Source organism: Martinezella lusitana (assembly GCF_014207095.1).
GTDB classification, from domain to species: domain Bacteria; phylum Pseudomonadota; class Alphaproteobacteria; order Rhizobiales; family Rhizobiaceae; genus Rhizobium; species Rhizobium lusitanum_B.
The window spans coordinates 505,882-562,939 of the sequence record NZ_JACHBG010000001.1 but is presented as its reverse complement, the minus strand read 5'-3'; the positions used below and the strand labels follow the sequence as shown (position 1 = coordinate 562,939).

The following is a 57,058-nucleotide window of genomic DNA, read 5'->3' as shown; positions in this document are numbered from 1 at the left end:
GCGCCACAGGAACGGACCGTAGGCGCCCCACATGGTCTCGGACAGCCCGAGCAGCGCCGCGCCGCCCGCCGATTTCAGCGGATCGGAATAGCCGCCAACCGCCGCGATCATCAGCACCTTCAGTCCGAACATCAGCCCCGCCCCGAAATCCATCGTGCCGTAGTAGGACGTGGCCATCAGGCCGCAGACGGTCGCCACCAGCGCGGAAGCCAGATAGGCAATCAGGAAGACGCGATTGGCGCTCGCGCCGCAAAGCTCGGCGGCGAGAGCATCATCGGTCACGGCGCGCCAGATGCGGCCCCACCCCGTGCATTTGAGGACAAGGGCGCCCGCGAGGATGACAAGGAGCATCAGCACCGTGTTGAGCAACTGGATTTCGGTCAGGGTCACCTGAAAGCCGCCACTCTCCCAGAAAACGATCGCGCGGTTCAGAAAGGGCGGCAACCAGATGCCGCGCGTATTCGAGGCCAGCCGGGCGGTTTCCATCAGAATGATCATCATGCCGAGCGCTGCGACGATGATCGTATTCGGCGATTTGTGCGAGAGAGGCAACATGATCGTGCGACCGACAAGAAAGCTGGTGCCGAGCGTATAGGCCGCCGAGACGCCGGCACCGAAGGCGAAAGCAGCGGGCAGGATGAGGTACATTCTCGTATAGCCGACATCCGTAAAAAGCACGAGCATCTGACCGGAGAAAGCAAAGAGCGCGCCATAGGTGATGTCGGCCCGCTTCATGACGCCAAAGACGATGGAATAACCGAAGGCCAGCGCCGCATAAAGTGCAGCGATGGGAACGGCATTCGCCAATTGCTGCAGAAGATATGCCATCCACTCCTCCGGGAACCAACAAATAGTAACTGGCAAAATGAATTTTACCAGTTATAATTTTTGTCATGACCTTTTCCTGGACTCCACATCGCTTTTCCGGGGGCGCGCTTGCGCTCGATGTCGCCAACAGCGTGATCCTGCGCCATGACGACGAGCGCCGGACCGATCGCTTCGAGGCGACAGGGCATATGGAGAGCTTCCCGAAGGCGGCCGCCAACTTCTGTGCCGAGCGGGCACTCTTCGGCAACATTCTGCCGGTGCAACGGGAAAACAGGGCGGAGTTCATCGCGCTGCGCGAGACGATCGACCGCTATTTCCGAGCGCGCGTCCTCGGCGAGGATGCCGACGCGCTGCTTGCGGATCTGCTTACCGCATTGGCGAGGGTTTTGAGGCACGCTCAAGCCGATGGCCTCGATGCCGCGACGGTGCATTCGGCGCTGCGGCTCATCGCCATGCCGGATCCCGAACGGATGAAAATCTGCCGTAACTGCGGCTGGCTCTTCATCGATCGCAGCAAGAACAAGAGCCGTGCATGGTGCGACATGGCGGTCTGCGGCAACCGTGCCAAGGCCAGCCGGCACTACCGGCGCAAGAAGGAGGAGACTGCACCATGACAATGCGAAGGATCATGCTGACTGCCATCGGCGCGGGGGCGATCGCCGGCCTGGCGCTGTCCGGCTGTCAGAGGAAGGACGACCAGGGGCCGACCGAACTCACCGGCCGCATCTTCGTATTCAACTACCGCGTGGCGAGCGCGACCTATATGATCACGCTGAAGAAGATCGCCCCGATCCCCGATGGTACGACGGCGGTTGCGGAGTTCGAAAATCCGGCAGGTGGCGATCCGCTCGTCATCCACGAGAAGATCTACTCCTTCTGGGACAAGATCACGCTGGAAAGTCCGGATCTGCGCTGCGTGCGCAAGGATCGCCCCTATTCCGTCTCGATCAAGCTGGTGGATGCCAGCGACAAGACGCTTCAGACGATCAAGACCGAAGTCAAATCCGATCTCGATCAGACGGTGCTACCGACGAAACCGCTGGTGGTCGGCCCCGCCTACACCGCCAATCCCGATGTCTTCAAGGGAGACGGCAGCACCGACTATGGGAAGGATGCGGCCTGCCCGGCATGAAAAAAGCCGGGATGCGATCCCGGCTCTTTCACAGTCAATTCAAATCGTTCAGCGATGGAGCTGAGAGGCTGAATCAGCCGACGATTTCGGTTTCGGAGAACCAGTAGGCGATTTCGACGGCAGCCGTTTCCGGAGCGTCCGAGCCGTGAACGGAGTTTTCGCCGATCGACAGGGCGAAGGTCTTACGGATCGTGCCTTCGTCAGCGTTGGCAGGGTTGGTTGCGCCCATGATTTCGCGGTTCTTCAGGATGGCGCCTTCGCCTTCCAGGACCTGAACGATGGTCGGGCCGGAGGTCATGCCTTCGACGAGTTCGCCGAAGAACGGACGTTCCTTGTGAACGGCGTAGAAGCCTTCAGCTTCGCGCTTGCTCATCCAGACGCGCTTGGAGGCGATGACGCGCAGGCCGTTGTCTTCAAAAACCTTGGTGATGGCGCCGGTCAGGTTGCGCTTCGTTGCGTCCGGCTTGATCATCGAGAAAGTACGTTCAATCGCCATGGGTCCGTTCCTTGTAATCAGAGAAAAGTGGGCGGTGTTTACCTGCCTCAAAGCCCGAAAACAAGGGGGATCGGCCAATTTCACGCCGCTGTCACAGTCGAAGCGTCCGATTCGCGATCGGCACGGTGGCACTGCCAAGGTTTATTTGCAAATCTGGCGGCAACACCGCCGCACCATTGGGGAGAAGTCATATGCTCAAACATTTCAGGATGCTTGCCGACTACAATCGTTGGGCCAATGTTCAGGTCTACAATGCCGCCGCCGAGCTTAGTGATGCCGAATTCAACGAAGACCGTGGCGCCTTCTTCGGTTCGCTCCACGGGACGCTTAATCACCTGCTGATAGCGGATCGGTTATGGATACATCGCTTCAACGGCACCGGCGGGTTGCCGGCATCACTCGATGTCGTCCTACATGACACGCTCAAAGGACTTTACGGCTTACGGGAGGCGGAAGATCGGAATATCATCGGCTGGTTGGAAACGCTCGATGCCGATGCGCTTGCCGTCAATATTACCTACACCTCGATCCTGCGGCCGGGCGCCATTACCGTTCCCCTCCACGCGGCGATATCGCATATGTTCAATCACCACACCCACCACCGCGGCCAGTGCCATACGATCCTCACATCCATGGGCAAGCCGTCGCTGGTGCTGGACCTGCTGCACTTCCTGCGCAGTGAAGGGACACATTGGATGTGAGCAAGAGGCGAGCCGCAATTTTCCGCGTTCGCCGAAGCGTTGAGCACCTGCCTCATTTTGTTGCGGCGCAGCGTGAATAGGGCATTTTGTTCATGTTCCCTTAACCTGCCGACCTGCAGATTGAGAAGATATATCAGATCACGGTCATGAGCAGGCATGAAGAACTCGCAGACAGGCGTTTCGGCATATTCCATCGATGAAGATGAGACGGAAACCGAACTTGAAGTCATCGGCCGCTTCATGATGCGGCTGAAGGTAAGGAACCTGCCGCGCAACTATCAGCTCTTTCATGAGGCGCTCTATGGCCAGAATGGTGATCTTGCTGCTGAGATCGAGGCGCTAGGCCCCCTTCCCCCGCAAAGCGGGCTCGACGAAATCGGCCTGAAGTATCGTCTCGTCAGCCATTGCGGGCTCGTTGCTCGCAAATCGGAAAGCGATGCGGCGGAAATGCTGCGCGAAGTGGCGGATCAGCTCGCCAAGGGGCTGATGAAGAAGCAGCATTTCGCCCGGACCATCGAACAGGCATCCAATACAAGCGATGCGCTCGACAGCCTCAACGCATCGCTCAGCAATCTCATGCTCTACGAAACGGAGCTGACCGAGAGGCTGAGAAACTGCACAACCCCGCCGGAGCCATCGCGCAGCGCGGGCGCCTGAACGCTCTCGCACTCTTGCCTTCGGCGCCGAGTTCGGCCAAAACCGCGCCATGATTTCGATTTCAGACCTTTCCGCCCGCATTGCCGGCCGCCTTCTCATCGACCATGCCAACGTGACGCTTCCGGCGGGCACGAAGGCTGGCCTTGTCGGCAAGAACGGCGCGGGCAAATCCACGCTGTTCAGGATCATTACCGGTGATTTCGCTGCCGAAAGCGGCTCGGTCTCGATCCCGCGCAATGCGCGCATCGGCCAGGTTGCGCAGGAAGCACCCGGCACCGAGGAGCCGCTGATCGATATCGTGCTTGCGGCCGACAAGGAGCGTGCGGCATTGCTTGTGGAAGCCGAAACGGCGACCGACCCGCACCGCATCGCCGATATCCAGACCCGGCTGGCCGATATCGGCGCCCATTCGGCCGAAGCGCGTGCCGCCAGCATCCTTGCCGGTCTCGGCTTCGATCATGAGGCGCAGAAGCGCCCGGCCTCTTCCTTCTCCGGAGGTTGGCGCATGCGCGTCGCGCTCGCAGCCGTGCTGTTTTCCGAGCCGGATCTGCTGCTGCTCGACGAACCGACGAACTATCTCGATCTTGAGGGCACGCTCTGGCTGGAGGATTACATCCGCCGCTATCCGCACACGGTCATCATCATCTCGCACGACCGCGATCTCCTGAATACGGCGGTCAATTCCATCGTGCATCTCGACCAGAAGAAGCTCACCTTCTATCGCGGCTCTTATGACCAGTTCGAGCGGCAAAAGGCCGAAGCCGACGAGCTGCAGATGAAGGCGAAGGCGAAGAACGATGCGGCGCGCAAGCACCTGCAGAGCTTCATCGACCGCTTCAAGGCCAAGGCTTCGAAGGCGCGGCAGGCACAATCGCGCGTCAAGGCACTGGAGCGGATGGGAACGGTCGCCTCCGTTATTGAAGATCATGTGATGGGTTTCAGCTTCCCGGAACCCGAGAAGCAGCCCGCCTCACCTATCATCGCCATCAGCGGCGGCGCCGTCGGCTACGAGCCGGAAAAGCCGATCCTGAAGCGGCTTAACCTGCGCATCGACGCCGACGACCGTATCGCCCTGCTCGGCTCGAACGGCAACGGCAAGTCAACATTCGCTAAGTTCATTTCCGGCCGGCTTGATGCCGAAAGCGGCGATGTCCGGCTCGCTCCGAACCTGAAGATCGGTTTCTTCGCCCAGCATCAGCTCGACGATCTCATTCCCAACCAGACCGCCGTCGAGCATGTGCGCCGCCGCATGCCCGAAACACCGGAGGCGAAGGTGCGCGCTCGCGTCGCGCAGATGGGCCTGGCGACCGAGAAGATGGACACGCAGGTCAAGGATCTCTCCGGCGGCGAGAAGGCTCGCCTGCTGATGGGCCTTGCCGCCTTCGATGCGCCGAACCTCTTGATCCTCGACGAACCGACGAACCATCTCGATATCGACAGCCGCAATGCGCTCATCCAGGCGTTGAACGACTATTCCGGTGCCGTCATCCTCATCTCGCACGACCGCCATCTGATCGAAGCGACGGTCGACCGGCTGTGGCTGGTGCGCGATGGCACGGTTTCGAACTTCGACGGCGACCTTGAAGACTATCGCAGCCTCGTCGTTGCGAGCCCCAAGCTGAGGGATGACAGGGGCAAGGCAAACGGCGGTGACGATTCCGTTTCCAAGGCGGATCAGCGCAAGCTCAATGCCGATCGCCGCGCCTCGCTCGCGCCGCTCAAGAAAAAGATCAACGAAATCGAGTCCTTGACCGGCAAGCTTGAAAAACTGATTCAGGCGCTTGATGCGGAACTTGCAGATCCCGCCCTTTACGAAAAGGCGCCCGCCAAGGCCGCGGAGAAGGCAAAGCAGCGTTCCGACGCAGCCGACAAGCTCGCCCTGGCCGAGGAACAATGGCTGGAATTGTCATCCGAATATGAAAGCGCGATGGCCGGTTGATCTCAGCGAATTCTTAACGGTTCCGAGACAGATCCTAACCGATCATTAACCATAATTACCGAAAGTGCGCTCAACCTTCATTGACATCGAGTGTTGAGCGATTCCCATGAATTACCGTGTTTTATTGGCTGGGCTAGCCGTGTCCCTGGTACTGGGAGGATGCGCGTCCAAGCCGACCAACGATGCTTCGCTCAAAACCGGTTATGCAGCCGAAGAGTCGCGTCATAAGCCGTTGAAGGCTAACGACCCTGTCGACATGGAGCCGAAAAAATGGCTCGTTGCCGACTTGGAGACGCGGGAGCTGCAAGGCATGAACGGCCCGCATGATCTTGCCGGCCGGACGCTGGAAGTCGCCTCCCTCAAGGACATCCGGCTCGTCGACAAAGAAGTCATCCTGACATTCGACGACGGTCCCGCCCCGGGCAAGACGGATCGCATTCTTGCCACGCTCGACAAGTTCGGCGTCAAGGCGGCGTTCATGATGGTCGGGGAAATGGCGCAGGCGCACCCCGCGACCGCTCGCGAAGTTCTCGCGCATGGCGACGCCATCGGCAGCCATACCTTCCGTCACCCCGATCTCGACAAGATGACCTTCGACGCGGCCATGAACGAGATCGCCCGCGGCAAGGATGCCGTGACCAAGGCGATCGGCACGGATGTGCCGTTCTTCCGCTTCCCCTATCTCGCTGACTCCAAGCGCCTGCGCAATGCCATGGCCGCGCACGACATGATCGTCATGGACGTGGACATCGACAGCAAGGATTACTTCACCTCGACGCCCACCTCTGTGGTGGAGCGCACCATGAAGCAGCTTGGTCAGCGCGGCCGCGGCATCGTCCTGATGCACGACATCCACCAGCGTACGGTCCGGATGCTGCCCGTTCTTCTCAGCCGCCTCGAAAAGGAGGGCTACAAGGTCGTCACGCTGAAATACAAGCGCAACCCGACGCCTGCGACCAACCTTGTCGCCCAAGCCCAAACCTCGATGGTGCGCTGAAGCCGATCAGCCACCACGGATTCGTAGGACTAAATAGCCGCGGAAGCACGGTTGCTTCCGCGGCTATTGTTTGATTTGGTTGCAGGCGACCACCACCAACAATGGAATGGCGAGCCTCGATGCACCTCCACCTTGAGCACGACGACGACCCCAAAACCCTGCAATTCGTTGCCGAGAAAGACGCCGAATCCGAGCGCGTCTTGACGACCCCGGAGTTCGAGGCGGACCGCGACGCCATCAAGGCGATGATCGAACGCGAGGACCGGCTGATCGCCACGACGCGGCGTGGCAACTGGCTATTCGATTTTCATCGCAGTGCCGATCATCCGCTCGGCCGCTGGTATCGACTGCCGGCCGACCTTGCTCCCCTGCCTGATGCGCCCTGGGAGCCGATCTTCGATCTCGACGCCTTCTGCGCACGGGAAAATAAGCTGTGGCTCTGGCGTGGCGCACTCACCTGCCCGTGGGAGCCGACACGCGTGCTGATCTGCCTTTCCGACGGTGGCTCCGACCCCATCCGCATGCTCGAATTCGACTGCGAAGCCAAGAGCATCGTCGAAGGCGGCTTCGATACGCCGGCGGTGCGGAGCCACGCGACATGGCTCAGCCGCGACGAAATCGCCTATTTCGGCTCGATCGACCGAGAATCATCGACGCGCTCGGGCTGGCCGCGCGTCGGCCGCCGCCTGAGGCGCGGACAGGCGCCGGCGGATGCGCCGATTCTTTATGCCGCCGCCGATAGCGACGTTTACGGCTCCTGCGCCGTCTTCGATCCGGTGCTTGCCGGCCTGGCAACGGATGCAACCACCCGGCCGATCCGTATCTTCACCGCCAGCCACGAGATCAGCAATTGCAGCCTGTTCATCGAAGATCACGACGCCTCCTTGCGGAGGATCGATCTGCCGACGGATATCGATTTCGGCTTCAATCAGTCTCATCTCGTCTGGCTGGCCAAGACAGACGAACGGATACCGGCCGGAAGCCTGGCGCTGCAGCCTTTGCCATTGAAGCCTGATCAAACCGACACGAGGCGCATCCTGTTCTCACCCGGCGAGCGGCAATCGGTTTCGCAATTCCTGCTCATGCGCGAATGGTGTGCCTTCGTCGTCTCGGACAATATGGAGCCGCATCTTTTCGTTTTGGATCTGACCAAGCCGGATGCTGAAATTCAGGAAATCGCGCTGCCCGCGGATGTCCAGACCCTGTCTCTCCAGACGCTCTACTCGGATCTGCATCTCGGAGACGACACGCTGCAGGTCTACGGCTCGGGCTTTGTGCAGAAGCCTTCCTGCTACCACCTGAACCTCAGCAATCGCCAGGAACCACTGGAGCTCAAGCTCATCGCCAGCGCGCCCAGCTATTTCAACAGCGAAGGCATGACGTCCTTCCTGCTGGAAGCCACTTCCGAAGACGGTACGAAAGTGCCCTATCACATCGCCTTGCCGAAAAGCTGGACCAAGGGCGAACTGCCGGTGCTGCTATATGGCTATGGCGGGTTCGATGTCTCGCTCGGGCCGTATTATTCCGGCGTCATCGGCCGCTGGCTGGAACAGGGCAACGCCTATGTGATGGCCTATATTCGTGGCGGCGGCGAATTAGGCCCGAACTGGCATCGCACCGCCAAAGGACGCGGCCGCCACAAGGCTTTTGCGGATTTTGCTGCGGTCGCCTGCGACCTCGTGGCGCGCGGCTACTCCAAACCGTCCCGCATTGCCGGAAACGGCGGCAGCAACGGCGGGCTGCTAACGGGTGTCATGGCGACGCGATATCCTCAGGACTTCGGCGCCATCTGGTGCCAGGTGCCCGTGCTCGACATGACCCGCTTCCATACCTTCCCAGCCGGCAAAGCCTGGATCGACGAATATGGCAATCCTGAAAATCCGGCCGATCTCGACTATCTGCGGTCCTACTCGCCGTTGCACAACATCAAGCCGGCCTCCGAGATCAGCTATCCGCCGATCTATATCGAGAGCTCGAGCAACGACGACCGGGTCCATCCATCCCATGCACGCCGATTTGCCGCGCGCCTGGAGGAACTCGGCCATCATCCGCTCTTCCATGAATTCGGTTCGGGCGGCCATGGCGGCGACGGTGCGTCGAGCGAATTGGCGGCTCGTACCGCGTTGGGATACAGCTTCCTGCGCGAGACGATCGTGAAAGCGAAGGGTGCCTGACCCATCGCCCGACGCTCTTTGATGTCACCAAGAAAAAGCGTGAGGAGCGTGATTTGCGGGGGCGGCGCGTAAACGAGCTGCCCCATCGCGATCAACCACCCTTGCCCGTCGGCGGCATTCTGTTAAAGATCGCATCAATAATCATACTAATCGAGAGACACACATGTCCCCCATTAAGCTCGCTATCGTTGGCGTCGGCAAGATCGTCCGTGATCAGCACCTTCCGTCCATCGCGAACAACGCGGATTTCGAACTCATCGCTACGGCGAGCCGTCACGGCACCGTCGACGGTATCCCGGCGTTCACGACCATCGAAGCCATGCTCGATGCCGTGCCCGCGATCGACGCCGTTTCGCTCTGCATGCCGCCGCAGTATCGTTATGAAGCCGCCCACAAGGCGCTTTCCGCCGGCAAGCATGTCTTCCTTGAGAAGCCGCCCGGCGCGACCTTGAGCGAAGTGGTCGATCTCGAAAACCTGGCGAAGGCCAAGGGCGTCTCCCTTTTTGCCAGCTGGCATTCGCGCTATGCACCCGCCGTCGAAGCCGCCAAGGCCTTCCTTGCGGGCACGACGATACACAGCGCCCATGTTATCTGGAAAGAAGACGTACGCCATTGGCATCCGAACCAGGAGTGGATCTGGCAGGCTGGCGGCCTTGGCGTTTTCGACCCCGGCATCAATGCGTTATCGATCGTCACCCACATTCTGCCGCCACTCTTCCTGACCGGCGCAACGCTGGCATTCCCTGAAAATCGCGATTCCCCGATCGCTGCGGACCTGCACTTCAAGAGCGGCGCTGGCCTTCCCGTTCACGCGGAATTCGACTGGCGCCAGACCGGCAAGCAGAGCTGGGATATCGTCGCCGAAACGGCAGGGGGCCAGATGGTTCTGGCCGATGGCGGCTCCAAGCTTTCCGTCAACGGCGAGCTGACCTTCTCGGCGCCGGAAGCCGAATATCCTTCGCTCTACCGCCGTTTTGCCGAGATCGTCAAAGCCGGCACATCGGACGTCGATGTCTCGCCACTGCGTCATGTCGCCGACGCCTTCATGCTCGGCAAACGCAAATTCGTCGAAGCATTTTACGATTGATACACATTTCCCGGTGAAGACAATACGCTCCGCAACGTGCTAGCGTAGCGTATAGTCCTCATCGGAGATGATGCCTATGGCATCGGAACATGAACAATCCTTCGGGCTCGGCGTTGGTCACAAATCTGTCAGGCTCGCCGAGCCAAATCAAAGTTGGCACGAGGCTTATTTGCTGGAAGAAGCCGCCATCCGCGGCGCTCTCGGCGAACTTGCCGTCGATGTCCAGCATTTCGGCAGCACCTCCATTCCGGAGATCAAGGCCAAGCCGATCATCGATATCGCGGTGGGGGTGCGGCGTTTCGACGACGGCCTCGCCTGCATCGAGCCGATGGCATCCATCGGCTACGTCTACGCCGGCAGCAATATAGTCCCCGACGATCATATTTTCGGCCGCGACATTGCGGGAGACACCCGCACCCATCTGGTGCATGTCGTCGAATATGGTGGTCCGACCTGGCGCAATTTCCTCATGTTTCGCGACCGAATGCGCAGGGAGCCGGAGCTGGCGCATGCCTATGAAGCGCTGAAAGTCGAGCTGGCGGCGAAATACGCCAATGATCGCGCGGCCTACACCGCTGCGAAAAAGGACTTTATCCAGAAGATCCTTTCGGAAGGCGAATAGAGCAGCTCCCCGCCAGACGACGGGATGCGCTCAAGCTTTCTTTTCCCAGCGGCCATCCTGCGTCTGCTGCCAGTAGGTGAGGTTATGTCCCTCGCCCTTCAGGCGCTTCCACTGGGCGCGCGCGCTTTCCAACTGCTCCTGATCATAGCCGTCGAACATCAGCACGACGCGCTGATAAGCTCCGACATCCGTGACTTCGGCGCCATCGATGAAGAAGCGTACGGTGGCGCTATTTATATTGTCGGGCGAAACGGTCAGCAAAACCGGCTGACGGCCTGCCGTCTCCTCTTCGTCGGTGCCATGCGGCAGGAAACTATCTTCACGATATGTCCAGAGATGGGTATCGAGAAGATCGCGCCGCGCGGGCTCGCGCAACTGAACGGCGACCTGCCAGCCGCGCTCGACGCTTTTGTCGAGCAGCGGCGGCAGGGCATCTTCGAGTTTCGATTCTGTCAGGTGATAGAAGAGTACGTCTGTCATGCGGCCTCTTCTATCTCACAAAGCCCGGCAGGTCACGATTCGTAGTTGGCCCGAACCAGTTCGTCGAGCAGGCGCACGCCGAAGCCGGAACCCCATGACTGGTTGATCTCATCCTGAACCGAACCCATTGCCGTGCCGGCGATATCGAGATGCGCCCAAGGCGTTTCCCCAACGAAACGCTTGAGGAACTGAGCGGCGGTGATCGAACCCGCATAACGACCGCCGGAGTTCTTCATGTCGGCAAACTTGCTATCGATGATCTTGTCGTAATCCTTGCCGAGCGGCATGCGCCACAAGCGCTCGTCGGTGACGAGGCCTGCTGCCGTGAGTTCACCCGCCAGCGTGTCGTCGTTGCTGAAGAGGCCAGCTTGCAAATTGCCGAGCGCAACGAGGATGGCACCGGTCAGCGTCGCCAGATTGATCATGATTTGCGGCTTGAAGCGATCGTTGGTGTACCAGAGCGCATCGCAGAGAACGAGGCGGCCTTCGGCGTCCGTATTGATGATCTCGATCGTCTGGCCGGACATGGAGGTAACGATATCGCCCGGGCGCTGCGCATTGCCATCGGGCATATTCTCGACCAGGCCGATGACGCCGATGGCGTTCATCTTGGCGCCGCGGGCCGCAAGCGTATGCATGAGGCCGGTGACGGCTGCGGCGCCGCCCATGTCGCCCTTCATCTCCTCCATGCCGGCTGCCGGCTTGATCGAAATGCCGCCGGTGTCGAACACGACGCCTTTGCCGACGAAGGCGACCGGCTTGTCCTTCGCCTTGCCGCCCTTCCATTGCATGATCACCAGACGCGGCGGACGGGCGGAACCTTGAGCCACGCCGAGCAGCGCGCCCATTCCAAGCCGGCGCATCTCCCGCTCCGTCAGGATTTCGACCTCGACACCGAGTTTTTCCAACTCCTTGGCCTTGGCTGCAAACTCGACCGGGCCGAGAACATTCGGTGGTTCGTTGACGAGATCGCGCGCAAGGATCACGCCGCCGGCGATGGCCTCGGATGCGGCGAAGAGCTTCTTCGCAGAAGCCGCTTCCTGTGTGACGATCGTGACCTTCACGGCCTTGCGGCCATTGCCCTTCTCTTCTTCATCGCCCTTCTTCGTCTTATATGTATCGAAGCTGTAGGCCCGCAGCAGCATGCCCAGGGCAAAATCGGCGGCTTGCTTGGCTCCGACATCGACGCCATGCGCATCGACGAAAATGGCGACTTTCTCGACATTGCGAATCTTCCCGGCTGCGCTGCCGCCGAGTTTCAGCCAGTCATGGGCGCTGACATCCTTCGCCTTGCCCGTGCCTATCACAATAATCCGATCGACCGGCGCACCTTCGGGAGCGATAATGTCCAGGCTGCTCAACGCCTTGCCCTTGAAGCCGGAGACCGGCGCGGCTCTGGCGAAGACATTGGCCGGATCGGCGCTCTCGGCTCCCGCGGGCAAGTCTCCATCCGTACCTTTCAGAAGAATGGCCAGACCACCGCTGAGGCGAGTCGACTTGGCGAAGGAAATCTCGAATTTCACAGACATCTCTGCTCCACTAATTACGCATATTCATCAGGTGAATTCCTTTACAACCATCATTCAAGGTTTCATTAGGGAATACAAGCGATTGGCGGCATATTCCCGGAGGAAGCGGATTGACGGCCACATATTTCCTGTCATTCAATGCACCTAAAATTGTAAGGCTGGCGTTTCGCGGAACCTGGCGACATTAGTTTTGCTGCGAAAGGCAATCTTGATCACAGACTCCAACAGCCCGAGCCGCGGCGGTCGCTTTCCCGAGCTTCTGCGTCCACGCAACGCTGGCGATGCCTTCATCAGCCTTTTTTGTCTCTGGTGGGGCCTGCTGGGTCTGTTTTCGCTCTTTCCACAAATCGACCTTGCGGTCGCGAAGCTGTTCTTCGTACCCAAGCAATGTCTGGTTCCATCGAGCCCCGGGCAAATCTGCGGATCTTTCCCCTACAGCGATGACCGGATCCTACGTCTGCTTCGGGAAGCGTTTCTCGACCTGCCCTATATCGTAGCATTCGTTCTCGTCTGGATGCTGTTCCGCTGCTGGCAGCATCATGGGGCAACTTTCAACAGCCTCCGAGCAAGAAACCTCAAGCTCGCGCTCGGCACGCTACTGATCGGCCCGGTCCTTATCGTCAATCTTTGGCTGAAAGCCTTTTCTGGCCGGCCGCGTCCGCGGCAGACCGACCTCTTCGGCGGTGCGCTCGATTTCGTCCAAGCGGGCTCCTTTGCCGGCAAATGCGTCAGCAACTGTTCGTTCATCTCCGGTGAAGCGGCGTCGGCGGGCTGGCTGTTTTGCCTGATCTTCATCATACCGAAACCGATGCGCTCTCTCGTAGCGATGCCGATTGCCGTCGTTTCATTGCTGATTCCGGCGCTTAGGGTGGCTTTTGGCGCGCACTACCTGTCCGATGCCGTGCTTGGCTGGCTGTCTTCGCTCGTCGTATTCGCTGCCCTGCTGGCATTATCTCAAACAACACACAACAGAAGAATCTCGGAAAATTAACGATTTTTTCGCAAGTTGGTTGTCGCCAAAAAAACGCAAACAGCGTAGATGAGGATGAAATCTCTGTCGGTTCGCCCGGCGAGTGTTGCGTTTAAGGGCCGGCATGAAGTTATTCGAAACCTATATCGCACGGCGTGCCGGTATGATGTTCCTGGTGGCGTTGCTGCCGGTGCTCGCTATCATTTGGACCACTCAGGTCCTGCAGCGAATCAATCTCGTAACAGATAGCGGCCAGTCGATGGGGTCGTTCGCGAAACTCGCGACCCTCATTCTGCCGACGATCATTCCGATCGTTCTGCCTTTCGCACTCGTCATCGGCATTACACAGACATTGACTGCGATGAACAGCGATTCCGAGCTGACTGTCATGGAGGCGGCCGGCGCCAAGCGGAGCATCATCATCCGCCCGATCATGATTCTCGCTATCGTGGTCAGCGCGTTTTCGTTCTTTGTAGATAATGTCGTCGAACCCAAGGCCCGTGTCGCCGGTCGCCAGATGGTGGCGGAAGCCTATGCCGACCTTCTCTCGACAGTGATCGAAGAAAAGAATTTCCGGCGTATCGAAGATGGCCTTTATGTGCAGATCTCGCAGCGCCTGTCGGGTCGTATCCTCAAGGGCCTCTTCGTCGTGGATTCCAGAGACCCCTCTTTCGATCTCATCTATTACGCAAAGGAAGGCGCCGTTGATCCGAGCGGCACATCCCTGCTGATGAAGGACGGCGAAGTTCACCGCAAGACCGCCGATGGCAACGTCTCCGTCATCAAATTCGATTCTTACTCCTTCGACCTCTCGGATATGACCCAGAGCCGTGGCCAGGCAACTTTGCGTGCCAGCGACCGCAGCCTCGGCTTCCTGCTCAATCCGGATCCGAATGATCCTGATGTCAAAGCACGGCCGGGCAATTATCGCTCGGAACTGCATCGCCGCCTCAATGAGTGGGCCCTTCCGGCGATATTTGCGCTGATCTCGCTGGTGATAGCCGGTGATGCACGCTCACATCGCGAGGCGCGGCTGCATCCGATGGTTTCGGCGATGACGATCGCTTTTGCGCTGCGCTGGGCCGATTTCTATGCGGCCAACCAGATCGACAGCAATCCCAAGTTCGTTGGCGTTCTCTACGCCATCAACATTCTTTCCGCTCTCATCGCCATTGCCCTGTTGTTGCGCAGCCGCAAGATGACGATGCCGGTTACGATCCGGAATCGCCTCAACAATTGGAGGCAGAAAATCCAGGATCGCATACCGACTGCGCCAGACGGTTCGAACGGGAGCGGCGCATGATTTTCGGCACGCTCGGACGCTATTTCTTCAGCCGCTACATCGTAACAACGTTCTGGTTCTTGCTTGGCGTTGTCTCGATCGTGTACCTCGTCGATTTCAGCGAAAATGCCGGCAGGCTTTCCGGCTTGCCCGGCTATACGGTTTCGCTCGGCCTGATCATGACGGCCGTCAGACTGCCGCTCATTCTGCAGCAGACAGTGCCCTTCATCGCACTTTTCGTCGGCATGACGGTTTTGATCGCGCTCAATCGGCGCCGTGAGCTGGTCATCGCGCGCGCGGCGGGCATTTCCGTCTGGCAGTTCATGGCGCCGTTCATCGTAGGCGCTTTTTGCGTGGGATTGCTGACCACCCTCGCCCTCAATCCGGTCGCGGCATGGGGTCAACGCCAAGCCGAAACGATGGAAGCCGATCTGCGCGGCGATCCTTCCTATCACAACCGTCTTTCCGTCCCGTGGCTGCGTCAGTCGAGCGGAAAAGACGACACGATCATCGGCGCCAAGGCCATTTTGGACAATGGAACGACGCTGATGGGTGTCGTGTTTATCCACTTTGATTCACAGGGAAACATCGTCTCCCGGCAGGACGCCCAGTCGGCAAAGTTGCAAGATGGTTACTGGCTTCTTAACAATGTCATCGAACGGCGGCCCGGCGAGATACCGGATCACAAGAGTTCGATGCAGGTTCGTACGAATCTGAAACAGGATTTCGTATCCCAGCGTCTGGCGCAGCCGGAAACCATTGCTTTTTATGATCTTTCTAATCGAATAAAGGTCGCGCGGTCCTTCGGCATCTCGACCAACGCACTCGAAACGCAGTTTTATTCGCTCGCGTCGCAACCACTCCTTCTGGTGGCAATGACGCTGATCGCAGCAACTGTGTCCCTAAAATTCAGCAGATTCAACCAATCGCGTTCCGTGATTCTGGGTGGAATCCTCTCAGGCTTCGTGCTTTATGTTGTCACCGTGCTTGTAAAGGCATTCGGGAGCAGCGGAGTGGTTCCTCCCTTCGTGGCGACATGGGTACCCGTGATCGTCGCATTGGCATTCGGAGCAACGATCCTGCTTCATCAGGAGGACGGCTAAGTGGCGGCAGGCAACCGCGAGAGTATCAGAAAGATTGTAGCTGCCCTTATTACGGGCACGGCTGCATGTGCATATGTTATGAGCCCGGTCGTCGCGTACGCCCAGTCGAATAATAGCAACAGCAATGGCGGCACTGGCGCTGTGACCTCTCCCGTAAAGGTCAACGTGCCGGAGGGCTCGAAACTTGTCCTCTCGTCCAATGAACTGACCTATAATAAGGACGCACAGATCGTCACCGCCACCGGTGCCGTTCAGATCAACTATGGCGGCTATAAGATGGTCGCTCAAAAGGTTGAATATAATCAGAAAACCGGTCGGATGATGGCTCTCGGCAATGTCGAGCTGATCACTCCGGACGGCAATCGCATGTATGGTGACAAGATGGATGTCACCGACAGTTTTTCCGACGGGTTCGTAAACGCGTTACGCGTCGAAATGCCCGACAATACCCGCATGGTCGCCGAGAAAGGCGAACGTGTCGGCGGCACGCAGATGATTCTGACGAAGGGCGTCTATACGGCTTGTATGGCCTGCTCCGAGCAAGGCCGCGCGCCGTTATGGCAGGTCAAGGCTCAGCGCGTCGTTCAGAATGGCGTCACCCATACCATCCGTCTTGAGCATGCTCGCTTCGAGCTGTTCGGTCAGCCGATCGCCTATGTCCCGTGGATCGAAGTTCCCGATAACACGGTAAAGCGCAAGTCCGGCTTCCTGTTCCCGTCGGCGAGCATATCGCAGCGGCTCGGCGTTGGCGTGAGAGTTCCTTACTACTACGTCATATCGCCCAGCATGGATGCCACGGTCACCGCCACCGGCTTCACGAACCAGGGACTGCTGCTTGAAGGCGAATTCCGTCAACGTCTGGAAAACGGCACGCACACCCTGCGCGTTGCCGGTATCAGTCAGATGGATCCCGGGACATTTACCGCGGGCTCAAGCGATGCCGAGCACAAGAATCGCGGCATGATTTCCTCTAAAGGGGACTTCAGAATCAACCCGCGCTGGACCTTCGGCTGGGATGTTATGTTGCAGACCGACAATAACTTCTCGCGTACCTATGGTCTGGATGGCATTAACCAGAGCACACATACAAACCAGGCCTATTTGACCGGCATCGGAAAGCGCAACTATTTCGATATGCGCGCCTTCTACTATAATGTGCAGAATGCCGATGATAGCAACACGGCGCAAAAGCAGCAGGCATATGTCTATCCGAGCATCGACTATCACTATGTCGATCCGAAATCGGTTTATGGCGGCGAGCTGTCGGCGACGATGAACTTCACGCACCTGTCGCGTGACAAGACTTCGGTGCTCGACGCCACCACCGCGCTCGGCGATCCGGCCCTCAATGACCGTTATCTCGGCCTCAAGGGGGACTATACCCGCCTCAGCACCGAACTGCAGTGGCAGCGCACCTTCACCACCGATGAGGGACTGGTGCTGACGCCGCTCGCTGCGGCTCGAGGCGATGTTTATGGTCTGGGCATGAACTCCCCGGGCATCGGCACCTATTCCGGGAACTATGACGGCAGCGACTATGCGACGCGTGGTATGGTCACCGCAGGTCTCGAGGCCAAATATCCGTTCCTGATCACCACGAACAACAGTACGCATGTGTTCGAGCCGATCGCGCAGGTCTATGTGCGCCCGGACGAGCAGCTTGGCGGACGATTGCCAAACGAGGATGCACAGAGCTTCGTCTTCGATGCGACCAATCTGTTCGATCGTGACAAGTTCTCCGGCTTCGACCGGGTAGAAGGCGGTACGCGAGCCAATCTGGGCTGGCGCTATACCGGCAGCTTCGACAACGGCTACAGGTTGCAGCATATCTTCGGCCAGTCCTACCAGTTGGCGGGCCGCAACTCGTTTGCGTCCACGGATCTGGCGGGCGTCGGCTCGGATTCCGGTCTTGAGACGACCCGATCCGACTATGTCACGATGTTCGGCTTGACGACGCCGCAGGGCATCTCACTGGCTACCTCCTATCGCTTCGATGAGAAGGACTTCGCCTTCCGCCGTGGCGACACGTCGGTCGGCTTCGCAAACGACATATTCCAGACTTCCTTGATCTACACCCATATTGCTGCCCAGCCGCAATACGGCTTTACGAGCAATCAGGACGAAATACAGTCGCGCGCTCAGATCAAGTTCAAGGAATACTGGTCGGTTTTCGGAACAGTCAGCTACGACATCAACAATGGTCAATTTACGCGCCAGGGTGTCGGTCTCTCGTATGAAGACGAATGCACGATCTTCACGGTCTCGTTCCTCGACAAGAAGGATTCGACCTCCCAGGCCGCAAGCGATTGGTCCATTGGCGCTCGCATCACCTTCCGCACGCTTGGCGACATCAACCTCGGCAATGTGCAGAACGCAACGTTCTGATCCATTGAAATAGCAGATAAAGCCGGCCTCGTGGCCGGCTTTATTGTTCCAACATGAGCCGCAATTCCTTTGCGTCATTGTTTCGCCGCAAGGATTTTGCAATTCATCGCGCCTGATGTAGACATGTGGCGCAAACTTGCCGTATTGCGCCTATGGCGTGCGGATATGGCGCACGCCGACAGAAAGACCTTTGGGAAGGGGTAGTTGATGTTTTCTGGAAAGACACCGATTCGCGCTCTGGTGTTCGGAGCTGCAGCCCTGGTCATGGCAAGCTTCGCCGTGCCGAGCAGCGATGTCGCTTTCGCGGCAAGCGAGGTAAAGGTCCTTGTCAACAGCCAGGTCATCACATCGGGCGACATCGCCAAGCGCATCAACTTCCTGAAGTTGCAGCGTCAGAAGGGCGACCTCAATAAGATGGCGAAAGAACAGCTTGTCGATGAGACGCTGAAGCGGTCGGAAATCTCCCGCCTGCGCATGTCGGTATCGACAACGGAAGTCGACGCAGCCTTTGGGCGCTTTGCCGCCAGCAACAAGATGTCAACCCAGCAGCTCGGCCAGATCCTCGACAAAATGGGGGTGACGGTCGATCACTTCAAATCCTATATCGCCGTTTCCATGAGCTGGCCGCGCGTCGTTAATGCGCGCTTCGGCTCGGCTAGCCGCCTCTCCAACGACGCTCTCGTTACCCGGATGACGGAGAACAAGACGAAGCCTGTTACGACGGAATACTTCCTGAAGCAGATGGTTTTCGTTGTCCCAGCGGCAAAGCGCAATGCCGTCCTGAAGTCGCGCAAGGCGGAAGCGGATGCATCGCGATCGAAATTCCCGGGCTGCGACCAGGCAAAGGCCTTTGCTGCGACCATGCGGGATGTTTCCGTTCAGGATCTTGGCCGCGTACTCGCACCCGACGTCCCGGAAATCTGGAAGCCGTTGCTCGAGAAGGCATCCGGCAATACGACCGCATCCGTCGTCACCGACCGCGGCGTCGAATACATCGCCATTTGCTCTCAACGTCAGGTCAACGACGACGTAGCCGCAGCGGCTGTGTTCCGCGCCGAAGACATCGGCAAGAACAATGCTCAGGGCGTCAGCGCCAACGACAAGAAGTACATGGACGAGCTGCGCGGCAAGGCGCAGATCGTCTATCGCTGATCGCCAAAATGTCCTCGCACCCATCCATTCCTCTGGCGCTCACGCAAGGGGATCCGGCAGGCATAGGTCCAGATATCACGCTTGCAGCATGGCTACGGCGCGACGAGCTTGAGCTGCTGCCTTTCCTGTTTCTTGGAGACACAACCGTTCTTCGAGAGCGGGCCGCCCAGCTAGGCCTGAATGTGCCTCTGCAGGAGGCCGATCCGGCGACGGCATGCGAGATCTTTCGTGATGCCTTGCCGATCCTTCAGATCGATGCAGGAAGGGCTGTTGTCGCCGGAGAGCCGCACGTCGAAACGGCACGAGGCACTATTGCCGCCATTGAGATGGGCGTTTCGCTCAGCATGAGGGGCAAGACATCGGCGATCGTCACCAATCCGATCGCCAAGTCCGTTCTTTACGATGCGGGCTTCGGTTTTCCGGGTCACACCGAATTCCTGGCGGACCTTGCAACGCGTGCGACAGGCAAACCGCACATGCCGGTTATGCTTCTCGCCGGTCCGAAGCTTCGCGCCATCCCGGTCACCATTCATATTCCCCTGAGGGATGTACCGCAGGTGCTGACCTCAGATCTTATCGCCGAGACCTGCAGGATCACCGACCACGACCTGCGCACCCGTTTCGGTATTGCCAAGCCGCGCCTGGCGGTTGCCGGCCTCAATCCGCACGCGGGAGAGAACGGCGCACTCGGCAAGGAAGATGACGAGATCGTCAGACCGGCAATCGATGTCCTCCGTGCTGAGGGGATCGATGCCTTCGGTCCCTTGCCGGCAGACACGATGTTCCACGACGAGGCCCGCCGCCGGTATGACGTCGCCATCTGCATGTATCACGATCAGGCGCTGATCCCGGCCAAGGCGCTCGGTTTCGACGATTCCGTCAACGTGACGCTCGGGCTCCCCTTCGTCCGCACGTCCCCCGATCATGGCACGGCCTTTGGCATCGCCGGCAAGGGCATCGCCAAGGAAGACAGCCTGGTGGCCGCCCTCAGGCTGGCGAGTGCGATCAGCGGCAAGACTGGAAACAACACCTGATGGCTGCTCTCGATGGCCTGCCGCCCCTGCGCGATGTGATCCAGCGTCATGGCCTCGACGCGCGCAAAGCACTCGGCCAGAACTTCCTGCTCGATCTCAACCTGACCCAGAAGGTTGCCCGCACGGCAGGCTCTCTCGAAGGCGTCACCGTTTTCGAAGTCGGCCCTGGGCCAGGCGGCTTGACGCGCGCAATCCTCGCACTCGGAGCCGCGAAGGTCATCGCGGTCGAGCGGGACGCGCGCTGCCTGCCGGCGCTGGCGGAAATCGCCGACCATTATCCCGGCCGGCTTGAGGTCATAGAAGGCGATGCGCTGAAAACGGATTTTTCGGCTCTTGCTCCGCAGGGGCCAGTCAAGATCATCGCCAACCTGCCCTATAATGTCGGAACACAGCTTCTGGTGAACTGGCTCTTGCCTATGCAATGGCCGCCGTTCTGGCAGTCGCTGACTCTGATGTTCCAGAAGGAAGTCGGCCAGCGGATCGTTGCCCAGGAAGACGACAATCACTACGGGCGTCTCGGCGTGCTCTGCGGCTGGCGCACACAAGCGCAGATGGCGTTCGACATCTCGCCACAGGCCTTCACACCGCCACCGAAAGTAACGTCGACGGTGGTGCACCTAATCCCGAAGGAACATCCCATTCCTTGCGCTGTCGAGAAGCTTGAGGCTGTGACTCAGGCGGCCTTTGGCCAACGCAGAAAGATGCTGCGTCAGAGCTTGAAGCCGATCGGCGGCGAAGCGCTGCTGCTCAAGGCCGATATCGACCCGCAGCGCAGGGCTGAAACGCTTTCGGTGGAAGAATTCTGCCGGTTGGCGAACGCTCTTTAGAACAATGTTGCGCGAAAATGCTCAGCGATTTGGCGAGCACGACATGTGCAAACGCAAAGATCTGAAGCGCGAGACGTTAATCTGAAAGATCGCCGCGCGCTTCAGACTATTCTCAGAGCTTCGGTGTCTCTTCCAGCAAATCCCGAACGAAATCGAACATGCCGTGACGGCGATCGCGGCGCAGGCGCTCGGCCTTGACGATCGACTGGACGGCGTCGAAGGCGACGTTCAGATCGTCATTGACGATGACGTAATCATATTCGCGCCAATGCCCGATCTCGGCCCGCGAATTGGCGAGGCGCATGGCGATGACCTCTTCGGAATCCTCTGCCCGGCGATGCAGGCGCGATTGCAGCTCCGTCATGGTCGGCGGCAGCACGAAGATGGAGACGACGTCGGCCGGCATCTTCTCCTGCAACTGCTGAGCGCCCTGCCAGTCGATGTCGAAGAGCATATCGCGTCCCTCTGACATGGCCGTCTCCACAGGCTCGCGCGGCGTGCCATAGAAATTGCCATGGACTTCGGCCCATTCGAGCAGCGAGTCGGAATCGCGAAGGCGCTCGAACTCGCGCTGCGAGACGAAATGGTAATGCACGCCCTCGATTTCACTCGGCCGGCGCTGCCGGGTCGTGACGCTGACCGAAAGGCTCACCTGCTTATCCTTATCGAGCAAGGTGCGCGCAATCGTCGACTTGCCTGCGCCTGACGGCGAGGAGATCGCAAGCATCAGCCCTCGGCGGGCAATCGGAATGGAAGTGGATGTCGCCGGCTTCATGGCCTACTCCAAATTCTGAACCTGTTCGCGGAACTGGTCGATGACCACCTTCAGCTCGATGCCGGCAGCAGTCACCGCTGCTGCATTCGACTTGGAACAGATGGTATTCGATTCCCGGTTAAATTCCTGTGCAAGAAAATCGAGCTTGCGGCCAACAGGCCCGCCCTTGGAAAGGAGGTCGCGCGCTGCAGCCACGTGGGCCTTCAACCGATCGATCTCTTCGCGCAAATCGGCCTTGGTGGCAAGGAGAGCCGCTTCGGCATGCAGCCTGTCGCGGTCAAGACCCGCCGAGCCCTCAAGCAGCATGGAGACCTGTGTGGCCAACCGACCAGCAATCTCCTGCGGCGAACGCGAAGGATCACGCTCGACGGTGTCTGTCAGCGTCTCGATCGTGGTGACATGACCAAGCAGGATCTGGCCGAGTGCTTGCCCCTCCCCGCCCCGCATATCACGAAGATCGCCAAGAGCAGCCGTGAGGCCCGCCATGATATCGGCATCACGCGCGGCAAGCGCCTCTTCGCTTTCCTCGGCTTCCTTGAATTCCACCAGGCCGCGAACCGCCATGAGGCTATCCAGACGCAACGGCGCGGGATCGATGACACCGGTGAGCTGATCCCGCAAGGCGAGCACGGCTGCGAGCGCATCCTGGTTCACGACGACCTCGACGCGGCTATCCTCGACCGACAGCGACAGACCGACCTGGAGATTGCCGCGGGAGAACCGATCGGAGATCAATTTACGAACATCCGTCTCCAGTCGCTCCAGCCCCTGCGGCAGACGCAACCGGACATCCAGCCCCTTGCCGTTTACGGATCGCAACTCCCACGCCCAGCGACCACGCCCGCTCGTTCCCTCACGCCGGGCAAAACCGGTCATGGACTGCAATGCCATGCAAGCCTCCGAAAATTCCTATCCCCTATCCGTCGAAAATCATCGGATTACGGATCAATGTAAAGTGAAACCGCGCCATGACCTTCGCCGAACCCATGGCGCAACAAGGATCAGTTGGTCTTCTTTTTCTGCTGGGCGCCGGAGCCTGGGGCCGTCGTGCCGTCGTCAGGCTGGCCGTCGACGGCAATGGAGCTTGGATCTTCGCCCTTTTCGGCGACAAGCTTGCGCCAGCGCTTGACGTTGGCATTGTGCTCTTCCAGCGTCGCTGCGAACACATGACCGCCCGTGCCGTCGGCAACGAAATAGAGGTCCTGCGTCTTCCAGGGGTTGGCGACAGCCTCAAGCGCATCCTTACCCGGATTTGCGATCGGCGTCGGCGGCAAGCCCTTGATGATGTAGGTGTTATACGGCGTCTCCTTCTTCAGGTCCGACTGGAAGATCGGACGATCGGAAGGCTTTCCCTCGCCGCCGAAGAGACCATAGATAATCGTCGGATCCGACTGCAGGCGCATGCTTTTGCCGAGACGGTTGAGGAAGACGGAGGCGACGTGAGCGCGCTCATCCGCAAGGCCGGTTTCCTTCTCGACGATAGAGGCAAGCGTCACGAAATCCTGCTTGTTCGCCAATTGCACGGTTGAATCGCGGCGCTCCCAGATCTGGTCGACCAGCTTTTTCTGCGCGCCCGCCATCTGATCGACGATTTCAGTCCGCTTGGTTCCGCGCGTGAATTTGTAGGTGTCGGGCCTCAGGCTACCCTCGGGCGGCAGCGCCGACGGCAAATCGCCTTCCAGCACGGTATCGGCCTGCAGCTTGTTGAAAATTTGCCGAACCGTGAGCCCCTCGGGCAAGGTTACCGAGTACAGGATGGATTTGCCCGACTTCAGCAGCTCCATGATATCCTTCATGGAAGCGCCCGCTTTGATCTCGTACTCACCATTGCGCAGCGTTTCGCCGTGCAGATAAGTGGTCGTCAGCCAGCGGAAGATGCGCTGATCGGTGATTATGTTGTTTGATTCCAGCCGGTTGGCAATTTCATTCAGGCCGGCGCCATTGCGCACGATGAAATTGGTATTGGTCGTCAGCGGACCTGGGCTCTGATACACGGAGAAGGCATAATAGGTGCCTGCAACGGCCGCAATGACGACGAAAACCACCAGCGTCATCAGGAAGTTCAGGAAAATCACCATCTGGCTGCGAGCTTTACGCGAACGCTTCGGCGGATCCGGAACCCGCTCCGGACGCAGGGCTTCATTTGCCGATTTGGGTATGATCGGCCCCTTTTGTCCGTTTGGAGTTCCGTTGCTCTGGTTCGTATCGCTCACCGGCAATCCCTTCCCTTTTTAATTGCCTGCTCTTTGGCCAAGCAATGCGGCAAAAAACAGGTCCAGAGGATAAGCCGGGGCCTGTTGAGGTTCCGACTTAGACCGATCAGACATTACCCCTGTGCATCATCCGGATGCATAGGGGTAACATTCGGGAACGGCGCATGGGCTTGCCGAAGAACATTCCCGCTTTCGCAGTTACTATGCCTCATACCGACGCAGGACAAGCGATGCATTGGTGCCGCCAAAGCCGAAGGAGTTCGACAGGGCGACATTGACGTCCCGCTTGCGCGCCTTGTGCGGAACGAGATCGATGGCTGTTTCCCGTTCCGGATTGTCCAGATTGAGCGTCGGCGGAACGATATTGTCGCGAATGGAAAGCGTCGCAAAGATCGCTTCGATCGCACCGGCAGCGCCAAGCAGATGGCCCGTCGCCGACTTGGTGGACGACATCGAAATCCGCGATGCGGCATCGCCGACCAGCCGCTCGACGGCGCCGAGTTCGATCGTGTCGGCCATGGTCGAGGTGCCGTGGGCATTGATATAGTCGATATCAGCTGCGGCCAATCCAGCACGCTTCAACGCCGAGGTCATGCAGCGGAATGCGCCTTCGCCATCTTCCGACGGAGCGGTGATGTGGTGGGCATCGCCGGAAAGGCCGTAGCCGACGACTTCGGCATAGATCTTTGCGCCGCGCGCCTTGGCATGCTCCAGTTCTTCCAGCACAACGATGCCGGCGCCCTCGCCCATGACGAAACCATCGCGGTCACGATCATAGGGGCGCGAAGCCTTCTGCGGCGTATCGTTGAAGTCCGTCGAAAGAGCCTTGCAGGCTGCAAAGCCGGCAAGCGAGATGCGGCAGACCGGCGCTTCGGCACCGCCGGCAACCATGACGTCGGCATCGCCGAGCATGATCAGGCGGGCAGCGTCGCCGATCGCATGTGCGCCCGTCGAACATGCGGTGACGACCGCATGGTTCGGACCGCGCAGCTTGTGGCGGATCGAGACCTGGCCGGAAACGAGATTGATGAGGCGCCCCGGAATGAAGAAGGGCGAGATGCGGCGCGGGCCCTTGTCGCGCAATGTGTAGCCGGCTTCGACAATGCCTTCGAGGCCACCGATGCCCGAGCCGATCATGACGCCCGTGGCGATCTGATCTTCATCCGTTTGGGGATGCCAACCGGCGTCAGCCAGCGCCATGTCGGCGGCTGCCATGCCATAGATGATGAAAGGGTCGACTTTGCGCTGCTCTTTCGGCTCCATCCAATCGTCAGCATTGAAGGTGCCATCGGTGCCATCGCCGACTGGAATGCGGCAGGCGATCTTTGCAGCGAGATCTTCGACCTCGAATTCGGTTACGAGGCGAGCACCATTATGGCCGGCAAGCAAGCGCGACCAAGACACTTCGGTGCCGCAGCCCAAAGGTGATACCATGCCGGTACCCGTGATAACGACACGTCTCATCGCCCGCAGACCCCCGTCTTTTTATGATGATATGCGTGTAAAAATGCTTCGTGCGGCTTCGCCGGACGAAATAGGGCGGACTCTTCAGCCCGCCCCTTCAAAAAGCGCAGAAGATTAGGCCTGAGCCTTCTCAATGAACTTTACCGCGTCGCCGACCGTCAGGATCGAGTCAGCAGCGTCGTCCGGAATTTCAACGCCGAATTCTTCCTCGAAAGCCATGACCAGTTCGACGGTGTCGAGCGAGTCCGCACCCAGATCGTCGATGAAGCTTGCGCTTTCAACAACCTTGTCGGCGTCAACGCCAAGATGATCAACAACAATTTTCTTTACGCGTTCTGCGATATCGCTCATGTCGGTTTCCTCGACCTTATATCCTGATCAGAATGCCCTGTGACATCCCTACCTATTCAAACCTGCAGCATCTGTCCTGACGCCGCTGGCAAACCCGTTCAACCCGGCATTGAGATCCGGTCCAGCGCCTTGAATGCGGCCCAGTCCGTCTGCATTTTCCGGACGACTGTTCACAGTCATGGCCCGCTTAACACGGTTTAAGTCCGTCGCAAAGCCAGAAAATAGCCGGCTCCGGGTTGCTCAACATGCTATTGGAGGGAAAGTTCCCTCCAATAGCAATTCCTTTAGATCATCGCCATGCCGCCATTGACGTGGATCGTCTGACCCGTGACGTAGCTGGCTTCCGAGGAAGCGAGATAGGCGACGGCGGAAGCAACTTCCTGGCCTGTGCCCATGCGCTTCATGGGAATGGCTCCCATGATGGCTTCCTTCTGCTTATCGTTCAGTTTGCCCGTCATCGCGCTTTCGATGAAGCCAGGCGCAACGCAGTTAACCGTGACGTTGCGCGTGGCGATTTCCTGCGCCAGCGACTTGGTGAAGCCGATCATGCCGGCCTTGGAGGCGCAGTAATTCGCCTGGCCGGGGTTGCCCGTGACGCCGACGACCGAGGTGATGTTGATGATACGGCCATAACGGCGACGCATCATCGGATGGGTAAGTTCCCGCGTCAGACGGAAGACGGCCGTCAGGTTGACTTCGAGAACCGCATCCCAGTCCTCGTCGCTCATGCGCACGAAGAGGCCGTCCTTGGTGATACCGGCGTTGTTGACCAGGATATCGACGCCGCCGAGTTCCTCTTCCGCCTTGACGCCAAGCGCCTTCACCTCGTCGCGATCCGACAGGTTGGCCGGGAAGATCTTGACGCGATCGCCCAGTTCGGACGCCAGCGTTTCCAGCTTTTCGACGCGCGTGCCGTGCAGGCCGACAATGGCACCCTGCTTGTGCAGGAGCCGGGCGATTTCTTCGCCGATGCCGCCGGATGCGCCGGTTACCAGGGCCTTGCGGCCGGTTAAATCAAGCATGTGTTTCCCTCGCTTCTAGATTTTCAGCCGAGCAGTGCTGCAAGCGCCGTGTCGATATCGGCAGCATTGTTGACGACAATGCCGTTGACCGACTTGTCGATGCGGCGGGCCAGACCCGTCAGCACCTTGCCGGCGCCGATCTCATACAATGTCGTGACATTGTTGGCAGCGAACCATTCCACCGTCTCGCGCCAACGCACCTGGCCGGTGACCTGTTCGACCAGCAGCCTGGCGATCTCGTCGGCGTCCATCACCGGAGCCGCCTTGACGTTGGCAATAACAGGCACGACCGGATTGGCCTTGGCGACGCCGGCAAGCGCTTCGCGCATGGCTTCGGCGGCCGGCGCCATCAGCGCCGAATGGAAGGGTGCGGAGACCGGCAGCAGGATGGCGCGCTTGGCGCCCTTGTCGGTCGCAAGCTCGGCAGCTTTTTCGACGGGAGCCTTCTCGCCGGAGATGACGATCTGGCCGCCACCATTGTCGTTGGCGATCTGGCAGGCGCCCAGCGCCGATGCTTCCGCACAGACGGCGATAACATCAGCATGCTCGAGGCCGATGATCGCGGCCATCGCGCCGACACCGACCGGAACAGCCGCCTGCATGGCGTTGCCGCGGATGCGCAGAAGCCGCGCCGTGTCTGCAAGCGAGAAGGTGCCGGCTGCACAGAGAGCGGAATATTCGCCAAGCGAATGACCGGCCACATAGGCGACCTTGCTCTTCAGATCGAGGCCACGTGCCTGCAGAACGCGGATGACAGCCATCGAGACGGCCATCAGCGCTGGCTGTGCATTGGCCGTCAGCGTCAGCTTGTCTTCCGGGCCATTAAAGATGACGTCGGAGAGCTTTTCACCGAGCGCTTCATCGACCTCTTCGAAGACGGCACGCGCCTCGGCGAAATTGTCGGCAAGGTCCTTGCCCATGCCGACGGCTTGGCTGCCCTGGCCGGGAAATGTGAAAGCAACAGTCATTATAAAGCGTCCTTTTGGGGGTCGTTTTGCTTCCCAATGACATTGTTTGCGGTGGAGTCAATAGCGCAAGTCCCGGAGCCACAAGCTTTTGCGCATGCGAAACAGCATGATTTTCTTCTTGCACTCGCTCAATTCGAGCCTAAATTCCCGCTATCCCCTCCCTCAGGTTTTTCTTTCGTCTTCCAAGGTTTTCTCATGAAATATAAGAATTTAGGCCGCACCGATATTTCCGTCTCGCAGATTTGTCTGGGCACAATGACCTGGGGAACGCAGAACAGCGAAGCCGAAGCGCATGAGCAGATGGATTACGCCATCAGCAAAGGCATCAATTTCTTCGATACGGCCGAAATGTACCCGACGACACCCGTGGGCCCGGAGACGCAAGGGCGCACGGAAGAGTACATCGGCACCTGGTTTGAGAAGACGGGCAAGCGGAAGGACGTGGTGCTCGCCACCAAGGTCGCCGGTCCTGGCCGCGAATATTTGCGCGGCGGACAAGGCCCCGACGCCGCCAATATCAATGCGGCTGTTGACGCCAGCCTGAAACGGTTGAAGACCGATTATATCGACCTCTATCAGGTTCACTGGCCGAACCGCGGACATTTCCATTTCCGCCAGAACTGGCGATATAATCCTTTCAATCAGGATCGCGCGAAGGCGGTCGCCGACATCACCGAGATCCTCGAAACGATGGGCGCATTGGTGAAGGCCGGCAAGATCCGCGCCATCGGCCTGTCAAACGAGACGACCTGGGGCATTCAGAAATATCTGACGATTGCCGAGCAGAAGAGCCTGCCGCGCGTGGCGACCACGCAGAACGAGTACAACCTGCTCTACCGGCATTTCGACCTCGATCTGGCCGAGCTATCGCATCACGAAGATGTCGGGCTGCTCGCTTACTCGCCGCTGGCCGGCGGTATCCTTACCGGCAAATATGTCGGCGGCGCACGGCCGGCCGGCTCGCGCGGCTCGATCAACCAGGATATCGGCGGCCGCCTGCAGCCGCTGCAGGAACCGCCGGTCAAGGCCTATCTGGAAATCGCCGCCAAGTACGGCATCGATCCTTCCAAGCAGGCGCTCGCCTACTGCCTCACCAAACCCTTCATGACCTCGGTCATCATCGGCGCGACAACGATGGCGCAGCTGGAGACCGATGTGGCCGCCGCTTATGTGACGTTGCCGACCGAAGCCCTGGCGGAGATCGAGCAGGTTCACCGGAAGTATCCGATGCCGATGTGAGGCTGGAAAGGCGCCCCCAATTTACCGCGGGGCGCCGCAGCCTATCTAAGAAGTGAGATTAGAAGGCGCTCCGCCGATGCCTTACTTTTCAATATTGGACACAACGTCGGGCTCAGAACCATAGGCCCCACGCAACTCTTCCTGCCCTTGAGCCCTGTCCACGGACTTATGAAGCAGGATCGAGCGATAGCCGTCAGAATGCCGCCCCTCGATCAAGGTGACATCGGCGTTGCCCGGATTGTCCGAGCGTTCGAACCAGTCGACCGGATGATGCAGGAAGTTCATCTCGAAGGCCCGGTTGGTCACGCCATGGCCGACGATAATGATATTGTTCTTCCCGTTTTCGGCGTCGTGCATGACGGTCTGCAGGAACAGACGAACGCGCTGGGCGACATCGGCGCGGCTCTCTCCATCCGGCGGTCGCGCATAGAATTTGCCGTTGTTGTTGCGAAGCCTCGCCCATTTCTCGAATTCGTCGGGGAATTTCCGCTTCTGTTCGGCATGATCATAGATTTCGGTGAAGAGCCCGAAATCCTGCTCGCGCAGCAGGTAGTCCTCCCTGACATCCTCGATCAGATCGGCCGGCAGAACCTCCAGCAAGGCATCCTTGCTCTGCCGCGTGCGCAGGAAAGGCGAATACCAGACGTTCAGCCTGCGCAGTTCGGCACCGGGTAGCTCTTTGAGATAGCTCGCGATCGCCTGACCCGCCCGCAGCACCTGCCGATGTCCCCACTCTGTCAGCGGAACGTTGTGATCACCGAACTGCCGGTAGGCGCTGTCGTCGATATTGCCGAGGGATTCGCCGTGCCGGACCAGAAAGATACGCATGAACAGACCGTGCTGCCGCCATTGATATCATCGCATCATGACCAAAGAGCCAGCCTCACGCAATGAGGCGACAAGATCGGCAGGCCTGCAAGTTGCCGCTTCCACAATTTCAACGTTAACGAGAGTCAAAAGTAAGCGCGGCCTTGTAGAAAATCAAAACCTATGAAAATCATAATCTGCGATGGGTGGGGGTGAGCGTGGTGAGGCCATTTCAAATAGGCTGCGCCTTAGTTTTGGGCATGATCTTTTTTGCAAGCGATGCGGTTGCCCGTCTCAGCTACAGCCACATGACGACTGACGACGGATTGCGCTATGTCATTGTGGACGGCTCGTTCGAAGCGGACGACGACCTGAACAAATTTCGCAAGGCAGTGAAATCTTATCGTGCGAACGCGGTCACCTTCGATAGCCCTGGTGGAAATATCCGGAAGGCGATCGAACTTGGAAGACTGATCCGCTCGCTTGGAATGAACACGGTCGCCGTGCGTGTACAAGAATGCGCATCCGCCTGCTCTCTGGCATTCCTTGGCGGCGTCGTTCGCATTGCGGATGCTGGATCGATCGGTGTCCACAAGGCTTCGTTCAACGACACAAAGGGTATGCGCGTTGAAGAGGCCGTCGCAGCGGTCCAGACGATAACCGCCGATGTCATATCCTACATGACGGATATGGGTGCCGATCCCGGATTGTTGAAGCTCTCCCTGCAATATGATTCCGATGACATGCGCTATCTTTCTGCAAGTGAGATGAAGCTCTATCGTGTCACGACCCCGGATGCAGATGAGCCGGCAGCGGCGGCGGAACCGCAAGCCCCCGAGAGCGCGGCTGTCGATCTTGAAATTCCTGTCGCGAAGAATGGAATTGTCCAGCATCCGAAAGGCACGGCACCCTTAATGGCGAACGCCACGGAGAATACAAAAACAATTGCCGATTTTGCGAGCGGAAGCGGGCTTGAGATCAAGGCCAGCAAGGGCGAATGGTATGAGGTCTCGATCGGTGGATATAACGGATATATGCAGCAAACCTGGGTATGGGTTCGCGAATTCGACGAGGGACCATTCGGGAAAAGCTATATTCAGATCAAGAGCGAGGATAATCTGGAGGCGGCGAAGTCGCTCGTTCTGACTTCCGCACTCCCTTTGGCGGTGCATCTCACAACAAATGGCAGGTTCGCGGTCGCGGTCAGAGCGACGGGCAACAACGACACCCAAAAATCCCTGTATCAGATGCTGCGTGCCAGCAATGCTATTCCGAAGGCCGCATTTGTCACCTATGGCAATACATATGTCCGGGAAGTCTGCTGTGGCGATTTGCTGTCGAACAAGTAGGCGACATCTACTATAAGAACTCCGTGTCGATTTCTTCGAATTTCGTCACTCCCCTTGCCTTTCTGAGAAAAATCCGTATAAGCCGCCCTGTTCGCAACCCGGTCTTCTGGCTGGTGGCTGAACGGAGGGCCGGTTTTCCGAGAGGGGAATCGTTCGGAACGGAAGCGTTCCAGCCTCCCGTGTCTCCGCTCTCGACCGTCTCGGAAACGCTTTTCTTGCTTGGGTTTACCCTCTCAGGAGCAGTCGTTGAGGCTTAGCCGCCGAATATCGGGTTCAGACCAACGCAAGAAAGGCAAAGCTATCCATGGCTCTTTACGAACATGTATTCCTTGCCCGGCAGGATATTTCCGCTCAGCAGGTCGACGCCCTCGTAGAACAGTACAAGGGTGTTATCGAAGCTAACGGCGGTAAAGTCGGGCGTATCGAGAACTGGGGCCTCAAGTCCCTCACCTACCGCATCAAGAAGAACCGCAAGGCCCACTACGCCCTGATGGACATTGATGCTCCGGCCGCTGCGATCCAGGAAATGGAACGCCAGATGCGCATCAGCGAAGACGTCCTGCGTTACATGACGATCGCTGTCGAAAAGCACGAAGAAGGCCCGTCTGCCATGATGCAGAAGCGCGACCGTGACGACCGTCCGCGTCGTGACGGCGACCGTCCGGAGCGCAGCTTCGGCGATCGTGGTCCGCGCCCGGATCGTGGTGACCGCGAAGACCGTCCGCGCCGTCCGCGCGAAGACCGCGTATAAGGAGATTTGAGAATGTCTGAAGTTTCCTCCGCACCGGTCCGCCGTCCGTTCCATCGCCGTCGCAAGACCTGCCCGTTCTCGGGTGCCAATGCGCCGCGCATCGACTACAAGGACGTTCGTCTCCTGCAGCGCTACATTTCCGAGCGCGGCAAGATCGTTCCTTCCCGCATCACGGCCGTTTCCCAGAAGAAGCAGCGCGAACTCGCCCAGGCGATCAAGCGCGCCCGTTTCCTCGGCCTGCTGCCCTACGTCGTCGCTTAATAGCGCCGGACGCAGAATGAATAAGGGGAAGGCAGCAATGCCTTCTCTTCTCCCTTTCGCGATGGGCGCGGATCGGAACCTTGAAACCCCATGTTGGGGACGGCTTTCTGGCCCGAGTGCCGAGAGCATCCTCTAACTGCTCGATACGAAGCAGGACAGCGACGTGAAGAAGTTGAACGCAAAAGAGCTTGGCATCGGCGCTCTCGCCGGTCTGACCGCCGCCTTACTCGTGTACGGCGCGACGCTTCAGCCATTGCTGTTCATTCTCTTCGGTGCGCTTTCAGCTCTTCCCATCCTGATCGTCGGCCTCGGCTGGGGCAATGTGGCCGTCATCACCGCCGTCGTGGCAGCCGGTATTGTCGGCACATTCGTGCAGTCGATGTATTTCGGGGTATTTGCCGTCGTACTGGCGCTGATTCCGGCATGGCTGAGCCATCTTGCCAATCTGGCACGGCCTGCATCCGAGCTTGGCGGCCCGGATCACCTGATGGCCTGGTATCCGCTCTCCGACATTATGCTCCACCTCTGCGGCCTCGCCGCCGTCGTCATCATCATCGCCGGCGCGGTCATGGGCTATAATGCCGATCTCGTCAGCCAGGTGGTGGACGTCTACGTCAAGGTCATGAGCCAGCAGCAGCCGACGCTGGACGTCGATCCGATGGCGATCGCAAAGACCAAGCTCCTCATGCTCTACGCCATCCCCATCGCCTGGGGCATGATCTGGGTTATGATGATGCTGGCAGCCTATTATGTGGCCACACGTATCGTTGCCGCCTCGAAACACAATCTTCGTCCGCGCGAGGACATCCCCTCGTCGCTGCGCATGAACCGCAACGCCATCTTCGTTTTCCTGGCGGCGATCGTGGTCATCTTCTTCGGTGGCGTGCTGGCGCTCATCGCAGCCGCCGTGCTCGGTGCCTTCGGCGCGGGCTTCATCGTTTCCGGCTTCGCGTCGTTGCATTACCGCACGCGTGGCAAGGACTGGCGCATTCCGGTGCTGGTGCTTTGCTACCTCGCGTCTTTCCTGCTGACGCTACCGCTCCTCATCATCCTTGTTCTCGGCCTCTATGATATCCGCAAGGCGATATCACTGACCCCGCACAAGAATGCCGATACATCCAAACCAACCGACACGAAAATCTGACATCGAAAGGAACAAGAAAATGGAAGTCATTCTTCTCGAACGCATCTCCAAGCTCGGCCAGATGGGCGAAACCGTAAAGGTTCGCGACGGCTTTGCCCGTAACTACCTGCTGCCGCTCGGCAAGGCGCTGCGCGCCAACGCCGCCAACAAGGCCCGTTTCGAAGCTGAGCGCTCGACGCTCGAAGCCCGTAACCTCGAGCGCAAGAGCGAAGCCCAGAAGGTTGCCGACGTTCTCGCCGGCAAGTCCTTCATCGTCGTTCGCTCGGCTGGCGAAACCGGCCAGCTCTACGGTTCGGTCGCTGCTCGTGACGTCGTCGAAATCCTCGCTGCAGAAGGCTTCAACATCGGCCGCAGCCAGGTTCACCTGAACACGCCGATCAAGGCTATCGGCCTACACGACGTTGCCATCGCTCTTCACGCCGAAGTCGAAATCAAGGTCGAGCTGAACGTTGCCCGTTCCGCCGAAGAAGCCGAGCGTCAGTCCAAGGGCGAAACCCTCACCTCCGCCGACGCCATCTACGGCATCGACGAAGACGCCCTGCGTCCGGAAGACTTCTTCGATCCGGAAGCTGACCGCGACAACGAAGACGAAGCTTGATCTTCACGTCTTCGCAGCATTGCCTATGAAGAAGCCTGGGTCTCGCGACCCAGGCTTTTTGTTTGCCGGCCGAAAGCAATTCCTTCTGTCAATCGCCGGCCTTGGCCTCCGGCAGCGGCGCCGAATCCTTGTCGATCGAGACGATAACCGACATGCCGGGCGCCAGTTCGCTCGCCAAAGGCTGACCATCCTCGATCTTCACCCGGACGCCGATGCGCTGAGCAACCTTGGTGAAATTACCTGTCGCATTGTCGGGCTTGATGACGGCGAATTCGGAACCGGCGGCCGGCGAGAAGCGCTGGATGCGGCCCTTGATTTCGCGATGGCCGAGTGCATCCACCGCAATCGTGGCCGGCTGATCGAGCTTCATGCCATTAAGCTGTGTTTCCTTGAAATTGGCGATGACCCAGACATCCTTCGGCACCAGCCCCATGAGCTGCGTGCCTGAAGTCACATACTGGCCAAGGCGAACACCGACTTCGCCGACGCGGCCGTCCTGGGGCGCCCTGATCGTCGTGTTGTCCAGATCGATATCGGCGAGCTGCACTGCCGCCTCCGCGCCGCTGACACCGGCCTCCAGCGAAGCTCGGTTAACGATGATGGTCGTCAGATTCTGCTGCGAGACGTCGAGGGCCGCCTTAGCCTGATTGACCGAGGCTTGGGCCTGCCGCAGCGTTGCCTGCGCCTGCTCGGCATCGCTTGTCGTCGACACGCCTCTGGCGACCAGCGTCGTCACGCGATCGGCGGCAAGCTGGGCACGTTTCAGCGCCGCATCGGCGCTGTCGATCTGCGCCTGACTGGAGACGATGCCGGCCTTGGCCGCCTGTTCCTGCTGCTGTGAATTGGCGAGTGCCGCCTTTTGCCCGGCAAGTGTCGCGCGCGCCTGCGCCACCTTCTGCTTGTAGATGCGGTCGTCGATCTGGGCGAGCACATCGCCTTCCTTGACGAGCTTGTAGTCCTTGATCGGCACGTCGGTAATGTAGCCGCTCACCTGAGGACTGATGGTCGTGACATAGCCTTTGACATAGGCGTCGTCGGTGGTCTCCACCGAGGTTTTGAACGGCGGCAGGTGCCAGGCATAAAGCACGAGCATGACACCGCCGATACCGGCGAGAACCGCAATGACTTCGATGGGGGAGCGAACGAGCCTCGGCATGGAGCTACTTCATTTCCTCATGGGTTGGATGTCACGACCCGCGACTGATCGTCCGCGAGCCGCGTCCGAACGAAGCGATAGAAAACATGGATTGTAAGGCCCGCCAGCGACAGCAGGGCAATCACGGCGGCAACGAGGAATGCATCGCCATAGGCGAGCATGTTGGCTTCGCGGCTCACCTGCGCGCCGAGCAGCGCCATCCCTTCCCCTTTCAGAAGGGCACTGTCGCCGATCACCTTGCCATAAGAGGCCGAAAGCCGGCTGACGCGATCGGCCACATGCGGATCGGTCAGCAATACGCGCTCGGTCAGGATCGCCGAATGGAACTTCTCGCGAATAATAATCAGCGTGCCGTAAAAGGCAGAGCCGATGAGGCCGCCGATACTCTGCGTGAAGGTGAAAACGACAAAGAAGGTCACCAGATAGGGCGGCCCCTTGGATATGGCCGCCCTGAAGCCTTCCGACATGGACGGCGGCAGGAACAATGCCGCTCCCGCAGCGACAAGCGCCTGGCTGAGATACATCTGCTCCGGCCGCGTCAGGTTCGTGACCTGCGAGTCCATCAAGCAACCCGCCGCCATCAGGATGAGCGCGACGAACTGTATCTGCCAGGTGAAGCCATAGTTCATGAACACGGTGCAGATGAGACCGCCAATGATCGAGAACGCGAGGATGATCCAGTACAGCATGGAGAGCTGGTCGTAGAGCAGCCCGATTCCGTTTTGGTAGAAGGTCATGACGACATAGGTCTGCTCGGCAGCAATCAGGCGAAAGATCAGCAGGATCGCCGTCAGATGCAGGATTTCCGGCCGCAAAAGCCAGCGCACGTCGATAAGCGGTGTCGACCGTCGGAGATCGACGACGATAGCGGCGGTGATCGACGCGATGCCGAGCGCCAGCACGACGCCGAGCCAGGGCACTTCCAGCCACCAGTAAAGACGGCCGACCGAAAGCGCCACCGCAAGACAGCCGAAGCCGATCGCCACCAGCAGATAGCTGAAGATATCGCCGAGGACGATGACCTTGACGCGCGGAGGCGGCGTCAACGGCAGGAGATAGATGATTGGCATGACCAGCAATGCCAGCGCCATCTCGAGCGTGTAAAGCCCGCGCCACTCGCCGTAATCGAGAAGCGAGGGCGATACGAGGCGGGTGACGGGAGCGGCAAGCAGTGTGTTCATCATCGCCAGGCTGACGCCGACGGTCATCTTCTTGGCCGGCTCGAAGGCTTCCAGCATGTAGAGAAAGCCGAGCGTCGAGAGCGGCGCACCGGCAATGCCACTCAGAAAGCGGACGACGATTGCCGAGTGCAGATCGGAGACGAAGAGATTGAGCAGCGAGGCGAGCACGAAGCCGAGAATGCTGACCTCGGCAAAATTACGCACTCCATATTGCAGGCGGATTTTCACCAACGCAATGGCGAGACTGACATTGGGCGCCATATATGCGGCCGAGAGCCATGCGGATTCGGTGGTCGTTGCCGCGATCGTTCCCTGAATCTGGGTGAGATTGGCAAAAGCGAGATTGAGACCCAAGCCCTGGGTCAAAAAGAACATGACGGATGCCGCAATATAGAGCGGCACTTTCCAGCCCGGCATAGGCGGCGAAGCGGGGGGAACGGCGTTGGCTTCCGTGTTGGCGACCGAACCCGGATCACCGCTCATACGCTACCTCATGATTTACCCACGTTCTGGACGTTGGCCGTCATCGCGCGGATAACCTTGAGCGCCACGCCGACGTCCTCGTCCGAAATTCCCTCCAAGATATCCGCACGCACACCGGTGGCAAGGGCTTCCACCTCGGCGGCGACGACTTTTCCGGATTCCGTCATGAAGATCTGCTTGGCGCGGCGGTCGGACTGGGCCGGGCGGCGCTCAATGAAATTCTGCGCCTCCATCGCATCGAGGATACGCACGAGCGTCGGCGTCTCGAGCTCCAGCTCGTCGGCGAGCTCCCTTTGGTTGATCCCATCCCTGCGGGAGAGTTTGCGAAAAACCCTGGCGCGGGAAAGCGTCATGCCATGTTCGCGAACAAGCGCATCAAACGCAGCGCGAAGCTTGCGGTTGAAAGCAAAAAGGTCGTCGAAAAGTTCTTGTCTCGATGGAGTTCCGGACATCATTACAACTTTATACTATTAGCACCCTACCCTAACTCATAGGAAATAAACAGATTTTCGCAATTTTTCAAGCGTGATGGCAGCAACAGCTAATGCACACCTTGAAAGACCCCGCTAAAATGTTCCCCACGATTAATTCGCCTACGTGATTCGTGTGTCGATCCTTGCGTTGCAAAGTGGTCACAAGAGATTTTTTACGTGGCGGAGATCTGTCCCTGTGGACGAGTGGAACAACGTTGATAGACCCGACCGATTTGTGACGCTTGACATGCTCATGCGTTTGCGCTGTTGACCGTGACGGCGGAACGTCGCAAACCAGTCGACACCCTAAAGCACGAAGAGATGGAAAATGAACGAAGCTGCGCGCAAGCTTGCCGCTATTGCTCCCGCCGAGCAGCATTATCGCGAAGCGCCCAACAATATCGAGGCGGAGCAGGCTCTGCTCGGCGCCATCCTCGTCAATAATGATGCCTATTATCGCGTCTCCGACTTCCTGAAGCCGGTCCATCTCTATGAGCCGCTGCACCGGAAGATCTTCGAAGTCGCCGGCGACATCATCCGCATGGGCAAGACGGCCAATCCGGTCACGATCAAGAGCTTCGTGCCGGCGGACGAGAAGGTCGGCGACATGACGGTCGCGCAATATCTCGCGCGCCTTGCCGTCGAAGCCGTGTCGATCATCAATGCCGAGGACTATGGACGCGCCATTTACGACCTGGCGCTGCGCCGGGCGCTGATCACCATCGGCGAAGACATGGTCAACATCGCCTATGACGCGCCGCTCGACATGCCGCCGCAGACGCAGATCGAAGACACCGAGCGCCGGCTGTTCGAGCTTGCCGAAAACGGCCGCTACGACGGCGGCTTCCAGGCCTTCAACGATGCCGTGGCGCTGGCGATCGACATGGCGGCAGTCGCCAAGGAGCGCGATGGTGGCCTTTCGGGCATTTCCACCGGCATCCACTCGCTGGACAGCAAAATGGGTGGCCTGCAGCGCTCCGACTTGATCGTCCTTGCAGGCCGTCCCGGCATGGGCAAGACCTCGCTCGCCACCAACATCGCCTATAATATCGCCGCCTCCTTTGAAGGCGAAGTACAGGCTGATGGTTCCACCAAGGCTAAGAACGGCGGTGTCGTCGGCTTCTACTCGCTCGAAATGTCGTCGGAACAGCTCGCCACCCGTATCATCTCCGAGCAGACGGAAGTCTCCTCGTCAAAGATTCGTCGCGGTGATATCAACGATGCGGACTTTGAGAAGCTGGTTGCCTGTTCGATGATGATGCAGAAGGTGCCGCTTTATATCGACCAGACCGGCGGTATCTCGATCGCACAATTGTCGGCGCGCGCACGCCGCCTCAAGCGACAACGCGGCCTCGACGTTCTGGTGGTCGACTACGTCCAGCTGATGACCGGCTCGGGAAAATCGAACGAGAACCGCGTCCAGGAAATCACGCAGATCACCACCGGCCTGAAGGCGCTCGGCAAGGAACTGAACGTTCCGATCATCGCTCTCTCCCAGCTCTCGCGCGCCGTCGAAAGCCGTGAAGACAAGCGGCCGCAGCTTTCCGACCTTCGTGAATCCGGCTCCATCGAGCAGGACGCCGACGTCGTGCTTTTCGTGTTCCGCGAGGAATATTACGTTAAAAATTCCGAGCCGCGCGATATCAACGACCCCAAATATGCCGAATGGGAAGCCCAGTTCGAGCGCGTGAAGGGTACGGCCGACGTGATCATCGCCAAGCAGCGTCACGGACCGACTGGCACTGTGCGGCTCGCCTTCCAGTCGGAATTCACCCGCTTTGCGGATCTCGCCGACTCCTCGTTCATTCAATACGAAGAGCACTGACAAGAGGGCTTTGCGGGGCATAATGCGCCGCAGCACTTTTTCTTTTCATCGATGATCATTATCCTGGCCGGAGCGACATCACCTCCGGCCATTTCTTCGTTAAGGCGGCTCCATGACAGACAATTTCGATGACTACGACGCTTTCGCTTCCGCCGGCCTGCGGTTGACGGTCGATCTCGGCGCTCTCGTCGAAAACTGGCGCGAGATGGCCCGCCGTTCCGGCAAGGCCCGGACATCGGCCGTGGTCAAGGCCGACGCCTACGGACTCGGGATCGAGGATGTCGGTGAGACGCTCTACGCGGCCGGCGCGCGCGACTTCTTCGTTGCCACCGCCGACGAAGGCGCGACTTTGCGACTCTATGCGCCGGAGGCACGCATCTTCGTGCTCTGCGGCATCTGGCCGGGCATGGAGCGGACATTCTTCGAAAACGATCTCGTTCCGGTTATCGCCTCGGAAGAACAGCTGACCTTCTGGATGTCGGTCCTGTCGGAATACGGCGACTATCCTTGCGCATTGCAGGTCGATACCGGCTTCAATAGGCTGGGCCTGCCCATGGAGGATGCGATCGCACTTGCCGACGACGTCTCCCGCCCGGCAAGCTTTGCACCGGTGCTTGTCATGAGCCACCTTGCCTGCGGCGACGATCCCTCCAATGCAATGAACCGCCAGCAACTCGAGGCCTTCCGCAAAGTCAGCGCCGCCTTCGAAGGCATCGAGGCGAGCCTTGCCAACTCCGCCGGCATTTTTCTCGGGCCGGACTATCATTTCGACCTCACCCGCCCCGGTATCGCCACTTACGGCGGCGAGGCCATACCCGGCATTGCCAATCCAATGCGCCAGGTGGCAACCGCGGAGGCTCGGATCATCCAGACCCGCTCCGTCAAGGCCGGGGAAACGGTCGGCTACGGCCGCGCGCTTCGGTTGACGCGCGACAGCCGGTTGGCGATCGTCTCTGCCGGTTATGCTGATGGTTACATGCGCAGCCTGTCGAGCGCCGGCGTGCCGCTGCGCCAGACAGACGTGGTTGCCGGCCATGGCTTCATTGCCGGACACAAGGTCCCGGTTGCCGGTCGCATCACCATGGACCTCACGATCTTCGATGTGACCGATCTGCCGGAAAATCTGGTCCGTGCCGGCGACTATGTCGAACTCTTCGGCAACAATATCCTGGTCGATGACGCAGCCCGAGCCGCCGGCACGATCGGCTACGAGATGCTGACAAGCATGGGGCTCAGACATGAGCGCCGGTATATCTCGGAAGAGATCGAGGAATAGCCCGATATTGAAGTATCTCCGCGCCGGCGGAAACTGTCGCTCACTTTGCGGTCGGCGCTCTACCGAGCGCTGATTGCCAGACGCACGCCGAGCGCGACGAGCAAAGTGCCAAGGCCGCGGTCCAGCCAAAGCCCGAAGCTGCGATTTCGCCTGAGAGCCTCCGTCAGGCGACCGCCGAGCAGGATGAGCGGCGGCTCGATGAAGGCCGCCACGACGATGATCAGGCTGCCGTGCAGCAAAAGCTGCGCCCAGACCGGCCCGGCACCCTCGATGACAAACTGCGGCAGGAAGGCGAGAAAGAAGATCGCGACCTTGGGGTTGAGGAGAGCGACGAGGATCCCCTGCCGATAGATCCGCCCCCAGGACAGCGCCTTACCTGCCTCCTTGATCCAGGCGCCGTCGCCCTTCGAGCGGAGCGCCTGTATCCCGAGCCTGATCAGATAGACGGCGCCGATCCACTTGATCGTCGAGAAGGCCAGAGCGGAGGCCGCAAGGATCGCCGACAGGCCGGCGGCAGCCATGAGCACGTGCAGGCCGGCGCCGCTCCAGATCCCGAACAGGGCGGCAAAACCCGAGCGCATGCCACTTCTAATCGTATGGCCGAGAATGAAGGCGATATCCGGCCCAGGCGATAGATTGAGAAGAATCGCTGCAGTCAGAAAGGCAATCCAGTGGGCAAGCGAATAGTCGAACATCGGCCACCATCCAGAAAAAGGCTGGCATAAAGGCTCGCACGATCAGCATTGATACGGAAATCATTAGTTTTGATGGGCTGCGAAAGACATTATCTGACTGCCCAAGCGATTCGTTGCGAAAAGCGGAGCAATTGAACTTTGAGAACAGCATTCTATGGCTAAAGCCCGGACACAATTCATCTGCCAGAACTGCGGTACGATCCACAACCGCTGGGCAGGCAAGTGCGATAGCTGCGGCGCGTGGAACACCATCGTCGAGGAAGATCCCATGGGCGGGATCGGCGGCGGTCCAGCCAGGACGCCGAAGAAGGGCAAGCCGGTGACGCTGACCTCGCTTTCCGGCGAGATCGAGGAAGCACCGCGCATCCATACCGGCATATCCGAGCTAGATCGCGCCACGGGCGGCGGCTTTGTGCGCGGCTCGGCTGTTCTCGTCGGCGGCGATCCGGGCATCGGCAAGTCAACGCTGTTGATGCAAGCCGCCGCAGCACTGGCCCGACGCGGGCACAAGATCATCTACGTCTCCGGCGAAGAAGCGGTGGCGCAGGTTCGCCTGCGCGCACAGCGGCTGCAGGCGGCCGATACCGATGTGATGCTGGCAGCCGAAACCAATGTCGAAGACATTCTGGCGACGCTTGCCGAGGGCAAGAGGCCTGATCTCGTCATCATCGATTCCATTCAGACCCTCTGGAGCGAACTAGCCGAATCCGCTCCCGGCACCGTGACGCAGGTACGCACTGGCGTGCAGGCCATGATCCGCTTTGCCAAGCAGACCGGCTCGGCGATGGTGCTGGTTGGCCACGTCACCAAGGACGGCCAGATCGCCGGTCCGCGCGTCGTCGAGCATATGGTCGACGCCGTTCTTTATTTCGAAGGCGATCGCGGCCATCACTATCGCATCCTCCGTACGGTCAAGAATCGTTTCGGTCCGACGGATGAGATCGGCGTCTTCGAAATGTCCGACAGGGGTCTGCGCGACGTACCCAATCCGTCGGAGCTTTTCCTCGGCGAACGCAACTCGAAGTCGCCGGGCGCCGCCGTCTTCGCCGGCATGGAGGGCACCCGCCCGGTGCTCGTCGAAGTGCAGGCGCTGGTGGCGGCGACCTCGCTCGGCACGCCGCGCCGCGCCGTCGTCGGCTGGGATTCGGCGCGGCTATCGATGATTCTTGCCGTACTGGAAGCGCATTGCGGCGTTCGCCTCGGCCAGCACGATGTTTACCTCAATGTTGCGGGTGGCTATCGCATTTCCGAGCCGGCGGCCGACCTCGCGGTCGCTTCTGCACTGGTTTCCTCCCTGGCCGGTCTTGCTCTGCCCGCCGATTGCGTCTATTTCGGCGAAGTCAGCCTGTCGGGCGCCGTCCGGCCGGTTGCGCACACCGCCCAGCGCCTCAAGGAAGCCGAGAAGCTGGGGTTTTCCACGGCCGTCTTGCCTGCCGCTTCCGCCGACCTGCCAAAGGTCAATGGTGGACGCTGGAGCGAGATCGAAAGCCTGCCGGATCTGGTGGTGCGCATTGCCGGATCGAAGGCCGCGCTTAAGCGCGCGGAAGATGAAGACTGAGCCATACTTCAGCCGTCCTTGACGTAGAAGAGGCTCATACTGAGGCCGATGCCCGCCACATGGCGCGGCAAGTCTTGAAGTGGATTATACATGCCCATTACGATTTTCGACGGTATTGTTCTCGGCGTTCTTCTGTTTTCCGCCGTTTTGGCCATGGTTCGCGGCTTTTCGCGCGAAATTCTTTCGATCGTCAGCTGGGGCGGTTCGGCCGTCGCTGCTTACTATCTCTATCCTCTGCTTCTTCCCTATGCGCTTCAGTACAAGGCCGATACCAAGATCGCGACGATCGCTTCGGCCGGCGTCATCTTCCTGCTGGCGCTGATCATCATTTCCTTCATCACCATCCGGATTGCCGATTTTATCATCGACAGCCGCATCGGCGCCCTCGACCGGACGCTCGGCTTCCTGTTCGGCGCGGCTCGTGGCCTGCTGCTCATGGTTGTCGTCGTCGCCTTCTGGAACTGGCTCGTCGCGCCAGCCGCGCGGCCGGACTGGGTCAACAACGCCAAGTCCAAGCCCTTCCTCGATTCGATGGTCGAGAAGCTGAAGTCGGCGCTTCCTGAAAACGTACAGGCGATGCTGCCGCCGGAGATCCTGAACAAGATCGCTCCGAACCAGCAGCAGCGGACGCAACCTCAGGAAGGCGGCGACAACGCGGCGCCGAACGATGCGGCACCGTCCGACGACGCACCGGCACCGCAGACAAACAATTGACATTGCGTTTACAGGCCTGGCGTTTACAGGCTTGACCCGCCGCGCGATAATCGCCATGTGAGCGGCAAGAAACATGAAGATCCGGCCCGATATGTTTTCCGGCCGGATTTTCAGCTATTTTAGTATCCTGTCGTGACGCCGCCCGATCCGCCACGTTGAGAGCAAAGGCCAGCAGCCATGAACCATTCCTTCTCCATCGAGAATGACATCGACGGCGACACGCTGCATGAAGAGTGCGGCGTGTTTGGCATTTTGGGGCACCCCGATGCGGCAACGCTGACGGCGCTTGGCCTGCACGCCCTGCAGCATCGCGGCCAGGAAGCGGCCGGCATCGTCTCCTTCGATGGTCAGCGCTTCCATTCGGAGCGGCGGATGGGTCTCGTCGGCGATCACTATACCGATCCCGCCACGCTGGCGCGCCTGCCCGGCGACCGCTCCATCGGCCATGTACGCTATTCCACGACAGGCGAAACCATTCTGCGTAATGTCCAGCCGCTGTTTGCCGAACTGGAAGTCGGCGGCATCGCCATCGCCCACAACGGCAACTTCACCAACGGCCTGACGATGCGCCGGCAGCTGATCGCAGACGGCGCCATCTGTCAGTCGACCTCTGATACCGAAGTCGTCCTGCATCTCATCGCCCGCTCCAAGCATCCTTCCTCCTCAGACCGTTTCATCGATGCCATCAGGCAGATGGAAGGCGGCTATTCGATGCTCGCCATGACGCGCACGAAGCTGATCGCCGCGCGCGACCCGATCGGCATCCGGCCGCTTGTCATGGGGGAACTCGACGGCAAGCCGATCTTCTGTTCTGAGACCTGCGCTCTCGACATCATCGGCGCAAAATATGTCCGCGACGTTGAAAACGGCGAGGTCATCATCTGCGAGATCCAGCCGGATGGTTCGATCACCGTGGACGCCCGTAAGCCCGAGGTTTCCCAGCCCGAGCGCCTATGCCTGTTCGAATATGTCTATTTCGCTCGTCCCGACTCTGTCGTCGGCGGCCGTAACGTCTATGCAGCTCGCAAGAACATGGGGATCAACCTCGCCAAGGAGGCACCTGTTGCCGCCGACGTGGTCGTGCCGGTGCCGGACGGCGGTACGCCCGCCGCCATTGGCTACGCGCAGGCGAGCGGCATTCCCTTCGAGCTCGGCATCATCCGCAACCACTATGTCGGCCGAACCTTCATCGAGCCGACGCAGCAGATCCGCGCCTTCGGCGTGAAGCTCAAGCATTCCGCCAACCGCGCCATCATCGAGGGCAAGCGCGTCGTACTGGTCGACGATTCTATCGTGCGCGGCACGACGTCCGTCAAGATCGTGCAGATGATCCGCGATGCCGGCGCCAGCGAAGTGCATATCCGCGTCGCCAGCCCGATGATCTTCCATCCGGATTTCTACGGCATCGACACGCCGGATGCCGACAAGCTGCTCGCCAACCAGTACAGCAGCCTGCAGGCCATGTGCGACTATATCGGTGCGGATTCGCTTCAATTCCTGTCAATCGACGGGCTTTACCGCGCCGTCGGCGGCGAGCCGCGCAACAATGCGCAGCCGCAGTTTACCGACCACTACTTCACCGGCGATTATCCGACGCGCCTGCTCGACAAGGAAAGCACCAGCAACGTGCGCAAGCTTTCCGTTCTCGCCAGCAACGGCTGAACGCGACAACAGCCGACACAGCAACGATTGACAGGGGCGCCCTGCCCCTTTCTCTTTCCCACGCATTCGGATCAAGGCAGCATGAGCGTCAATCTCAAGGATAAGATCGCCCTCGTCACGGGAGCGTCGCGCGGTATCGGTTACTTCACGGCACTGGAACTAGCCAAGGCCGGCGCGCACGTCATCGCCTGCGCCCGCACGGTCGGTGGACTTGAGGAACTGGACGACGCGATCAAGGCAGCCGGCGGTTCGGCGACGCTCGTTCCCTTCGACCTTGCCGACATGAACGCCATCGATGCGCTCGGCGCCTCCATTTTCGAACGCTGGGGCAAGCTCGATATCCTCGTTGCCAATGCCGGCGTGCTCGGCGTGATCTCGCCGATCGGCCATGTCGAGGCCAAGGTCTTCGAAAAGGTGATGACCATCAACGTCACCGCCACCTGGCGGCTGATCCGCTCCGTCGAGCCGCTGCTGATGCGCTCCGAGGCCGGCCGCGCCGTCATTCTTTCCTCGGCCGCGGCTCATCGCTGCCGGCCCTTCTGGGGTCCCTACTCCGCATCAAAGGCTGCCGTCGAGGCACTTGCCCGCACTTGGGCCGGAGAAACGCAGAGCACACCGCTGCGCATCACTAGCGTCGATCCGGGTGCTACCCGAACCGCGATGCGCGCCCAGGCGATGCCCGGCGAAGATCCGGATACGCTGCCGCATCCCCGCGATGTCGCCCAGGCGATCCTGCCGCTCGTGGGTGCCGATGTCACCGAAACCGGCAAGCTTTTCGTCGTGCGCGAAAACAGGCTCGTCGACTATCGGATGCCTGAATAAAAAACACCCTCTCCCCGTGCGGGAGAGGCCTACTCCCTACTTGACCAAATTCTTTCGGCGCGCGATAAAGCCGCCCATGAAAACGGTTATCTGCATTATCTGCCGGAAGATTATTCGCTAGCGTTTCGCTGGCCTGGCCGTTTTCGTCTCCCAAAATCCAAGATGACAAACGTCCGGCCTGCCGGTGACGGTATTTTTCGGATTTATGCCTTGGGAGAATGAAATGGGCACCGAGCTGCAACTGAAGTTCTACAACACGCTGACGCGCGAAAAGGTCGGTTTCCAGCCGATCGACCGCAACAACGTCCGCATGTATGTCTGCGGCCCCACGGTCTATGACTTCGCCCATATCGGCAATGCGCGCCCGGCCATCGTCTTCGACGTGCTCTTCCGGCTGTTACGGCACGTCTATGGCGAAAGCCACGTTACCTATGTTCGCAACATCACCGATCTCGACGACAAGATCAACGCGCGTGCCTTGCGCGACCATCCCGGCCTGCCGCTGAACGCGGCGATCCGGCTGGTAACGGAGAAGACGGAGCGGCAGTATCGCAAGGATACGACCGATCTCGGTTGCCTGGAGCCAACCGTGCAGCCGCGCGCAACCGATAGTATCGAGCAGATGATCACGATCATCGAAACGCTGATCGCCAAGGGTCATGCCTATCGGGCGGCCGGCGAAGTGCTGTTCGACACCAAGTCGATGGCCGATTACGGACAGCTTTCGAAGCGCAATCTCGATGAGCAGCAGGCCGGCGCACGCGTCGCGGTCGACGAGCATAAGAAGAGCCCAGGCGATTTCGTGTTGTGGAAGCTGTCGGATGAGAATGAGCCCGGTTGGGAAAGCCCTTGGGGTCGCGGCCGTCCGGGCTGGCATATCGAGTGCTCGGCCATGAGCGGCCGCTATCTCGGTGACGTCTTCGATATTCATGGCGGCGGTCTGGACCTGATCTTCCCGCATCATGAAAACGAACTTGCCCAGTCGCGTTGCGCCAATGGCACGCATGCCATGGCGAATGTCTGGATGCATAACGGCTTCGTACAAGTCGAAGGCCGCAAAATGTCGAAATCGGAAGGCAATTTCGTCACGATCTACGAACTGCTGGAGGCGGACAAGCTCGGCGGCCGAACATGGCCGGGCGACGTGCTGCGGCTTGCCATGCTGATGACGCATTACCGCGAGCCGATCGACTTCTCGGTGAAGCGCCTCGAGGAAGCAGAGCGGCTGATCGCCAAATGGCCGGCGGCTGACGTCAGCGACGCCTTGCCGGATCCTACGGTGCTTACCGCTCTCGGGGACGATCTCAACACCGTCGCGGCCATTCAGGCGCTGCATGCCCTAGCGCAGGCCGCCAATGCCGACGCCAGCCTCCTGCCCACCTTCGCAGCCAGTGCTGATCTCCTCGGCCTGCTACCGAAGAAGGCGGAGGTCGACAACGCCGTCGTTGCGGAAATCGACGCCAAGGTGCGCCAGCGCCTGGAGTTGCTGAAGGCAAAGAACTTCGCCGAGGCCGACAAGCTTCGCGAAGCGCTAACGGCAATGGGCGTTCAGCTCAAGGACGGCAAGGACGCGGCAACGGGTGAACGAACCACGACTTGGGAGATCAAGCGGTGAGCATGATCCACACCGGCGGCTGTCAGTGCGGCGCGGTTCGCTTCCGGGTGCGGGGCGAGCTGAAGGATGCGTCGATCTGTCATTGCCGCATGTGTCAGAAGGCCTTCGGCGCCTATTATGCGCCATTGGTCTCCACACGCGGTGCGGAACTTATATGGACGCGGGGCGTGCGGAAGGTGTTTCAATCCTCCAACTATGTGAAGCGCGGCTTCTGCGGGGATTGCGGCACGCCGCTCACTTATGAGGCACCCGATGGCATTGCGGTCGCGGCTGGCGCCTTTGATGACCCCTCGCAGCTGCCGCCCGTCATCCAATATGGAACGGAAGGCAAAATTGACTTCGTCGACCGGCTGCATCTGCTGCCGGGATGCCGGACGGAGGACGATGCCGAGCAGGCGCCCTTCGTGCTGGAAATCGTGTCGTACCAGCATCCGGATCACGATACCGGGGCATGGCCGCCGGAGGTCGGAAAATGACAATGACGACGGGCCATAGCGGTGGATGCCAGTGCGGCGCGGTTCGCTATCGCACCGTTGGCGCGCTCGGCTACCCCCATCTATGCCATTGCCGCATGTGCCAGAAAGCATCCGGCAATTATGCCTTGCCATTGGGGAATGCCAAACGCGCCGATTTCGAGCTGACGCGTGGCGAACCGTCTTGGTTTCACTCGTCCGACCTTGTCCGGCGCGGCTTTTGTCGCACCTGCGGTACGCCCCTGTTCTATGATGTTCCCGGTACGGTTTCCATCAATGTGACGCTCGGCTCGTTGGATGAGCCGGCGGCAGTTCAACCCATCGCGCAATCGAACCCGGCGGGAAAGATGCCTTGGTTCCATGCGCTGGATGTCCTGCCTATGGAGCCAGATGAGGACGGCTCTGATCGCGCGGTCTCGATCAAGCGCTCCAACCACCAACATCCTGACTATGATACCCAAAGCTGGCCAGAGGAGAAGAGCCATGAGTGAAGCCACCAGAAGCGGAGGATGCCAGTGCGGGGCGGTGCGGTTTCGCATTCGCGGCGAGCTCGGCCGGCCGTCGATCTGTCATTGCCGTATGTGCCAAAAGCAGTTCGGCAGCTTCTTCTCCGCGCTGGTGACGGCACCGGATGAGGGCCTGGAATGGACCCGGGGCGAACCGAGCTATTTCCAGTCCTCCGTCAACATCGAGCGGGGTTTCTGCAAAAACTGCGGCACGCCGCTGACCTATCGCCATCCGGGGGGCCTCGAAATCGCCATCGGCGCCTTCGACGAGCGCGACGATCTGGCGCCGCAGATTCAGGTCAACTACGCCTACCGCCTGCCCTGGGTGGATACCATCTTCGACAAGCCCGTTCATCAGGACCCGGATTTCTACGCCCGACAGGAACAGATCATCTCCTTCCAGCATCCGGACCACGATACCGAAATCTGGCCGGCGGAAGGGCTGAAGATTTGACATCGGCATCGCGTAGGGCCTTGCCGAAAGTGACGTAAGGCCCCTCGCGCTGGCCGCTCCTCCCCCTCCCTGCAATGGGTTCGGACGTGGCGGATAAAAGCACACCACAATCAAGCCGGTTCGCCGGAGGAAACAGTATGACACGCGAAAAAATCTATCTCTTCGACACGACGCTCCGTGACGGCCAGCAGACGCCCGGCATCGATTTTTCGGTCGAGGACAAGATTGCCATCGCCACCATGCTGGACGAGTTCGGCCTCGATTATGTCGAGGGCGGCTATCCCGGTGCCAACCCGACCGACACTGCGTTTTTCGAGCAGAAGCGTACGAAGTCGGCCTCTTTCGTCGCCTTCGGCATGACAAAGCGCGCTGGCATCTCCGCCTCCAACGACCCCGGTCTTGCCAGCCTGCTGCAGGCAAAGGCCGACGCGATCTGTTTTGTGGCAAAGAGCTGGGACTATCACGTCAAAGTCGCTCTCGGCTGTACCAACGAAGAAAATCTCGAAAGCATCGGCGAGAGCGTCAAGGCGGCTGTGGGCGCCGGCAAAGAGGCGCTCGTCGACTGCGAGCACTTCTTCGACGGCTACAAGGCCAACCCGACCTATGCGCTCGCCTGCGCCAAGACGGCCCATGATGCGGGCGCGCGCTGGATTGTGCTCTGCGACACCAATGGCGGCACGCAGCCGCCGGAGGTCCGCGCCATCGTCGAGGCTGTCATCGCCTGCGGCGTTCCCGGCCACTGTCTTGGCATCCACGCCCACAACGACACCGGCCAGGCTGTCGCCAATTCGCTTGCCGCCGTGGAAGCCGGCGTGCGGCAGATCCAGGGCACGCTGAACGGCATCGGTGAGCGCTGCGGCAATGCCAATCTGGTGACGTTGATCCCGACGCTGGCGCTGAAGCGCGCTTACAGCGAGCGCTTCGAAACAACGATCGATGCGGAGCGACTGGTGGGTCTCACCGAACTTTCGCATGCCTTCGACGAGCTGCTGAACCGTTCACCCGATCATCAGGCGCCTTATGTCGGCGCATCGGCCTTTGCGACCAAGGCCGGCATTCATGCTTCGGCATTGCTTAAGGATCCGCGCACCTACGAGCATGTGACGCCCGAAAGCGTCGGCAATTTCCGCAAGGTCATGGTTTCCGACCAGGGCGGAAAGTCGAATTTCATCAATGCCCTGAAGCGGCGCGGCATCGACGTGGGTAAGGACGACCCGAAGCTCGACCAGCTGATCCAGATCGTCAAGGAGCGCGAAGCGACCGGCTATGCCTACGAAGGCGCGGATGCAAGTTTCGAGCTGCTCGCACGCCGGACACTCGGCACAACCCCGGAATTCTTCTCGATCGACGGCTTCCGCGTCATGGTCGAGCGCCGCTTCGATTCCCATGGCCGGGTGAAAATCGTCTCGGAAGCCGTGGTCAAGATCATCATCGATGGCGAAACCATCATGTCGGTTGCCGAAGGCGACGGCCCCGTCAACGCCCTCGATCTGGCGCTGCGCAAGAACTTCGGCAAATACCAGCACGAGATCGACGATCTGGAACTGGCGGATTTCAAGGTGCGTATCCTCAATGGCGGCACCGAGGCCATCACCCGCGTCCTCATCGAATCCACCGACAGCGACGGCGTGCGGTGGTGGACGGTCGGCGTGTCCGAAAACATCATCGATGCGTCGTTCCAGGCTCTGATGGATTCCGTCATCTACAAGTTGATGAAGAACCGGCATATGGCAGGCAAGATCGCCGCGGAATGATGCGCCGCTCATCAAAAAGGTTGACGATGCCGTCAAGGAAATGAATTGGCCACGCCGCGCGCCTTGGAGTAATCCCGTCTCAAATAACAGAGCATTTCCAGGAAAAGCGCGAAGCGGTTTTCCGTCCGGAATGCGTAGAGAAACAAGAAGAGAGAGCGTTTTCGCGATCCAATGAAAGGCGAAAATGCTCTCGGGAATGACGGGAAACGCTCATGGCCACCGATACGATCAAGCCGGAAATGAAAAGCAATGACGGTCTGCGCGGCTTCGGCTATGCGATGACGGCCTATCTCTTCTGGGGCATTCTGCCGCTCTATATGAAAGCCTTGGCGCATATCCCGGCTTTAGAAGTCATTGCTCACCGCATTTTCTGGTCCGTTCCGGTCGCGGGCGCCGTATTGCTGGCTCTGGGCGGCATGAAGGACGTGAGGGCCGCTTTCCGCAATCCACGCACCATTGCGATGGCGTCGCTGACCGCGACGCTCGTCACGATCAATTGGGGCACCTATGTCTGGGCGATCGGCGCCGGCCATTCGCTCGATGCGGCGCTCGGCTACTTCATCAACCCACTGTTCAGTATCGCGCTTGGGGCACTGCTCCTGAAAGAAAGGCTGGCGCCCGTACAGATCATCGCGATCTGTCTTGCTGCGATCGCGGTCGTCATCCTGACGATCAAGGCCGGCACCCTTCCCTGGGTTGCCCTGTCCCTGACCTTCTCCTGGGGCTTCTACGCCTTTTTCCGCAAGACGCTGCCTGTCGGCGCCAATCAGGGCTTCTTCATCGAGGTGCTGCTGCTCTGCATTCCGGCAACGCTCTATATCATCTATCTCGAAGCGCGCGGCGAAGGTCACCTCTATCAGACCGGCCTAACGGATACAGCGCTTCTGCTGGGCTGTGGGCTGGTGACTGCGCTACCGCTGATGATTTTTGCAAATGGCGCAAAGCTGCTGAGATTGTCGACGATCGGCATCATGCAGTACATCGTACCGACGATGGTCTTCCTGATTGCCGTCTTCCTGTTCAAGGAACCATTCGGCTCGACACAGATGATCGCCTTTTCGCTGATCTGGGCAGGGCTCGTGCTCTACAGCTGGTCGATGCTGCGTCAGAGCAAAGACCGCTAACCCATAATTATAGTTAGCAAAACATAAAAGCGCACCGCGACTTCTCGGGTCGGCCGGTGCGCTTCGGCTATTTGGCTCTGCAGAAGTCTTTATCGCAAGACCGCTTCGCGGTTCCACGCGACGCGACCATGCATTGATCACAGCTTGGAGATGACCGCTTCTTCGCCGCCGCGGTCGCCGCGTGCCTCGGCGGCATGCTTGCGGATGGCCGGGATAATATCGTCGACCTTGTCGATGACAAGCGGCTGGACGCGATGGGCCGTGTGGACGAAGCCCTCTTCCGTCATGTGGCGTATCAACTCCATCATCGGATTCCAGAAGCCGTTGATATTGGCGAAAACCATCGGCTTTTCATGTCGGCCGAGCTGGCCCCACGTCATGATCTCGACGATCTCCTCCAGCGTGCCGATACCGCCCGGCAGCGCCACAAACGCATCGGCACGCTCGAACATGGTATGTTTGCGCGCATGCATGTCAGGCGTTATGATGAGCTCGTCCAATTGACCGAGCGAATGGCGGGTCGCTTCCATGTCGACGAGAAATTCCGGAATGATGCCGGTAACCTGACCGCCGTTTGAGAGCACGCCGCTTGCGACGGCGCCCATGATGCCCTTCGTTCCGCCGCCATAGACCAGGCGCAGGCCGTTTTCGGCTAAGCTTTTGCCCAGCGCGCGGCCGGCAGCCATGTAGGAAGAATCGCGGCCCGGCCTTGAGCCGCAATAGACGCAGATGGATCGGATTGGCACAGAATCGTCGGTCATGACTGCAAACAACTATGCTGCAAATGCTCAGTCAAGAATTTTCGACGGAAAACTTGTGTCGGAACATGCGAAAATGGCTGAGAAAGCTTGTAAAAACAGGCGAAATCGCTAGCAATTTCAGGAGTTGCGACGACTGCGCCGCGTGGAGATGAATGATGATGAAGAACCGTGCCGGGTGGCTGGCTCTGTTGGTGTTGGCAATTGCGACCCTCTTGATGGTCTTTTTCGTGATGCCCCGCATCAACGGCAACAAGAACCCGATCGGTGATGTCGTCAATCAGGCCGGCAGCACGGTGAAAAATACCATCGAGGAAAATGCGCAGAAGGCTGGCGAAACCGCGCAGAACGCAAGCCAAGCAACGCAGAATGCCGTATCGAAGGCAGTCAACACGGCGGATCTTGCCAAGAAGCTCACCGATCTGACCGTTGCCGCAACAACCTCGCTCGGCGAGCTCAAGGCACTGTTCAAGGACGGCAACACACCGGCCCAGGACGCGTTCGCAGCGGCGAAGACAAAGTCGATCACCGCATTGCAGTCGATCGTCGGCTTCGCGCTTCCGGAAGGCATGGATGCCGCGACTGCAGGCCTCGCCAAGAAGGCCCAGGATGGGGCCGCCAAGGCGCTTGCCATCGTTCAATCCCTGCCTTCCAATGCCGCCGAGGCAAGCAGCGCAATCGACAAGGCGTTGGCTGCGCTGAGCGGTCAGCCGACACCCGAGCCGCAAGCTGCAGCGAAGTCTTCGGTCCCGTCCTTCGACGTGCTTCGCGTGGAGCCGGACGGCTCGACTGTGATCGCCGGTTCGGCCGAACCGAATGCCAAGCTTGAGATCGTCGATGGAGAAAAGGTCGTCACCACGACCAATGTCGGCCCCAGCGGCGACTTTGCCGCCGTACTCGACAATCCGCTGCCGCCCGGCGACCATGAGCTCGTGCTGCGCGCCACCGGCAAGGACGGCAAGCCCGTCAACTCGGACGAAGTCGCCACCGTCTCTGTGCCGAAGGACGATTCAACACAGCTTCTCGCAATGGTGTCGAAGCCCGGCACGGCAAGCCGCATCATTACCGCGCCATCTGCCAAGCAGGGCCGCGTAACGTCGACGGAAGAGAGCACAACGGCAACCAGCACTCAGGGCAATGCAGCGGCGACCCAGGCCGCCAAGCCGCAACAGCAACAGGACACAACCATCGCATCCGCCAACCCGGCCGCGAGCTCCCCGAATGTGAAGGCGGACGAGCGGCCCGACGTCATGGTCAATGCAGTGGAGATCGAGGGCGACCATATTTTTGTTGCCGGCACCACGAAGCCGCATGCCAAGGTTCGCGCCTATGCCGACGACAAACTGATCGGCGAGAGTGCGGCTGGCGCAGACGGACATTTCGTCGTCGACGGCGCGATGCCGCTGGCCGTCGGCAATCACAAGATCCGTGTCGACGTACTTGATGAAGCAGGCAAGGTCGCAGTGCGCGGCAGCGTCGACTTCACCCGTCCGGAAGGCAACCAGATAACCGTCGCGGCACAGACACCGGCTGCTAACACACAGGCACAATCGGCTTCCGCAAGCCTGGTGCCGCTCGACCAGGGCGAGCTTACCAAACTCAAGGAAGGTGCCGGCAAGGCCTTTGCGCTTCTGAAAGGTCTCTTCACCGACGGCAAGCAGCCGGATGCGGAGCAGCTCGCCGCTGCTCGGTCCGGCACGGAAATCGCGCTGAAGTCGCTTTCCGAGTTCCGGCCGTCCGTCAACGCGACCGCCGACCTGAAGAAGACTGCCGCCGATGTTGCAGCGGCTGCCGGCAGGGCTCTAGGCGTACTGCAGGCTCTGCCGAAAGATGCAAAATCGGTCGGCGCGGCATTGCCCGGTCTCGAGCAGCTGATTGCGGTGATTACCGCACCCGTGCAGACGGCGCCGGCGAAGCCCAAGGCCGAAATCTCCTCCAGTGAGAATGGTCTGAAGACGGTAGAACAGGCACCATTGTCGCAGGATACCGGCGCCGTGATCATCCGTCGAGGCGACACGCTCTGGCAGATCTCGCGCCGCATCTATGGCGCAGGCGTGCGCTACACGACGATCTACCTGGCGAACGAGGACAAGATCAACAATCCGGACAGGATCCTGCCCGGACAGGTGTTCGGCCTGCCGAAGGATGCGCTGCCGAATGCCGAGGAGCTGCATCGCAAGCGGCTCTCGGGCGAACACCTTTAGAGCCTCCCGCAGTATGCGGTAACAACATTCATCGGCCAGGCGCGAACAACGCCTGGCCGATGCTTTTATGCGGGATAAAAATGGTATAAGCGTCGCGCAACCCTCATCGCCTTCACGCAACGGCCATGCCCTTGCGTCTGAAGGTCTTTTCCAGCCGGGCCGACCCAATGGTTGCCAATACCCGGCTGTTTCAGTTTTCGCCGGAGACGGACATGGCAGACGGCAAGAAGACCATATCGGCGGATTCCAGCAATCCATTCAGCACGATCGTCAATCTCTGGCCCTATATGTGGCCTGCGGGCCGCATGGATTTGAAGATGCGCGTCGTCTGGGCGACCGTCTTTCTGCTGGTTTCGAAGTTCTTCCTGCTGCTGGTTCCCTACTTCTTCAAATGGTCGGTCGATGCGCTGAACGGCAAGATCGACATGCAAGGCATCCTGCCGGTTTTCATGCTCGGCGCCATTGCGCTGATCATCGCCACGAACCTCACGCGCCTCATCCAGCTCGGCCTCAATCAGCTCCGCGACGCGCTGTTTGCGAGCGTCGGTCAGCATGCCGTTCGCCAGCTCGCCTATCGGACCTTCGTGCATATGCACGAGCTGTCGCTGCGCTTCCACCTGGAGCGCAAGACAGGCGGCCTTTCGCGCGTCATCGAGCGCGGCACCAAGGGCATCGAGACGATCGTTCGCTTCACGATCCTCAACACCTTTCCGACCTTCATCGAATTCCTGCTGACGGCCATCATCTTCTGGCGCGGCTACGGCTTTTCCTACCTCGCGGTGACGGCGGTCACCGTCTGGCTCTACATCTGGTTCACCGTCAAGGCGAGCGACTGGCGCATCTCGATCCGCCGCACGATGAACAACAGCGACACAGACGCCAATACCAAGGCGATCGATTCGCTGCTGAATTTCGAGACGGTCAAATATTTCGGCAACGAAGAGATGGAAGCCAAGCGCTTCGATCAATCGATGGAACGCTACGAGAAGGCCGCCACCAGCGTCTGGACATCGCTCGGTTGGCTGAACTTCGGCCAGGGCCTGATCTTTGGCCTCGGCACGACAGTCATGATGGTGATCTCGGGCCTATCCGTTCTCAATGGCCACCAGACCGTGGGCGATTTCGTATTCATCAATGCCATGCTCTTGCAGCTCTCTGTGCCGCTGAACTTCATCGGCTTCGTCTACCGCGAAATCCGTCAGGGTTTGACCGACATCGAGGAAATGTTCGACCTTCTGGAAGTGCAGCCCGAAGTCGTCGATGCCCCCGATGCCAAAGAGCTGGTGATCGCCAATGGCGCCATCTCCTTCAAGGACGTGCATTTCGCCTATGATGCGGCACGGCCGATCCTGAAGGGCATTTCCTTCGAAGTGCCCGCGGGCAAGACGGTCGCCGTCGTCGGCCCATCAGGAGCGGGAAAATCGACCCTGTCCCGCCTGCTCTACCGCTTCTACGATGTGCAGAGCGGCACGATCACCATCGACGGCCAGGATCTTCGAACCGTGACGCAGAAGAGCCTGCGCAAGGTGATTGGCATGGTGCCTCAGGATACCGTGCTGTTCAACGACACCATCGCCTACAACATCCGCTATGGTCGGCCGAGTGCGAGCGAGGCAGAGGTGACGGCGGCGGCAGAGATCGCCCAGATCGGCGATTTCATCCGTCACCTGCCCGAGGGCTTCGAAACGAAGGTCGGCGAACGCGGCCTCAAATTATCCGGCGGCGAGAAGCAGCGAGTGGCCATCGCGCGCACCATTCTGAAAGCTCCGCCGGTTCTGATCCTCGACGAGGCAACTTCGGCGCTCGATACGACGACCGAACGGGAAATACAGGCAGCGCTCGACGTGGTCTCCAAGAACCGCACGACGCTGGTCATTGCCCACCGCCTTTCGACAGTCATCGGCGCGGACGAGATCATCGTGCTGAAAAGCGGCGTGATCGCCGAACGCGGCACGCATGCGGACCTACTGGCCCAAGACGGGCTTTAT

General features: G+C 59.7%; 53 protein-coding genes (2 of these 53 running past the window's edge). 36 read left to right on the top strand and 17 right to left on the bottom strand.

Translation table 11 applies throughout. From position 1 onward, the window contains the following. Positions 1-828: the 5' portion of a branched-chain amino acid ABC transporter permease gene (locus GGD46_RS02745; protein WP_184701574.1), read on the bottom strand. It extends 69 nt beyond the left edge of the window; only the first 828 of its 897 coding nucleotides appear in the window; the start codon lies at positions 826-828; its stop codon lies off the left edge, out of view. Positions 829-893: 65 nt separating this feature from the next. Here GGD46_RS02745 and GGD46_RS02740 point away from each other — a divergent pair, with 65 nt between their 5' ends. Next, positions 894-1,442, top strand: coding sequence for a CGNR zinc finger domain-containing protein (locus GGD46_RS02740; RefSeq protein WP_184701572.1), 549 nt, complete (start codon positions 894-896; stop codon positions 1,440-1,442). Continuing rightward, positions 1,439-1,960 (top strand): hypothetical protein, encoded by a 522-nt coding sequence (locus GGD46_RS02735; protein WP_184701570.1) that lies wholly within the window; start codon positions 1,439-1,441, stop codon positions 1,958-1,960. Before GGD46_RS02740 ends, GGD46_RS02735 begins: the two co-directional genes overlap by 4 nt. Positions 1,961-2,033: 73 nt before the next feature. Here the strand turns inward: GGD46_RS02735 and ndk are convergent, their stop codons facing one another. Then, complete coding sequence (gene ndk / locus GGD46_RS02730) at positions 2,034-2,456, bottom strand: nucleoside-diphosphate kinase (RefSeq protein WP_113347435.1); 423 nt, start codon at positions 2,454-2,456, stop codon at positions 2,034-2,036. 191 nt (positions 2,457-2,647) lie between these two features. Between ndk and GGD46_RS02725 the strand changes: the two genes are divergently transcribed. From GGD46_RS02725 to GGD46_RS02695, 7 genes are all read left to right on the top strand, one after another. Further along, positions 2,648-3,157 (top strand): DinB family protein, encoded by a 510-nt coding sequence (locus tag GGD46_RS02725; RefSeq protein ID WP_184701569.1) that lies wholly within the window; start codon positions 2,648-2,650, stop codon positions 3,155-3,157. Between the two features lie 156 nt (positions 3,158-3,313). Further along, on the top strand, positions 3,314-3,814 hold the full coding sequence (locus tag GGD46_RS02720) for a hypothetical protein (RefSeq protein ID WP_184701567.1): 501 nt from the start codon (positions 3,314-3,316) through the stop codon (positions 3,812-3,814). Positions 3,815-3,863: 49 nt separating this feature from the next. Beyond that, positions 3,864-5,753 (top strand): ABC-F family ATP-binding cassette domain-containing protein, encoded by a 1,890-nt coding sequence (locus tag GGD46_RS02715; protein ID WP_184701565.1) that lies wholly within the window; start codon positions 3,864-3,866, stop codon positions 5,751-5,753. 106 nt (positions 5,754-5,859) lie between these two features. Next, a complete protein-coding gene (locus tag GGD46_RS02710; protein WP_184701563.1) occupies positions 5,860-6,750 on the top strand; it encodes a polysaccharide deacetylase family protein in 891 nt (296 codons plus the stop codon). A 119-nt stretch (positions 6,751-6,869) separates the two neighbouring features. Further along, a complete protein-coding gene (locus tag GGD46_RS02705) occupies positions 6,870-8,924 on the top strand; it encodes a prolyl oligopeptidase family serine peptidase (RefSeq protein WP_184701561.1) in 2,055 nt (684 codons plus the stop codon). Between the two features lie 163 nt (positions 8,925-9,087). Next, the gene (locus GGD46_RS02700) at positions 9,088-10,011 is read left to right on the top strand and encodes a Gfo/Idh/MocA family protein (RefSeq protein WP_184701559.1); all 924 of its coding nucleotides are present in this window, start codon (positions 9,088-9,090) and stop codon (positions 10,009-10,011) included. Between the two features lie 76 nt (positions 10,012-10,087). Further along, positions 10,088-10,633, top strand: a complete 546-nt coding sequence (locus tag GGD46_RS02695) for a GrpB family protein (RefSeq protein ID WP_184701557.1) — start codon at positions 10,088-10,090, stop codon at positions 10,631-10,633. 30 nt (positions 10,634-10,663) lie between these two features. On the opposite strand, the gene GGD46_RS02690 is transcribed toward GGD46_RS02695, so the two are convergent. Together GGD46_RS02690 and GGD46_RS02685 are read right to left on the bottom strand one after the other, a co-directional pair. Next, on the bottom strand, positions 10,664-11,113 hold the full coding sequence (locus GGD46_RS02690) for a DNA polymerase III subunit chi (protein ID WP_184701555.1): 450 nt from the start codon (positions 11,111-11,113) through the stop codon (positions 10,664-10,666). A gap of 32 nt (positions 11,114-11,145) precedes the next feature. Next, positions 11,146-12,642, bottom strand: coding sequence for a leucyl aminopeptidase (locus tag GGD46_RS02685; protein ID WP_184701553.1), 1,497 nt, complete (start codon positions 12,640-12,642; stop codon positions 11,146-11,148). 208 nt (positions 12,643-12,850) lie between these two features. Here GGD46_RS02685 and GGD46_RS02680 point away from each other — a divergent pair, with 208 nt between their 5' ends. The 7 genes from GGD46_RS02680 (at position 12,851) to rsmA (ending at position 21,395) form a co-directional block, all read left to right on the top strand. Continuing rightward, positions 12,851-13,633 (top strand): phosphatase PAP2 family protein, encoded by a 783-nt coding sequence (locus GGD46_RS02680; protein WP_184701551.1) that lies wholly within the window; start codon positions 12,851-12,853, stop codon positions 13,631-13,633. Positions 13,634-13,736: 103 nt separating this feature from the next. Continuing rightward, positions 13,737-14,915: an LptF/LptG family permease gene (locus GGD46_RS02675; RefSeq protein ID WP_184701549.1), complete on the top strand. Its 1,179-nt coding sequence runs from the start codon at positions 13,737-13,739 to the stop codon at positions 14,913-14,915. Then, positions 14,912-15,997, top strand: a complete 1,086-nt coding sequence (lptG, locus tag GGD46_RS02670) for an LPS export ABC transporter permease LptG (RefSeq protein WP_184701547.1) — start codon at positions 14,912-14,914, stop codon at positions 15,995-15,997. The genes GGD46_RS02675 and lptG overlap by 4 nt, the downstream gene beginning before the upstream one ends. Continuing rightward, the gene (locus GGD46_RS02665; RefSeq protein ID WP_184701545.1) at positions 15,998-18,382 is read left to right on the top strand and encodes an LPS-assembly protein LptD; all 2,385 of its coding nucleotides are present in this window, start codon (positions 15,998-16,000) and stop codon (positions 18,380-18,382) included. A gap of 207 nt (positions 18,383-18,589) precedes the next feature. Then, a complete protein-coding gene (locus GGD46_RS02660) occupies positions 18,590-19,534 on the top strand; it encodes a peptidylprolyl isomerase (RefSeq protein ID WP_184701543.1) in 945 nt (314 codons plus the stop codon). An 8-nt stretch (positions 19,535-19,542) separates the two neighbouring features. Continuing rightward, positions 19,543-20,568, top strand: a complete 1,026-nt coding sequence (gene pdxA, locus GGD46_RS02655) for a 4-hydroxythreonine-4-phosphate dehydrogenase PdxA (RefSeq protein ID WP_184701541.1) — start codon at positions 19,543-19,545, stop codon at positions 20,566-20,568. Continuing rightward, positions 20,568-21,395 carry a 16S rRNA (adenine(1518)-N(6)/adenine(1519)-N(6))-dimethyltransferase RsmA gene (gene rsmA / locus GGD46_RS02650; RefSeq protein ID WP_184701539.1) on the top strand — a complete coding sequence of 276 codons (828 nt, stop codon included), beginning with the start codon at positions 20,568-20,570 and terminating at the stop codon, positions 21,393-21,395. Before pdxA ends, rsmA begins: the two co-directional genes overlap by 1 nt. Positions 21,396-21,507: 112 nt before the next feature. Here the strand turns inward: rsmA and gmk are convergent, their stop codons facing one another. The 7 genes from gmk to fabD form a co-directional block, all read right to left on the bottom strand. Continuing rightward, positions 21,508-22,170 (bottom strand): guanylate kinase, encoded by a 663-nt coding sequence (gene gmk / locus GGD46_RS02645; protein ID WP_184701537.1) that lies wholly within the window; start codon positions 22,168-22,170, stop codon positions 21,508-21,510. A 3-nt stretch (positions 22,171-22,173) separates the two neighbouring features. Next, positions 22,174-23,061: a YicC/YloC family endoribonuclease gene (locus tag GGD46_RS02640; RefSeq protein ID WP_184701535.1), complete on the bottom strand. Its 888-nt coding sequence runs from the start codon at positions 23,059-23,061 to the stop codon at positions 22,174-22,176. A 110-nt stretch (positions 23,062-23,171) separates the two neighbouring features. Next, positions 23,172-24,383 carry an endolytic transglycosylase MltG gene (mltG, locus tag GGD46_RS02635; protein WP_184701533.1) on the bottom strand — a complete coding sequence of 404 codons (1,212 nt, stop codon included), beginning with the start codon at positions 24,381-24,383 and terminating at the stop codon, positions 23,172-23,174. A gap of 201 nt (positions 24,384-24,584) precedes the next feature. Then, on the bottom strand, positions 24,585-25,847 hold the full coding sequence (gene fabF / locus GGD46_RS02630) for a beta-ketoacyl-ACP synthase II (RefSeq protein ID WP_184701531.1): 1,263 nt from the start codon (positions 25,845-25,847) through the stop codon (positions 24,585-24,587). Positions 25,848-25,961: 114 nt separating this feature from the next. Next, a complete protein-coding gene (locus tag GGD46_RS02625; protein WP_004122114.1) occupies positions 25,962-26,198 on the bottom strand; it encodes an acyl carrier protein in 237 nt (78 codons plus the stop codon). Positions 26,199-26,482: 284 nt separating this feature from the next. After that, positions 26,483-27,220 carry a 3-oxoacyl-[acyl-carrier-protein] reductase gene (gene fabG / locus GGD46_RS02620; RefSeq protein WP_184701529.1) on the bottom strand — a complete coding sequence of 246 codons (738 nt, stop codon included), beginning with the start codon at positions 27,218-27,220 and terminating at the stop codon, positions 26,483-26,485. A 23-nt stretch (positions 27,221-27,243) separates the two neighbouring features. Further along, a complete protein-coding gene (fabD, locus tag GGD46_RS02615) occupies positions 27,244-28,188 on the bottom strand; it encodes an ACP S-malonyltransferase (protein ID WP_184701527.1) in 945 nt (314 codons plus the stop codon). Between the two features lie 195 nt (positions 28,189-28,383). Here fabD and GGD46_RS02610 point away from each other — a divergent pair, with 195 nt between their 5' ends. Continuing rightward, positions 28,384-29,427 (top strand): aldo/keto reductase, encoded by a 1,044-nt coding sequence (locus GGD46_RS02610; protein WP_184701525.1) that lies wholly within the window; start codon positions 28,384-28,386, stop codon positions 29,425-29,427. Between the two features lie 81 nt (positions 29,428-29,508). On the opposite strand, the gene GGD46_RS02605 is transcribed toward GGD46_RS02610, so the two are convergent. Further along, the gene (locus tag GGD46_RS02605; RefSeq protein ID WP_184701523.1) at positions 29,509-30,255 is read right to left on the bottom strand and encodes a histidine phosphatase family protein; all 747 of its coding nucleotides are present in this window, start codon (positions 30,253-30,255) and stop codon (positions 29,509-29,511) included. Between the two features lie 239 nt (positions 30,256-30,494). Between GGD46_RS02605 and GGD46_RS02600 the strand changes: the two genes are divergently transcribed. The 5 genes from GGD46_RS02600 (at position 30,495) to rplI (ending at position 34,337) form a co-directional block, all read left to right on the top strand. Continuing rightward, entirely contained in the window at positions 30,495-31,583 is a 1,089-nt protein-coding gene (locus tag GGD46_RS02600; protein ID WP_184701521.1) for a hypothetical protein, read from the top strand. A gap of 304 nt (positions 31,584-31,887) precedes the next feature. Then, positions 31,888-32,334: a 30S ribosomal protein S6 gene (gene rpsF / locus GGD46_RS02595; protein ID WP_028753379.1), complete on the top strand. Its 447-nt coding sequence runs from the start codon at positions 31,888-31,890 to the stop codon at positions 32,332-32,334. Positions 32,335-32,346: 12 nt separating this feature from the next. Next, positions 32,347-32,595 (top strand): 30S ribosomal protein S18, encoded by a 249-nt coding sequence (rpsR, locus tag GGD46_RS02590; RefSeq protein WP_004122103.1) that lies wholly within the window; start codon positions 32,347-32,349, stop codon positions 32,593-32,595. Positions 32,596-32,758: 163 nt separating this feature from the next. After that, positions 32,759-33,739 carry a DUF2232 domain-containing protein gene (locus tag GGD46_RS02585; protein ID WP_184701519.1) on the top strand — a complete coding sequence of 327 codons (981 nt, stop codon included), beginning with the start codon at positions 32,759-32,761 and terminating at the stop codon, positions 33,737-33,739. A 19-nt stretch (positions 33,740-33,758) separates the two neighbouring features. Next, positions 33,759-34,337, top strand: coding sequence for a 50S ribosomal protein L9 (gene rplI, locus GGD46_RS02580; RefSeq protein WP_184701516.1), 579 nt, complete (start codon positions 33,759-33,761; stop codon positions 34,335-34,337). Positions 34,338-34,425: 88 nt separating this feature from the next. Here the strand turns inward: rplI and GGD46_RS02575 are convergent, their stop codons facing one another. Genes GGD46_RS02575 through GGD46_RS02565 form a run of 3 tightly spaced genes read right to left on the bottom strand, consistent with a single transcriptional unit; the run spans position 34,426 to position 37,609 of the window. Next, complete coding sequence (locus tag GGD46_RS02575; RefSeq protein ID WP_184701514.1) at positions 34,426-35,493, bottom strand: HlyD family secretion protein; 1,068 nt, start codon at positions 35,491-35,493, stop codon at positions 34,426-34,428. Positions 35,494-35,510: 17 nt separating this feature from the next. Next, positions 35,511-37,157 (bottom strand): MFS transporter, encoded by a 1,647-nt coding sequence (locus GGD46_RS02570; RefSeq protein ID WP_184701512.1) that lies wholly within the window; start codon positions 37,155-37,157, stop codon positions 35,511-35,513. Between the two features lie 8 nt (positions 37,158-37,165). Beyond that, positions 37,166-37,609 carry a MarR family winged helix-turn-helix transcriptional regulator gene (locus tag GGD46_RS02565; protein WP_184702229.1) on the bottom strand — a complete coding sequence of 148 codons (444 nt, stop codon included), beginning with the start codon at positions 37,607-37,609 and terminating at the stop codon, positions 37,166-37,168. Between the two features lie 349 nt (positions 37,610-37,958). Between GGD46_RS02565 and GGD46_RS02560 the strand changes: the two genes are divergently transcribed. Together GGD46_RS02560 and alr are read left to right on the top strand one after the other, a co-directional pair. Then, positions 37,959-39,455 carry a replicative DNA helicase gene (locus GGD46_RS02560; RefSeq protein ID WP_184701510.1) on the top strand — a complete coding sequence of 499 codons (1,497 nt, stop codon included), beginning with the start codon at positions 37,959-37,961 and terminating at the stop codon, positions 39,453-39,455. A 112-nt stretch (positions 39,456-39,567) separates the two neighbouring features. Continuing rightward, positions 39,568-40,731 carry an alanine racemase gene (alr, locus tag GGD46_RS02555; protein ID WP_184701508.1) on the top strand — a complete coding sequence of 388 codons (1,164 nt, stop codon included), beginning with the start codon at positions 39,568-39,570 and terminating at the stop codon, positions 40,729-40,731. Positions 40,732-40,790: 59 nt separating this feature from the next. On the opposite strand, the gene GGD46_RS02550 is transcribed toward alr, so the two are convergent. Beyond that, on the bottom strand, positions 40,791-41,426 hold the full coding sequence (locus tag GGD46_RS02550; protein ID WP_184701506.1) for a LysE family translocator: 636 nt from the start codon (positions 41,424-41,426) through the stop codon (positions 40,791-40,793). 154 nt (positions 41,427-41,580) lie between these two features. On the opposite strand from GGD46_RS02550, the gene radA reads away from it, so the two are divergent. The 10 genes from radA (at position 41,581) to rarD (ending at position 52,108) form a co-directional block, all read left to right on the top strand. After that, the gene (gene radA / locus GGD46_RS02545; protein ID WP_184701504.1) at positions 41,581-42,984 is read left to right on the top strand and encodes a DNA repair protein RadA; all 1,404 of its coding nucleotides are present in this window, start codon (positions 41,581-41,583) and stop codon (positions 42,982-42,984) included. A 90-nt stretch (positions 42,985-43,074) separates the two neighbouring features. After that, positions 43,075-43,698: a CvpA family protein gene (locus tag GGD46_RS02540; protein ID WP_184701502.1), complete on the top strand. Its 624-nt coding sequence runs from the start codon at positions 43,075-43,077 to the stop codon at positions 43,696-43,698. A gap of 177 nt (positions 43,699-43,875) precedes the next feature. Further along, positions 43,876-45,360: an amidophosphoribosyltransferase gene (gene purF / locus GGD46_RS02535; RefSeq protein ID WP_184701500.1), complete on the top strand. Its 1,485-nt coding sequence runs from the start codon at positions 43,876-43,878 to the stop codon at positions 45,358-45,360. Positions 45,361-45,441: 81 nt separating this feature from the next. After that, complete coding sequence (locus GGD46_RS02530) at positions 45,442-46,182, top strand: SDR family NAD(P)-dependent oxidoreductase (protein ID WP_184701498.1); 741 nt, start codon at positions 45,442-45,444, stop codon at positions 46,180-46,182. Positions 46,183-46,405: 223 nt separating this feature from the next. Continuing rightward, positions 46,406-47,797, top strand: coding sequence for a cysteine--tRNA ligase (gene cysS, locus GGD46_RS02525; protein WP_184701496.1), 1,392 nt, complete (start codon positions 46,406-46,408; stop codon positions 47,795-47,797). A gap of 2 nt (positions 47,798-47,799) precedes the next feature. After that, the gene (locus tag GGD46_RS02520; protein WP_184702227.1) at positions 47,800-48,273 is read left to right on the top strand and encodes a GFA family protein; all 474 of its coding nucleotides are present in this window, start codon (positions 47,800-47,802) and stop codon (positions 48,271-48,273) included. Beyond that, complete coding sequence (locus GGD46_RS02515; protein ID WP_184701494.1) at positions 48,270-48,761, top strand: GFA family protein; 492 nt, start codon at positions 48,270-48,272, stop codon at positions 48,759-48,761. The genes GGD46_RS02520 and GGD46_RS02515 overlap by 4 nt, the downstream gene beginning before the upstream one ends. After that, positions 48,754-49,230: a GFA family protein gene (locus GGD46_RS02510; RefSeq protein WP_184701492.1), complete on the top strand. Its 477-nt coding sequence runs from the start codon at positions 48,754-48,756 to the stop codon at positions 49,228-49,230. Before GGD46_RS02515 ends, GGD46_RS02510 begins: the two co-directional genes overlap by 8 nt. Positions 49,231-49,367: 137 nt before the next feature. Continuing rightward, positions 49,368-50,984, top strand: a complete 1,617-nt coding sequence (cimA, locus tag GGD46_RS02505) for a citramalate synthase (RefSeq protein WP_184701490.1) — start codon at positions 49,368-49,370, stop codon at positions 50,982-50,984. Positions 50,985-51,196: 212 nt separating this feature from the next. Further along, entirely contained in the window at positions 51,197-52,108 is a 912-nt protein-coding gene (rarD, locus tag GGD46_RS02500; protein WP_184701488.1) for an EamA family transporter RarD, read from the top strand. Positions 52,109-52,245: 137 nt separating this feature from the next. On the opposite strand, the gene GGD46_RS02495 is transcribed toward rarD, so the two are convergent. After that, entirely contained in the window at positions 52,246-52,869 is a 624-nt protein-coding gene (locus tag GGD46_RS02495; RefSeq protein WP_184701486.1) for a TIGR00730 family Rossman fold protein, read from the bottom strand. A 155-nt stretch (positions 52,870-53,024) separates the two neighbouring features. Between GGD46_RS02495 and GGD46_RS02490 the strand changes: the two genes are divergently transcribed. Together GGD46_RS02490 and GGD46_RS02485 are read left to right on the top strand one after the other, a co-directional pair. Then, positions 53,025-55,070 (top strand): LysM peptidoglycan-binding domain-containing protein, encoded by a 2,046-nt coding sequence (locus GGD46_RS02490; RefSeq protein ID WP_184702225.1) that lies wholly within the window; start codon positions 53,025-53,027, stop codon positions 55,068-55,070. 212 nt (positions 55,071-55,282) lie between these two features. Further along, positions 55,283-57,058, top strand: the 5' portion of a protein-coding gene (locus tag GGD46_RS02485) for an ABCB family ABC transporter ATP-binding protein/permease (protein WP_184702223.1). 111 nt of this gene lie beyond the right edge of the window; the window shows 1,776 of its 1,887 coding nt (coding positions 1-1,776); it begins with the start codon at positions 55,283-55,285; the stop codon falls past the right edge of the window.

Bases quoted from the DNA above. Each gene is read 5' to 3' on its own strand.
- rplI (WP_184701516.1), top strand. From the start codon at position 33,759: ATGGAAGTCATTCTTCTCGAACGCATCTCCAAGCTCGGCCAGATGGGC.
- GGD46_RS02600 (WP_184701521.1), top strand. From the start codon at position 30,495: ATGATCTTTTTTGCAAGCGATGCGGTTGCCCGTCTCAGCTACAGCCAC.
- GGD46_RS02700 (WP_184701559.1), top strand. From the start codon at position 9,088: ATGTCCCCCATTAAGCTCGCTATCGTTGGCGTCGGCAAGATCGTCCGT.
- GGD46_RS02695 (WP_184701557.1), top strand. From the start codon at position 10,088: ATGGCATCGGAACATGAACAATCCTTCGGGCTCGGCGTTGGTCACAAA.
- GGD46_RS02550 (WP_184701506.1), bottom strand. From the start codon at position 41,426: ATGTTCGACTATTCGCTTGCCCACTGGATTGCCTTTCTGACTGCAGCG.
- GGD46_RS02540 (WP_184701502.1), top strand. From the start codon at position 43,075: ATGCCCATTACGATTTTCGACGGTATTGTTCTCGGCGTTCTTCTGTTT.
- GGD46_RS02565 (WP_184702229.1), bottom strand. From the start codon at position 37,609: ATGTCCGGAACTCCATCGAGACAAGAACTTTTCGACGACCTTTTTGCT.
- GGD46_RS02530 (WP_184701498.1), top strand. From the start codon at position 45,442: ATGAGCGTCAATCTCAAGGATAAGATCGCCCTCGTCACGGGAGCGTCG.
- GGD46_RS02570 (WP_184701512.1), bottom strand. From the start codon at position 37,157: ATGAGCGGTGATCCGGGTTCGGTCGCCAACACGGAAGCCAACGCCGTT.
- GGD46_RS02490 (WP_184702225.1), top strand. From the start codon at position 53,025: ATGATGAAGAACCGTGCCGGGTGGCTGGCTCTGTTGGTGTTGGCAATT.
- alr (WP_184701508.1), top strand. From the start codon at position 39,568: ATGACAGACAATTTCGATGACTACGACGCTTTCGCTTCCGCCGGCCTG.
- GGD46_RS02610 (WP_184701525.1), top strand. From the start codon at position 28,384: ATGAAATATAAGAATTTAGGCCGCACCGATATTTCCGTCTCGCAGATT.
- GGD46_RS02705 (WP_184701561.1), top strand. From the start codon at position 6,870: ATGCACCTCCACCTTGAGCACGACGACGACCCCAAAACCCTGCAATTC.
- GGD46_RS02710 (WP_184701563.1), top strand. From the start codon at position 5,860: ATGAATTACCGTGTTTTATTGGCTGGGCTAGCCGTGTCCCTGGTACTG.
- ndk (WP_113347435.1), bottom strand. From the start codon at position 2,456: ATGGCGATTGAACGTACTTTCTCGATGATCAAGCCGGACGCAACGAAG.
- purF (WP_184701500.1), top strand. From the start codon at position 43,876: ATGAACCATTCCTTCTCCATCGAGAATGACATCGACGGCGACACGCTG.
- GGD46_RS02625 (WP_004122114.1), bottom strand. From the start codon at position 26,198: ATGAGCGATATCGCAGAACGCGTAAAGAAAATTGTTGTTGATCATCTT.
- GGD46_RS02660 (WP_184701543.1), top strand. From the start codon at position 18,590: ATGTTTTCTGGAAAGACACCGATTCGCGCTCTGGTGTTCGGAGCTGCA.
- GGD46_RS02740 (WP_184701572.1), top strand. From the start codon at position 894: ATGACCTTTTCCTGGACTCCACATCGCTTTTCCGGGGGCGCGCTTGCG.
- GGD46_RS02640 (WP_184701535.1), bottom strand. From the start codon at position 23,061: ATGGCATTGCAGTCCATGACCGGTTTTGCCCGGCGTGAGGGAACGAGC.
- pdxA (WP_184701541.1), top strand. From the start codon at position 19,543: ATGTCCTCGCACCCATCCATTCCTCTGGCGCTCACGCAAGGGGATCCG.
- rarD (WP_184701488.1), top strand. From the start codon at position 51,197: ATGGCCACCGATACGATCAAGCCGGAAATGAAAAGCAATGACGGTCTG.
- GGD46_RS02690 (WP_184701555.1), bottom strand. From the start codon at position 11,113: ATGACAGACGTACTCTTCTATCACCTGACAGAATCGAAACTCGAAGAT.
- GGD46_RS02510 (WP_184701492.1), top strand. From the start codon at position 48,754: ATGAGTGAAGCCACCAGAAGCGGAGGATGCCAGTGCGGGGCGGTGCGG.
- GGD46_RS02520 (WP_184702227.1), top strand. From the start codon at position 47,800: ATGATCCACACCGGCGGCTGTCAGTGCGGCGCGGTTCGCTTCCGGGTG.
- fabD (WP_184701527.1), bottom strand. From the start codon at position 28,188: ATGACTGTTGCTTTCACATTTCCCGGCCAGGGCAGCCAAGCCGTCGGC.
- gmk (WP_184701537.1), bottom strand. From the start codon at position 22,170: ATGAAGCCGGCGACATCCACTTCCATTCCGATTGCCCGCCGAGGGCTG.
- rsmA (WP_184701539.1), top strand. From the start codon at position 20,568: ATGGCTGCTCTCGATGGCCTGCCGCCCCTGCGCGATGTGATCCAGCGT.
- cimA (WP_184701490.1), top strand. From the start codon at position 49,368: ATGACACGCGAAAAAATCTATCTCTTCGACACGACGCTCCGTGACGGC.
- fabF (WP_184701531.1), bottom strand. From the start codon at position 25,847: ATGAGACGTGTCGTTATCACGGGTACCGGCATGGTATCACCTTTGGGC.
- GGD46_RS02605 (WP_184701523.1), bottom strand. From the start codon at position 30,255: ATGCGTATCTTTCTGGTCCGGCACGGCGAATCCCTCGGCAATATCGAC.
- rpsF (WP_028753379.1), top strand. From the start codon at position 31,888: ATGGCTCTTTACGAACATGTATTCCTTGCCCGGCAGGATATTTCCGCT.
- GGD46_RS02685 (WP_184701553.1), bottom strand. From the start codon at position 12,642: ATGTCTGTGAAATTCGAGATTTCCTTCGCCAAGTCGACTCGCCTCAGC.
- fabG (WP_184701529.1), bottom strand. From the start codon at position 27,220: ATGCTTGATTTAACCGGCCGCAAGGCCCTGGTAACCGGCGCATCCGGC.
- radA (WP_184701504.1), top strand. From the start codon at position 41,581: ATGGCTAAAGCCCGGACACAATTCATCTGCCAGAACTGCGGTACGATC.
- GGD46_RS02575 (WP_184701514.1), bottom strand. From the start codon at position 35,493: ATGCCGAGGCTCGTTCGCTCCCCCATCGAAGTCATTGCGGTTCTCGCC.
- GGD46_RS02675 (WP_184701549.1), top strand. From the start codon at position 13,737: ATGAAGTTATTCGAAACCTATATCGCACGGCGTGCCGGTATGATGTTC.
- GGD46_RS02735 (WP_184701570.1), top strand. From the start codon at position 1,439: ATGACAATGCGAAGGATCATGCTGACTGCCATCGGCGCGGGGGCGATC.
- rpsR (WP_004122103.1), top strand. From the start codon at position 32,347: ATGTCTGAAGTTTCCTCCGCACCGGTCCGCCGTCCGTTCCATCGCCGT.
- lptG (WP_184701547.1), top strand. From the start codon at position 14,912: ATGATTTTCGGCACGCTCGGACGCTATTTCTTCAGCCGCTACATCGTA.
- GGD46_RS02725 (WP_184701569.1), top strand. From the start codon at position 2,648: ATGCTCAAACATTTCAGGATGCTTGCCGACTACAATCGTTGGGCCAAT.
- GGD46_RS02715 (WP_184701565.1), top strand. From the start codon at position 3,864: ATGATTTCGATTTCAGACCTTTCCGCCCGCATTGCCGGCCGCCTTCTC.
- GGD46_RS02495 (WP_184701486.1), bottom strand. From the start codon at position 52,869: ATGACCGACGATTCTGTGCCAATCCGATCCATCTGCGTCTATTGCGGC.
- GGD46_RS02720 (WP_184701567.1), top strand. From the start codon at position 3,314: ATGAAGAACTCGCAGACAGGCGTTTCGGCATATTCCATCGATGAAGAT.
- GGD46_RS02515 (WP_184701494.1), top strand. From the start codon at position 48,270: ATGACAATGACGACGGGCCATAGCGGTGGATGCCAGTGCGGCGCGGTT.
- cysS (WP_184701496.1), top strand. From the start codon at position 46,406: ATGGGCACCGAGCTGCAACTGAAGTTCTACAACACGCTGACGCGCGAA.
- GGD46_RS02560 (WP_184701510.1), top strand. From the start codon at position 37,959: ATGAACGAAGCTGCGCGCAAGCTTGCCGCTATTGCTCCCGCCGAGCAG.